This is a genomic window from Lacihabitans sp. CS3-21, from assembly GCF_024343675.1.
Lineage (GTDB): Bacteria > Bacteroidota > Bacteroidia > Cytophagales > Spirosomataceae > Leadbetterella.
In genome coordinates, this window is record NZ_RJUD01000010.1 from 57672 (window position 1) to 115342 (window position 57671).

Sequence of the window (57671 nt, forward strand, 5' to 3'; positions counted from 1 at the left end):
AGGAGTTAATTGCCGAAGGAATTTAAACGCGTGAGTTTTTATAATCCTTGATTTTGTCGAAAAGGCCAGTTTCTACAAAGGTGAATTTTTTGTGTGTGAAATAATTGAAGATGAAACTAAATCCCATTCCTGCAAAATGGCTAATAGTACCAACTGGACTGAATTCTTTTGATTTAAATGGAATTTGCATTTTAAAATCTCCAAAAAAAGCAGTCAACACGTTTAAAGAAAGTAAGGCTCCATATACCGTGATTAAGTAAGAAAAAATCAGCACAATGGAGAATTTTAACATTTCACGCTTTGTGTTGCCAGATTTTCGACTATTAAAGGCAAATATTTTGGAAAGGATAAAACCCACTGGAAATGAGACAATAAATCCAACGGAATAACCAGCAGTAGGTGTCATGCCTAAACGGCCAATACAGTAACTTGTACCTACCAGATACTGAACAATTACTCCACTACCAGCAGCAAAAAAATATGCTAAAAGTGATTTTCGTTTTTTTATTAAATTTATTGCTTTTTTCAAAAGGATTAGAATCGTTTTACAAATATCTTGATTTTCAAATGTTTTTACAAGTCGTTTTCTATTCTTATTAAAACTTTGTTGTTTCTGCTCTTTTAGAAACGAAAGTTTATTCATTTTTATTGGAGTTTCTGTCTCCAACTTGTTGCTTACCCATTGTTATGCTATTATCTTTGCTCATCAGTGCTAAAATTTAATTCTAGAAATACTATTAAAACAGCCATGCTTCTAAATATTCTTTTTACAGTTTTTTCGGTTTTTGGCCTGAAATCCGATCACGTAAATCCGTTTGCGTTTTCTGATGATTCTACCGTTTTTACTAGATATAAAAAACTATTGGTAAATGTGCGTGAGAAAAAAATAACCCCATTCGAGGCAGAGTTGGAGTTTAAAAGCATTATGATTGTGCTCAAAGAAGCATATCCAAACACTTTAGACTCAAGTCAAAGTTCTAACCTTGTTTTTCCATTGACAAAAAGCAATTATACCGCAGTTGGAGGTTCGGGTACAGGTTTTTATGTCAAAGAGTTCAATTTGTTTGATCACACGGTTAGTGGAAGTCACCCTGCTCACGATATTTTTATATTTGATCCAGACCAAGACTGCATTGATAATAGAAAACAAGAGTATGTAGACATAGTTTCAGTAGGAAATGGTGTCGTTTTAGCTGTAGAAAAAGACTGGACCGATACTTCAGAGTACCGTGGAGGTAACTACGTTTGGGTATTTGATTTTGAACGTGGTGGACTTTGGTATTACGCTCATCATAGGAAAGTAGTAGTAGAGCCTGGGCAAATTGTGAGGCCTGGAAATAAATTGGGCGAAGTAGGAAGAACAGGCTTTAATGCAAAAAATAAACGATCAGATACACACTTACATTTGATGTATTTGGAAGTAGACAGTTTATATTATCCACAACCCAAGAATTATTACAATTGGTTAAAAGAAGCAAATACGGTAAGTAAATCTACACTTGCAGAAACATTAAGAAATAAATGGGTAAATGTGACTTTTTTGAGTCCTAAACCACCCAAGAAACTTCCAGTAAAAGATTTTAAACTATCTATAAACAGCGTTAAACTTAGGAAATAGGTTTCTTGTTCTTCATGACTGCTATTGATAACAGAATGTAAATCAATATAATAAGTGGAATGGCTGCCAACTTGAAGGCAAGAATAAGGAGGATGCAAGCTATCAGAAATATGAATTTCATCTTGTTATCTTTCCAACTGAAATTTTTAAATTTCAAAGCAAATAGTGGGATTTCAGCATTGAGTAAAAAGCTAAATAACAACACATAAGCTATCAGGACCCAAGGGTTATTTACAATCTCACCAAGCCTTCCATAATCATTAATCAAAAACGGAAATGTAGCCACCACCATGCCGTTTGCTGGCGTGGGCAAGCCAATAAAGCTATCAGATTGTCTGGTGTCAATGTTGAATTTTGCTAATCTTAGTGCCGAGGCGGCGGCCATTATGAAAGCTGAGTATTTCAGGTATTCTGGTTGAATATTAGCGTTTTCTATTAGTTTGTAAATGATCAAAGAGGGCAAAACGCCAAATGTAACCACATCTGCCAAAGAGTCTAATTGTTTGCCAATCTCGGAGCTGATTTTAAGCAATCGAGCTACAAAGCCATCCAAGAAATCCAGTATCAAAGCCACCAACATTAAAATGGAAGCATTTGCATACTCAGAATTTAAGACCATAATGATACCTAAACATCCACAAATGAGGTTGCCTAAGGTGATGAAATTCGGTAAAGTAAATAGTTTCATTTAAGAAAGGGGTTATGTTTTTTCTCGTCACCTATGGTAGTGGGCTGCATGTGACCCGCGTAAACAGTATATTCATCTGGTAAAGTAAAGAATTTTGTTCGAATCGAATGAATCAATTGTTCTTGACTGCAAAAAGGAAAGTCTGTTCTTCCAACACTTCTATGAAATAGGCAATCTCCACCAATGATAAAGCTACCGCTTCTGCAAATAAATGCCACATGACCAGGAGCATGTCCAGGTACATGGATTACTTCAAGTTCTGTTTTTCCAAATCTGAATATTTCTCCTCCATTTAACGATTTGTCGGCTTCAACGGGTTCATATCCAGGTATACCCCACGTTTTACAACGATTTTCAACATCGGCCAAAATCGGCAGGTCTAAATCATGAAGGTAAATGTTGACATTGAAAGTTCTTTTGACAAAAGCTGCTCCAAAGACATGATCCAGATGTGCATGGGTCAATAAAAGTGCTTTGACTTGTAGTTTATTTTCAACAATAAAATCTTTGAGTTCTAGTTTTTCAGCTTGTGAAAGGCAACCGGGGTCAATTATTACGGCATCAAGCGTGTCATCATATAAAACGTAGGTGTTTTCAGAAAAGGGAGAAAATACAAAAGACTTTATCTTTGTCATCAATGCAATAAAATTTTAGCAAATATAACAATAAAGCATTGTTGCATATTTATCATCTTATATTTAAAGTCAGTTTGTAGGCAAGTCAATAAAGAATGTAGTGCCTTCGTCTTCCACAGTTTCAAACCAAATATTTCCACCTGCGTGTTCTATTCCTCTTTTTGCCATGGCCAACCCAAGACCTGAGCCACCGACTTTCGTACTAAAATTAGGAATAAATACTTTTTTTCGAATATTTTCTGCAATTCCGCTTCCGTTGTCTTTCACTTCTATCATTCCGAAATTCTCTTCTGCATTTTTATAAACCTTTACTTTTATTTCAGGCTGACGAATGGGGGGGACACTTTGTATACCGTTGAGTATGAGGTTGGTAATTACTCTGTTCAGTAACATTCTATCTCCAATAACATATATTTGCGGATCCTTAGATTCAAAGTCAATCTTGATGTTATTGTTTTGTGAGTATAAGTCCACTGTTTTTTGAACAGCGGGCACCAAGTCAAAACGTTCATTTCTAGGAACTGGCATTTTTGCAAATTCTGAAAATGAATTGGCAATTTCACTAATGTTATCAATTTGTTCAGTAAGTGAGTTTAAAGCCCTTTGTATTCTATCTCTGGATTTTGGGTCATCCATAGGTAAAGTTCTTTGAAGTTGCTGAATAGAGAGCTTCATGGGCGTCAATGGATTTTTTATTTCATGGGCTACTTGCTTGGCCATTTCACGCCATGCAGTTTGTTTTTCACTTTGTGATAGGGCCACCTTGCTTTCATCCAATTTCTTTATCATTTTGTTGTAAGACTTGGTCAAAAGGCCTATTTCATCATTTGATTTCCATTCTATTGTTTCGTCTAACCTATCAAGATTGGTCTTTTTTAGTCTTTGAGCAATCAGTTTGAGAGGAGAAGTAAGCTGTGAACTGGCGAAATATGAAGAAATCAAAAGTATCAAAAACATCAATAAGAAGATAATCAAGATGGTGGCTACTACCTCTTTAACTTGTATATCCAGCAATGTTTTTGCATCAAAAAAAGGAATTCCAACCACACCATAGTTCTTGTTTTCTTTGCCTTTAACGGCTATGTAAACGGTTTTATAGCTAAGTTCTCCAAGAGATTCATTGGTGAGTAGTTCGTTGGCTTTTTGCTCTAAAATCTTGTTATAGGCCTCAGGATTTAGGTAATTTGATAATAGATGATATTGATACACCAAAGGCCTGGTAGTGAAGTTTAGTCTTCCTTTGTTGTCAAATAGATTAATATCAAGTTTTGTGTTTCTCGCCAATTCGTTAATTTCACTCTCAAAATACGCTCTGCTGGTTTTATTAGTTTGAAAATTCTCAAGATGATATTGGAGCGTATTTGAAATATTTTTTGTGTTATCGACAAACGATTTCTCTTGAATAGAGATCAAAGTAGTTCTCACCACACTCAAAGTTAAAATAATAAGTACAATCAGCGGTAGCAGGAATGCTGCATTGAGATAAAACTGGATTTTGGTGGAGAAATTCATTGAAAAACTCTTGAATCCATTGAGTATACTGAACACTAAAAGCAATACAGAAATCCCCAATATGGAGATCAAGAATAAGAACGAAAAATTGGAAAGGAGATTCTTCCAATAAGCATTGGGTTGAGAAATTATGATTTTTTTACCTTTTTGCCCCTTTAACGCAAAGTGAGAATAGCCCTGAATGATTTTTTCTTTTTGGTAAATTTCAACACCATCAAGCTCAATCATAGGAAAGTACATCAAATAGTTGAAGCTTCCTGAGTTATAAACCACAGAGTTGTTTTTGTCAAAAATGGCATAGCTGTAATTTTTCGATTCTGGGTTTTGTACAAATTTCTTATCTAAAAGAAGTTCAGGATAAACACTTGCCACGTTTTCGTCCTTGAGTTTTAAGTCTAAAACTACCGTTCCTATTTTTTCTACACCATCATAAATATCATTAAACGAAACATATTGTTTGATAAAGCTATTTCCAGTTTCATTTATAAAAAATACATTCGGTAAATCTGTTTTATATTTAGCATTATTAAATCTCGTATTTAAATCCACCAAGTTTTCAGAAGCATCTGCATCGTCCAATGTCAAACCTGAGGCATCATAAACTTTAACTTCTACATCATATTTATCAAAATACATGTCTAATAAGTCGTCCTTTATTTGTTGTTTTATAGATTCAGAAACTAAGTCTTGTCTCTTAAATGATGCCACAATAGACTCGTTGCTTCTAATGATTTGTCTAAATCTGTCCAACAAACCTTCGCCAAGTAGGTCATTTTCAGCCAAATATCTTTGTCCAAAATTGTTTTTGTCTAGAATGCTTTTCTTGGCTTCTTGGTTTTCAACTGTTTTGACAGAAATCAGGGCAAAGCAAAATGCGGCAAGAATAAAATAAAGTAAAGTCTGAAACCTAAGGGTGTAAAAGTATCTTGAAAGCTTGAAATAATAAACAATCCAGAAATAAATGCCAGCAAGAATGAATGCCAATTCAAGACCTGAAATAAAATAAAAAACAATAATGCCAGCTAAAAAGCCATATAACCAATGAAAAAAACCAAATTTGATATTGACTTGCAGTTTTAAAAATAAATTTATGGCAATGTGCGAACCAATGAAAAAATTCCCCAAAACAAAAAAGTAATACACGAAACTGATAATCCTGAACTTGCTCATTCCCAAGTTCATCGAGTATCCAATATTATATAACGAATCCTCGTAAATGTCAACAATTTGTGTACCACAGAAATGAGCTATGACCATCACTATGATTACAAGTAATACTGAGATTACACTTTTGATGAACGGTTTAGTTTTGTTGAGTTGGAGAAAAAATCTAGTACGATAGTAATATAGAGCAAGAATGGCCAAAAAAATCAAAATGAAAAGGCCATTCAATACTGTATCACCAAGCGTAGGTGCTAAAAACGAACCATTAAAAAAGCTTGGGTTGAATACTTCTTGGTTTAGGAATTTCCAAGGTAGCCCAGTCATAAGCAGGGTTAACCTCAAAAATAATAACGAAAAAAGCAAAAGTAGAATCGCGTAACTAAATTTATGCTTATATAAAAGCTCTTTGATTTTGAATATGACATACAAAATCAAAAAAACTAATGCTGCTATAAATATGCAAAGCGTTACTTTTGGAATGCTAGAGTTTATTATCTTTTCGTTCTCAGGAACTTGATAATAAAAGAGTGCTTTTTTTGAAAAATCTATTATTGATTTACTTTTCTCAAATTCTTGACCTGATATTTTTAAAGGGGCAGGATGAAAAATATCCGTGTTATAGCTAGATTGGAGGTAATCATTTTGGTTTTGGTAAAATCTGTATAAATTTATTAAGGAAAAAACCTCAATGGTGTCTTTATTGACAAAGGTTGATTTTTTTTGGAAAATTACTTGGTTTTGAAAGTAATTATCATAAAATATATCACCACGATTAGCTATTTTTTCATAATTCGGTACGATTCTATAGTCTGACCAATAGGCTATTTTTTTGTTTTTGAATATGAAATAGGGGTATTTTGTGGCAACTTTAAGTTGTTCAAACGAAGCAAACTTTTTTTGATTTACTTGCTTAATTACTTGATTTATTTCAAAATCTGAAATGAGTAATTCTCTCGTAATATTTTTTTGTAGCGTGGTTTGGTATTGGCCAGCCAGATTGTTTCGAGAGTTTTTTTCTACTAAAAAAAAATAGCACACTCCTATCAATAGGGTTATTAGCCCTAAAACAAGGAATATATTTTTTCTTAAATTTGAAACTTTCATTTTTTTCCTGGAAACATTTTGCCGAGCTAAAAAACTTGATTTTGGATACTAAAATTACTAAAATCATGCCAAAAACTGTAAGAGGTTGCTTTTAGTATTTCATTGATAGGATGTATATTTAATAATTTTTTTTAAAAAACATAAAATGCTACCTATCTGATTTTTTTAGTCTCGAATATTACTGTAATTTTGAGCAAATATATTTTTAGAATGACCAATGAGTTTTTGGGTTTTGTTGGGGTTTCGGTTTTAATTGTTGGGGTATTTTTCTTGCTTTACAATTATTTTTTAAATAGGCATTTTAGCTTTGCAAAAATCAAAAGTCAGCAAGAAATAGCCTTTCCTTTGAGGCTTCAAGCCTATGAGCGTATGGCTCTTTTTTTAGAAAGAATCAAGCCCGAAAACATGTTTACAAGACTAAACTTTGTGGACCTAAGTATTTCGGATTTACAAAGTGCGGTCATTTCAGATATAAAAAACGAACTAAACCACAATATTGCCCAGCAAATTTACATAGAACCAGCTACTTGGGATAAAATTGTATTGGCTGCAAATTCAACTGCTTCAGATTTAAATCAAAGTATTATCAGTCATCAGGGGCTTGGAGGGTCTAAAGAAATTGTGTTACATATACTTAAGAATCAGGATTTAAACTGTACAAATAATATTAACTTAGCCTTGGAAACATTAAAATTTGAGATTCAAAAATATTTCTAAAATGTATTTTAATTTACATTTTCGATTCTCAATTTTAAACTTTAATTTTATTCTATTAATCAATAAAAATTACAACAATGAGCGTAACATCTAAACATCTAGCAACTTTTATTCTTGGTGCTGCTGCGGGTATCGCCTTGAATAAATATTTGAACACTGAAGAGGGAGAAAAAGTGATGGAGGACTTAAAAACTAAGGGTAACGAACTTAAAGATGAGGCCGAAGCAGCTATTGAAAAAGCTCCTGAATATTTTGAGGACTTAAAAAATGGTGCAAGTACAAAATTTAATGAGGTCGTGCAAAATCTTAAAAATCAATATCCAGAGGCAGAAAAAATGATTACGGATATGTTTGCCAATCTCATAAAACCAAAAACAGACATCAAGCCAGAAGCTTAATATTATTTTAATAAGGCTTTCCTCTTTTGGATGAAAGCCATTTTTTTTCAACAAACATTTATTTATGAAACCACTTTGGACTGGGGTGTACCCTGCTGTGACGACTAATTTTTTTGAGGATCAAAGCCTAGATTTTCAAACTTTCGAAAACAATATCAATGAGCAAATAAAAGCTGGCGTGCATGGCATAATTGTCTGTGGCTCATTGGGTGAAAACGGTACACTTTCTACTGATGAAAAACTTGCTTTGCTAGAATCTGCTAAGAAGGCAATAGCTGGCAGAGTGCCATTAATCATGACCGTAGCCGAATGCGTAACCGCTGAGGCTGTAAGTTTTGTGAAAACTGTAGAACAAGCTGGTGGAGATGGTTTTATGATGTTGCCACCAATGAGATATGCTTCAGATGATAGAGAAACCTTACATTACCTACACAAAGTTGCCGATGCCACAGATTTGCCAGTGATGGCCTATAACAATCCTGTGGCCTATAAGACATTTTTGTCGATTCCTATGTTTAGGGATTTGGCTCAAAATCAACACTTTGAGTCTATGAAAGAGTCAACGGGAGATATCAGATACATGACGGACATTATTAATGAGTTTGGAGGTAGATTTAAGATATTGAGTGGTGTGGACGACCTAGCCTTTGAGAGTCTTGTAATGGGTGCTGATGGCTGGGTTGCTGGTTTGGTTTGTGGATTTCCGAGAGAGACTGTGGTCATTTACGAACTTGTTAAGCAAGGCAGAATTCAAGAAGCTCGTGAAATTTACCGTTGGTTTTTCCCTCTTTTACATTTAGATATTGGTAATAAATTTGTTCAAAACATCAAACTGGCCGAAACGGCGGTTGGAATAGGAACTGAAATGGTTCGTGAGCCGAGGTTACCTTTAGTAGGTCAAGAACGTCAAGCAGTACTTGATGTCATTGAAAAAGCACTAAAAGTAAGACCAGTTTTACCTCAAATTTAAGCTTTGATGGAAAACGTATTTCATTGTTTCGATGCCCATACTTGTGGCAATCCCGTGCGGCTGGTCTCAAGTGGTGGACCAGATTTGGTAGGTGAAAATATGTCTGAAAAAAGGCAACATTTCCTAAAAGAATTTGACTGGATAAGAAAAGGACTCATGTTTGAGCCAAGAGGGCACGATATGATGTCTGGGAGTATTTTGTATGCACCGAGTGACCCTCATAATGATGTGGGCGTGTTGTTCATAGAGACCAGCGGTTGCTTACCCATGTGCGGTCATGGCACTATTGGCACTATTACGATTGGTATAGAAAAGGGTCTAATAAAGCCTAAAGTTGAGGGGAAAGTAAAGATGGAAGCTCCAGCAGGGTTGGTGGACATTTCATATAAATCAGAAAATGGTAAAGTGAAGTCTGTAAGGCTGACCAACGTAGCTTCTTTTTTATATAAAGAAAACTTAAGCGTTGAATGTCCTGATTTGGGAACGCTCAGAGTAGATGTTTCTTATGGTGGAAATTTTTACGCCATTGTGGATGTCCAACAGAACTTCCCCGGCCTAGAATATTTCAAAGCCGATCAGTTAATTTCTTGGTCGAGAGTGCTAAGAGAGAGACTCAATGAGCAGCACACATTTGTTCATCCTGAAAATGATTCAATAAATGGTCTAAGTCATATTCTTTGGACAGGTGCTGTCATAGATGAAAAATCTACTGCTCGCAATGCCGTATTTTATGGCGACAAAGCCATAGATAGATCACCATGTGGCACAGGTACTTCAGCCAGAATGGCTCAGTGGGCTGCCAAAGGCAAACTAATAGAAGGAGAGGAATTTGTACACGAAAGCATTATAGGAAGCAAATTTGTGGGTAGGATAGAAGGCAGAACCAAAGTTGGTGATTTTGATGCGATTTATCCAAGCATAGAAGGTTGGGCCAGAATTTATGGCGAAAATGTAATTACTATAGATGCCGAAGACGATCCCTATGCCTTTGGTTTTCAGGTGATTTGATTTCAATTTTACGCTTTTTTCTGGAAATGTTTTTCTTTTGAAAATGGAATGTTTATTTCATAAATAATACAAGTTTTTATGGTTCAGAAACCAATAGCGATAATAGGTGGAGGAATAATAGGTTTGTTTTCCGCTTATTACTTGCTCGAATCGGGTGAGAAAGTGGTTGTCATTGATAAATCTTCAGGGAACGAAGGCTGTTCATTTGGCAATGCAGGTATGGTGGTTCCGAGTCACTTTATTCCCTTGGCTTCTCCTGGGATGATTGAAAAAGGACTTAAATGGATGCTTGATAGTGAGAGTCCGTTTTATGTTAAACCCCGAATTTCACTCGAATTATTGAAATGGGGACTACAGTTTTACAAAAAATCAAATCAAAAGCATGTTGATAGCTCTGTACCACTTTTGAGGGATTTAGGCCTGATTTCAAAATTACTTTACCATGATTTAGCCCAAAAACTCAAGTATTCTTATGAGGAGAAAGGCTTAGTTATGTATTGTAAAAAGCAAAATACCTTAGATGAGGAAGCTCATGTGGCCGAGTTGGCAAACAAAATAGGAATTGAGGCTAAAGTGTTAGATATAAAATCAATACATAAATTAGAACCAGAAATACGCCCTGAAGTAGCGGGTGCGGTTTATTTTCCAGGAGATGCACATTTGAACCCAACTGAACTGATTGAAAGTTTAAAAAAATATTTGGTAGATAAGGGAGTTGTGATAAAGCATAATTCTGAAATGATCAATATTCAGACTGTTGGTGATGAAATTACTTCATTGGAGATAATGAATGATGAACAAAAAGAGATGCTGGAAGTAGGAAATGTCGTATTGGCTGCAGGTTCTTGGTCTGGTATATTAGGAAAAATGTTAAGGCTGAATTTGCCTATGCAAGCAGGAAAAGGCTATAGTGTAAGTAAATCACAAGTGCCTAATAAAGAGATATTTATTCCAAATATTTTGGTTGAAGCCAGAGTAGCTATAACGCCGATGTCTGGTAGGTTTGTACGATTTGGGGGCACTATGGAAATCGGCGGCTTAGACAGTACAATAAATATGAATAGAGTGAGAGGAATCATAAAATCGGTACCTGAGTTTTTTCCAGATTATGCACTCGATGTGCCAAAAAAAGAAGAAGTTTGGTATGGTTTTAGGCCTTGTTCGCCAGACGGATTGCCTTACATTGGATATTCGGGAGCCTATAAAAATCTTTTCATAAATACTGGTCATGCCATGATGGGAATTAGCTTAGCTCCGGCCTCAGGTAAGCTCATAGCACAGCAAATTTTGGGCAAAAAAACAGAAATGGATTTAAATGGATTTTCGGCTCAAAGGTTTGGTAATTAGAATCCCATGTTTACCTTTGGCATCTAAAAAAGTAAAAAACTAAAATTTGGGCTTAAAAGAAAAGTGGGTTGACTACGAAGATAGATTTTTTAGGGTCAAAGAGGCCATAGTAAGGAGGACAAATAGATTAATTTTCTTAACCTTAGCTTTTGGCTTTTCGTTGGTAATTTATCAAATCGGTTTTCCTAAAGAGCAGTACGCTGTGGATTGGGTAAATAGTGTTTTGAGACAAATTCCTAAACTACTTATGTTATTTTTCCTGTTCAAATGGACATTAAAGATTATTTTAAGTACCAAGAAAATAATTTTTGAAAGGAAACATATTTCTGATTTTGTTATTTTCTTCGTGTTTTTTGTTTTTAATATTTTCAAAAATCAAAATGCGATTTTCGCTAGTGAGTATTTTCTTTATTTATTAATTGCCTCTTTCTTTTTTCTTCGTTTTTTGTCGGTTTCTACCGAAGTCAAAAATTCATTGTTGAGCCCTTCCATTCTTTTTACTATATCCTTTAGTTTCTTAATTTTTTGGGGAACTGCTATGTTGTTGATACCGAAGGCGACCAACGGAAATCTGAGTTTGATAGATTCGCTTTTTACGGCTACCAGTGCAGTTTGTGTTACTGGATTAGCCACAGTTGACGTTCCCACAAAATTTACAGGTCTTGGGCAAGATATTCTTTTGGTTTTGATTCAAATCGGCGGTCTCGGTTTAATGACTTTTACCAATTTCTTTGCCATTTTATTTAGAGGTGGAATGTCTTTACGTAATCATCTGATATTGAGTAATATAATTGAGACAGATGAGCCAAGCTCTTTGTTTTCGATATTGAAAAAAATATTGTTTTTTACACTTTTAGTCGAGTTCCTGGGTGCTATTCTGATATTTATTTTTACAGCAGGTACTTATCCAGGTACAAACTACGATTATTGGTATTTCTCATTTTTTCATGCCATCTCGGCATTTTGCAACGCGGGTTTTTCCAATATGGCAGATGGATTGTATAATGTGAATTTGAGGAAAAATTATAATCTTCAAAATGTCATTTCATGGCTCATTATTTTAGGCGGAATCGGTTTTCCGGTGGTTATTGAAATTTATAATGCCATGAAATACTACACCAAAAGTACTTTGAAACTATTTTTTTTTGGGGAAAGGTTCAGTTTTCAGGCCAAAAGTCTTTCGGTTCATAGTCGCCTAGTCTTAAGTAGTACTTTCGTGCTATTGGCCGTAGGTACTATTGCATTTTATTTTCTTGAAAAAAACAATACCCTTGCAGAACATACTTCTTTGTATGGGAAACTTTCTGGTTCCTTTTTTGGCTCTGTTACACCTCGAACGGCTGGATTTAATACAGTAAATATGGGAAATCTGATGCAAAGTACCATTCTTTTGTATCTTCTGCTGATGTGGATAGGTGCAGCACCTAGTTCCACAGGTGGAGGTATTAAGGTAACTACTTTTACCTTGGCGGTTTCTAATGTTGTGGCTTTGGCCAAAGGAAAAACTAGAATTGAATTGTTTCGCAGAGAAATATCACAAAGTTCAGTCCAACGAGCATTTGTGGTCATATTTACATCCTTTATGATTTTAGGTGTCGCTATTTTTCTAATGTCCATATTTGATCCGCAAATTCCGCTACACATGGTGGCTTTTGAATGTTTTTCGGCTTATGGTACTGTGGGTTTGTCTTTAAATCTTACACCGTCAATATCGGATGGAAGCAAATTGGTATTAATAGTTTGTATGTTTTTGGGTAGAGTAGGTCTATTTACAATGCTTTTCGGAATATTTAAAAAGGTAGATTGTGATTCTTACAGATATCCAAAAGACAGTGTTCAGGTAATGTAAAATATTTTTTTATGAAATATATCGTAGTTGGTTTAGGTAATTTTGGTTCAACATTAGCCATCAGATTAACCACAATGGGGCACGAGGTTTTTGGTGTCGACAGCCGATTTGAGGTCGTTGATCAGCTCAAAAACAAAGTTACACATGTGATTAGTTTAGACACCTCTAAGACCAGTGCTTATGGTAGTTTGCCCATCAAAGAGGTTGATATTGTGGTAATTGCCATTGGGGAAGACGTTGGAGCTTCGATAATAACCACGGCTCTCATGAAACAATTCAATGCCAAACAAATCATAGGTAGAGCTATTAATCCTGTCCATCGAACGGTACTGGAGTCAATTGGTATCGAAACCATCTTTAATCCAGAAGAATTGGCCGCAGAGATGTTTGCTAAACAGCTCGAAATGAAAGGTATCGTAGAATCTTTCGACTTGTCGGACAATTGTAGTATCATAGAGCTTCAAGTACCCGAACGCTACATTGGGCGAGAACTTTCTACAGTTGATTTTGAGCAAAAGTATGATTTGCAATTAATTGCCATTAAGCATTTTGAAGAAAAGAAAAACTTTTTAGGAATGAAAACCCAAAAAGCCTCGGTAGAGACCAAACTAAAGGCTGATCATGTATTTACAAATGCTGATATATTGGTGATGATGGGTGAACTTAGAAATTTTGAAAGTATGATAGGAAAAGATATTAGAGATTGAGTTTTTAAATAATAATTTCTATTGAAAGTGTGTCATTTTTCCTTAAAAATGACACACTTTTGCGTTTTTATGATTAACACTTTTTAACAAACACCTATCAAACTAATATTTATTATTTTGCGTTTTCAAAATAAATCTCATTAAACTAAAATGAAACAAATTATCACTTTTTTACTTTTGTTTTTGAGCTTAGGGGTTGATGCACAAGTGACTTCCAACCCAAAAATCAAAAAGAAATCTACCAAAGATGTTTTCATTAACAAAATAGAAATCACCGATCAATGGACAGTTTTCTCCATGCAGTTTGTGGCAAAAACTTCCAAAGAAATTTTAGAGGAATATTTAAAGGATAATCCAAAGGAAAAGGAACAATTGCAAAACATGAATCCAATGATGCGAAATATGATTTTGCAACAGTTTATGCAGCAGCAAAATACCAGTACGATTAGTTTCCAGCCAAGTTCATACATTAAAACTTCTGATGGAAAGAAATACAAATTCATTAAAGCAGTCGACATTCCGACAGCTCCCAATCGTCAAGATGTGGAGTCAGGCAAGAAGTATTTTTTCAAGGTTTATTTTGATAAATTGCCAAAAGGATTTGAAACCATAGACCTCATTGAACACAACAGCGACAGAGCAGATAATTTTACTTATTGGAATTTCTTCGGAATCAGTATAAATAATCCAGATGAAAATGCCAAGCCGAAAGCATTGGCTGCTGCTCCAAAAGATGAAATTGCTGACCAGGAATTAGAAGAATTTAAGTTGTTTGGCAAAGTGATAGATGCTGCAAGTAATAAGCCGATTTCTGCCAAAATCCTTTGTTATGATTCCAAGACTCAGCAGATTATTGACTCTGTACAAACTTCAAAGTCAGGCTCTTACGAGTTTTTAATTGCTTCTAGTGAGGTTTTGTATAAAATAAGTTCTAATGGCTACAACAGCTTGGAAGAGTCTTTTGATGTAGGTGCTTTTTTGAAAAAAGGTAGTTTCCAAAAAGACTTGTTTTTGGAGCCGTTTGCTCAGCTTAAAGTTGAACAAGAAGTTAAGCCTACAGAAGAAATTAAGGAAGAAAAAATTGGTGTTCCAGTGAATCCTGAAAGATCAACTTTTAAATTGGATAAGGTATATTTTGATCTCGGGGAGTCCAATGTTTTGCCTGAATCTTTTGAGCAATTGGATAATTTGGCTACATATTTAAAAGAGAATCCAAGTCTAAAAATCCAGATTGAAGGCCATACAGATAATCAAGGCGACTCAAAAGCCAATAAAAAATTGTCTTTAGAAAGAGCGTATAATGTTCGTGAATATTTGGTGAGTAAGGGAATAGCAGGCAATCGAATAAAGTTTGTTGGTTTGGGGGATACACAACCCGTTGCGACAAATGATAATGAAGAAAATAGAAAACTCAACCGTCGTGTAGAGTATAAAATAATTGACTAATTATTAAGGGTTTATAGGGTTAAATAGACAAAAAGAGGAGTTGTGCTCCTCTTTTTTCTTTTTTAATAATTCCTTTTATAGAAGTCTCTATTAACTTTTAAATTGATGTTCGGTTTCTTTAAAAAGTATGTTGAAGGTAGTCATAGAGCCATAGCATCGTGAAATGTATTGTTGAATATCTACTTTAGCTTCATCATCAAGTTCAGAGGCGTTTATTTTTTGCTCCATAACACGCAGTCTGTCCCGCATCATCACTATTTTGTGAAAGAATGTATCAACAGGGATTTCTTTAGACGATAAACCCACCTTTCCGGGTTCTAGGATCATCTTTCCACCTTTCCATTTGTCGCCAAGTGGAACGATTTCTGATGCATCCAGCCAGTTTTGTAGAATCTTGGTCATTGATCTTTCAACCTCAAATAAACTTACCAAATCTGTAGAAAATGGATTTTTATGAATGATTTCAATTTCAGCGTCTAATTTGATTTTCCGCGTTCCATCTTCAATAAAAGTTATTTCGTAACCGTCAGATTTTACATTTATTACTACACCGGCTCCAAATGTTGCGTGTTTGATTCTTGATCCTATTCCTAATAATTCCATAAAAATTGTATTGTTTTGAATCGAAGATTTCAAAAGCTATGCCAAGGAATTAAATAGAAGTATTTTATTGAAAAAAAACTCAAGGATAACTAAATTTTACTGCTTAATTTTTTAAACAAACTATAAGAAAAACTAGATGCAATAACCACAATTAGTAGGAGTGCTGTTTGTGCTATTTCAGGATTTTCTGAAGTTTGTCTTTTCGAAAAAATACCATAGAAAGCCCAAATAATGACTAATGCATAGGCAAAATTGGCTCTTTGAAACAACATAAGTACAGCTAAGCCCGCCCCAATACTCAGCATTATAATGGTCCATGTACTTTCTGTTAGCGGGCTTCCAGTCCATCCAATTGTGACGAATAATGCCGTAATATTTGCGATTGTTGCCACAGAAATCCAGCCAAGATATACGTTTATTGGCGTCTCGATGGATATTTTCTCAACTAGCGTCTTATGTTGTATTTTTTCATTGTTTAGAAAAAGCACAATCAATGTCAAAAGAAAAGCAATCATAATCAGTACAGACAAAGTCACCATTTCATAGTGCCAAGCCAGAATCCAGCTTATATTCAGCAGATTGGTTAATCCGAACAAAATTTGACTTTGTACAGTAAGTTTTTGAACAGTTTTTTTGTTAAATGATACCCAAATCTGATAAACTACAAAAACTAAAAGAAGCAAATAAATCACACCCCAAATGGAAAAGGTAAAACCTGCGGGTACAAATAGATTGGGATATTGGTCAGATAGTTCTCCAGTACTTTTACCGTTTATGGGAAGCGTTACTGCCAGCATATTGACATAAACAACCGCCATAAATAGAATTAAATTAAGAATAGAAAGGATGGGTTTTTTGTTGAAAGATGACATCGTTTTTTTAGTTTAGAACTATAAATATGTTAAATATATACAAAAAAAAGCCTGATATTGTTTTAAAATCAGGCTTTTAGTAAAATATTGCCTTTACTTTCCTTTGATCGACTTTATTATTTGATTACCCACTTCCGTCCGAATATTTAAAGATGAGATTTTTGTATTGTCTCTTGTCGGATACACTCTATTAGAAAGAAATACATAAACAAGCTCCAATTCGGGATCTACCCAAGTATATGTGCCTGTATAGCCTGAATGTCCATAACTTTTCGAAGAGGCCAATTGCGGGCCATTGCTGATGTTTTTATTGAAATCCAGTTTTTCGAATGCAATTCCCCTTCTGTTGCCCTCGTAGGGGAACTGATAGTCGGTACAAAAATCTATAATTTCGGGTTTTATGTATTGTTTACCCCCAAAACTACCTTTTTGGAGATACATCTGCATGAGTTTCGTCAGGTCATTGGCCGATCCAAAAAGTCCAGCATGGCCTGAGATTCCGTTGAGCATGCCAGCACCTTCATCATGAACACGACCATGAATAAGCGTTTTTCTAAAAAGCGTGTCCTTTTCGGTTGGTACAATTCTATCCAGACCATAAAACCTTCTTGGATTATAAGTTAGTGTACTTGCTCCAAGGGATTTATAGGTTGTTTTTAGGTAATCTTCCCAGGTTTGGCCAGTTATACTTTGTACAAAAGCGGGGTAGGTATAATAATGCAAATCGCTGTAAACATAACCCTGCTGTGGTTTTACAGGTGAATCTTTAATTTGGTTCATGATAAAGGCCACTCTATCTTTATTCATAAATAGCGTATCTGCCACTTCGACGCTGTATTGTTCACTTTTGGTATTGCTAAATATTCCCGGCAACCAAGTGATGGTTTTGGTATTGAGGCTTTTAGCCCAAATAGTCTTGTCTTTTTTCAGTGTAGCGGCATAGTCAAGGGTATATTTTGGTTTGAGTTTTAATATTCTTGCCAAAACGCCTTGTTTTTTGTAATTTTTAATCACCAAGTTTTCTAAAGTAGGATTCATTTTCACAGCTTTTTCGATAGTGGCTAATGAGTCTATACAATCCATCCAAAAGGGTATCCAAGCCTTTAATCCCGACTTGTGTGTTAGCATGTTTTTGAAAGTCAAATTCTCTTTGTTTGAGTTTTTGAAGGGTTCATAATAATCTCCGAAGGTTTTGTTTAGGTCAAATTTATTTTCGGACATCAATTGCATTACTGCCAAGGCTGAAGTACTTATTTTGGTAACGCTGGCAAAATCATACAAGTCGTTTAATTCCACCATCCCAAGAATTTTTGGATCAATACCGTTTGTTGTAGCTAGATTTTTTAGGTTTTGTAATTCTTTAGGGTTGTCCATCACATCTGATTTGTTTCCTGTTTCAAAATTACTTTTCGCCCGCAATTTGTTTTTTAAATCGTCGGCTTGTTCGTAGGTATGAAAACCAAAAGCTTTCTGATAAATCACTCGGCCATTTTTAGCTACTTGCATTACTGCTCCGGGGTACGCTTTTTCTTTGAGTCCGAGGTTAATTACGGAGTCAATTCTTGCATTAAAAACTTTGCTGTCCAAGCCAACCATTTCGGGAGTTCCATACGAAAGTCTGCCATTTTTTTGAACCAACAAACCATTGTTTAATTTGAATTTATCGTTCACTGATACGGCCAATCTTCCATTGCTTTCTATCCCCCCAAAAACAGCCATTGCCGCGGCTTCCTCCATATATTTTGTGAGTTGATTGGCCAGAATAAGTCCATCAAAGTTCTCCACACCGTCAATTTTTCCTAAAGCATATGGATTTCCAAAAATCACTAGGACTGCGTTTTTTTTCTCTGACAAAGCCTTAATTATTTGGTTATTATAAGCGTTTACGCCATAGTTTGCTCCAGGTCTTATGTTGGCCAAATGTAATCCAATGATGAGATTTTCGGCTTGCAAAGCTTCTTCGATAATTGCCTTACTTTGTTCGAAAGTAGCATTTGGTGCAATAGAAATTGATTTGGTATCGGTATAATTGGCCGCCATTTTCTGAAAAGGAGTTAGCCCAATGGCATCTATTGATAATACAACAGTGTTTTTAGAAATATCCTTGATAGGTAAGATTTCTTGATGGTTTTTTAAAGTTACAACCGATTTTTCTGCAAATACTCTGTTCAAATGGTCAGACTTTAATGTGTTCAAGTCTTCTATTAAGTTGTTGATTTCTATTGGTTTATAGTTATCTAAGCCTACCCAAGATTTCGCTTTTAATATCTTCCTTACTCTTTCATCCAAAATTTCAATGCTCAATTGTTTTGTTTCAATGGCTGTTTTTATGGCTATTACGGCGGTTGGAACATCTTCAAAAGTCTCAAGAATGTCATTTCCTGCTAAAATTGCCTTCACCAATGCCTCTCCGTTGGGAAAATATTTTACGGCACCTTGCATGTCCATGGCATCTGTAAAGGTCAAACCTTCAAATTTTAAGTCCTTTCTTAATAAATCAGTCACTATTTTGCTTGAAAAAGTGGCGGCTAAGTTTTTGGTAGTATCCAGATTTAATACACTTAAATGGGAGGTCATTACTCCACTCAATCCATTTTCAATCAGGAATTTATATGGATAAAGTTCATTTTCTGATAAATGTGCTTTGTCATGCGAAATGATTGGCAAATCATAATGTGAGTCTACTCCTGTGTCTCCATGTCCTGGAAAATGTTTTGCTGTTGAAAGAATTCGTTGGTTTTGTAGGCCTGTCATGTATGCAAATGCCTTTGAAGTAACAGAAATTTTATCCTCGCCAAAAGAACGGAAATTGATTACTGGATTTTGAGGGTTATTGTTGATATCTACCACCGGAGCGTAATTGATGTGCACCCCCATTCTTTTGCATTGAAGACCCACTTCATTTCCCATTTCTTGAATCAGACTTTCTCCGCCTTGCATACTTCCAAGAGCCATTTGGTAAGGAAAACGAACTGTACTGTCGAGCCTCATAGCCATTCCCCATTCTAAATCCATTCCTATTAACATTGGCGTTTTGCTTATAGCTTGCAACTCATTTACAATTCTTGCCTGAACGGAAGGCTGACCTGCAAAAAAAACGATTCCACCGATTTTATAATCTCTTACCCATGCCTTCAATTTTTCTGGGTCATATCCTTTGCCAGAGGTATTACCTCTTGGCATGAGCAATTGCCCAATTTTTTCTTCAGTAGTCAGATTTTTTAATGTATTTTCTACCCAAGATTCATTGTATTTAGTCAAGAATTCGGGTTTCTTTTGGGCAAAAATTGAGCTATTAGAAATTAGAATTATGGTTAGCGTTATTTTTAAGAGTTTGTTCATTCTAGAAAAAGGTTATTTTATTCAAAAATAGTGAATGCGTGTTTTAAATCGAGGTCGATCTGCTTTTTATTTTGAATTATTGAATATGTCATCAAGCCTTTTTTAAGGATTCTTTTTTGATGAAATTTTAAAATTGCTTCAAATAGCTGATTTTAGCAATTGCATGATCTTCGCGAGCTCTGGTTTCAGGTCGTAAGGTTGAATCAAACTGACGATTATTAAATACCAAGTATAAAAATGAAAGCGGTTGGTACTCCCAAGCTAGCCTAATGTTATAGTTATTGGCATTTTGTGACAAATCCTTTTGGTAAAATCCGATCAGTTGAAATCTTGGATTTAAAGCTAAACGACCTTCAATGGCCAGCAAATCTACAGTTTTGTAGGTATTTTCAGTGCCGACACCTTTGAAATTATTTCTATTGGCAGAGGCATTTAGGGCTATATGCGGGATTGGTGAAAAATTAATTTTGAAGGTCGTTGTATTGAGTTTACCATCGAAATATTTTCCATATTCCCCGTTCCAGTTGAAACTCAGTTTTTTAGAACCATCGCTCGACCAATAGATGGTGTGTCTGGCGTAGTTATATTTACCAAGGCCAATTTTTACCCTTAATGGATTAAAAGGCTCGAGTAGATTTTGACTAAAAATGGTATAAACATGGCCTATAAAACCTCCAGACTGCAACATATACCAAAATGGGCTCAGGCCAACCGATGACTCGGTCAATATTTTGGTGCTGGCCTGGTGGTAAGTCTCGACTAATAAACTTGGTTCATAAGATCTGAAAATCTTTTTCAGGGGAACAAGCTTTTCACGGTTATAATAAAAAATGCCTGGTGTTGTTGTAATAACGTCCTTTCGTGAAACAAACCCTACCTCTGGATTATAATTCTTTGTAATGACTGATTGCGTCCACCACAGTTTCCATTGGTTATTTGCATAATAATATTGGGCTGAACCTGCAAAACCCGATTTCTTGATTTGGGTGTCATAAGTGCTACTTACCATCCAGTTGAGCGAATTTGCTGCATCAAACCTAAAAAAACCATCTAAAGTACCTGATAAATTGGTGTTGATAGTGTTTTGTTTAGTAGTAAAAAGACCGCCTATACGCTTTTGTCCACCAAAATTCCTTGAATATCTTCCAATACCAAAATTTGTACTTAAATCATTGACCTCATCACGCTGTCGAATATACATGGCTCCGTAATTCGACTTGGCTGAGCGATGAACGAAACGAGAACCAACATTCAATGAAATTGGGTTTCCAGCAGCATCTAGCCCAATCTGACGACTGAAAAACGGCTGAATACGCATGGAACCACCAGATAAATCAGCTCCAGGGCCAATGCTTGTTCCAAAAAGAGATGCATTTTCTAGAAAAAATTGCCGTCTTTCTGGGAAGAAAACACTGAATCGGGTGACATTATTAACTTGTCTGTCGGCATCGGCTTGTGCAAAGTCAGTGTTTACAGTTAGGTCTAATACTGAATTAGGCGTTATGGCCCATTTTATTTCTCCTCCAAGTTTTACTTTCGTTTGCTCTGGTTTTTTAACAGCGATGTTTTGATATTTATCAAATGATGTCAGTAAAAAAGGTTGCACACGAATATTTGGAGAAGGTGGAGGGGGCTTTAAACCAGTAATTTTACCTGCATAATCCATTCTTAAAACATTAAATGACCTTGGAAAAAGTGAAAGAGCGTAGTTTTCGTTGGTCATTCTGCGGCTTCGGTTGAGGTTATATCCCCATTCTGATGTTTCAGTTGTTGGCTTGTTATATCTGAGTGTTTTCCATGGGATGGCGAACTCGGAGTACCAGCCAGAATCTGTCCTAGAGGTTCTGACTTTCCAAAGTCCATCCCAGTCTAGGTCTATTAAAGTGGCATCAAAAGAGAGGAAATCTCTTTGAACGCCGTGTGGGTTTGTGGTAATCACCATGGCATTCCGTCCGTCGTTGAATCCGTCAATGGCCATGCCCAAATAGTCTGAAGTTCGGGTATTGAAATCTCTTTTGAAGTCTATTACGCGGATAGATTTTTTCCCCAAAGTATCTCGATTGAAGACGCCAATATATAAAAATTGCTTGTTAAAAAGTGCCCTTGCAATGGTTTGCTGTTTCGGAATGGCTCCTTGAAATGGATCTACTTCTAGGAACTGATCAAAAGCCTTGGCTTTTTTCCATTCTTCGTCTTTTAATTGCCCATCAATTTTCAGGTTGGTCTGAATTTCTGTAGCTTCAAATTTTACTTTATCAACATTTGGTTTGAAAATTTCGGCATCTTGAGCTTTAGCAATAGTTGCAAAGGTCAAAAACAGAAATAGTGATTTTTTAAGCATTAGGGTAGTTTATAGTGTAATAGTTACAACAAATATACTTCTAATGCTCGAAAATTAAAATCAGATTAGAAAGGTCTTTTAACTAAAGCTAATTCAGACGGTTATTTCTATTCGATTCATTTCTGGGTCTAGAATCACACTTTCATAATATCCATCACCAGTAGTTCGAGGGTTTCCAACCACTTCGAAACCGTCGTTGTGAAGATTTTTTGTTAAATTGTCAACATTTTCCTTACTTCCAACACTAATGGCAAGATGGGTAAAACCTAAATATTCGGCGGGTTTAATAGATTCGTTTATTGCCGTTTTTGACATTATTTCTAGTCGAGAACCATCTCCAAAACTTAGGAAATAAGATTCGAATCCTTTAGAGGAATTCTTGTATTTTTCTCCACATTTACAGCCAAAATATTGTTCATAAAATTCTTTAATAGTCTCTAAATTATGGCAATACATGGCCACATGCTCTATTTTCGGCATTGAAATGTTTTTTGTATGTATAAAACTAATAAATTGAATCAAATAAGGCATTTAATTTAGAATTTTATTGACCATATTTGTTATAACCTAATCAATTAAACATGAACAAACTATTTATTTTACTCATTGTTATTTCATTTCAGGCTATTGGTCAGTCTTTTAATACTTTCCCTGTTCAAACTCAAAAACCTCCTTTGCATGGTAAAAACTGGATGGCTATCACTGGCAAACCACTTGCAGCAACGGCTGGTGCAATGATTTTTACTAAGGGCGGAAATGCCATTGATGCCTCATGTGCCATGTTGGCGTCCACTTGTACTATGTGGGATGTGCTGAGCTGGGGAGGGGAGACTCAGGCGTTGATTTACAATCCCAAAACCAAAAAAGTTATAGCCATAAATGCCCTTGGCGTGGCTCCTACTGGTGCTACCGCGGATTTTTACAAAAGCAAGGGTTATAATTATCCGCCAGAATTTGGGCCATTGGCAGCCACAACACCTGGTACTCCAGGCGGTTTGTTGACGATGCTTGCCGAATACGGAACCATGAGCTTGAAGGAAGTTTTAGCACCTGCTATGCAGTTGGCCGAAGGTTATCCCATTGAGGCACAAACTGCTAATGCAATAGAAAAAGGAAAGGCTCAAATCAAACAATGGCCGTATTCTAAAAAAGTATTTTTGCCACATTTAGGCAAAGAAAGAGAAGCTCCGGAAGCGGGTGAAATTTTTGTTCAAAACGAACTTTTGCAGACTTTACAGAAGTTAGTTTACACTGAACAGGAGGCTTTGAAAAAAGGAAAATCTCGTAAAGAAGCCATTTATGCCGCTTATGACAGATTTTACAAAGGTGATATTGCCAAAGAAATTGCTCGTGGAACACAAGAGCAAGGCGGGTTGATAACTGAACAGGATTTGGCCAATTGGAAAGTGAAGATTGAAGAACCTACAATGACCAATTACAAAGGTTATGATGTATTTAAATTACAAGAATGGACGCAGGGGCCCGTGATGCTTCAAACGTTGAATATTCTTGAAAATTTCGACCTGAAGAGTATGGGCTACAATACCTCGAGATACATACATACACTTTACCAGAGCATGAATTTGGCCTTTGCAGACCGTGATTTTTATTACGGCGATCCAGCATTTGAACCGAAATCTCCAATGAAAGGTTTGCTTTCAAAAGATTATGCAAAGCAACGTTTGCAACTTATCAATTGGGAGAAAAACGATCCAAATGTAAAACCGGGCGATCCGTATCCGTTTGAAAACAGACTCAACCCTTATTTGGACATTATCAATAATGCAAATAAAGTGGGAAGAGTGAATCCAGGGCCTATGAACGATGCGTTTTTGCAAGAATTTACATCTGGAACCACTTCTGTAATTGCCTCAGATAAAGAAGGTTGGGTGGTTTCTATAACGCCAAGTGGTGGTTGGGTACCAGCATGTATTGCTGGGAATACGGGTGTAGGTTTGAGCCAAAGAATGCAATCTTTTGTGTTGGATCCTAAAGAAAATCCTTTTAATGTAGTGGAGCCAGGTAAAAGACCAAGAGTGACGCTTACTCCAAGTATGGCCCTGAAAGACGGTAAACCTGTTTTGGCATTCGCAAAACAAGCTGGCGATGAGCAAGATCAGTTATTGTTGCAGTTTTTCTTAAATGTAGTAGAATTCGGTATGACGGTACAAGAGGCTTGCGAAGCACCAAGCTTCAAAACCTACCAAATGTATTCTTCTTTCGGAAAACACGAGAAAAAGCCAGGGGCCTTGACTCTCAACGATGCTATGCCTGATTGGACAAGAGCCGAGCTGAAAAGCAAAGGATATACGCTTGATTTTCAGCCACGTACAAGTGGCCCAATAAACGCCATATATTTAGATTGGAAACACGGTACTTTTTGGGGAGGCAGCAGCAACCATGGGGAAGATTATGGGATTGGGTGGTAAATCAAAGTTTCCCCAAAAACTCTTCCGCATTTCTAAGATGTGCGGCTTGTTTTAGGTCGTCCATCTTGTCAAAAATATTCACCATCATGTTAAGCCGAGGATTTTTACTAAAAAATCCTCGGTGTTGATGGATGAATCGCCAATAGAGGCCGTCCCAAGTTTCTTGCCATGGGCCTTTTTGATAATCGCTCATTTTCAAGATATAATTGCTGCCACTGATGTAAGGCTTGGTGGACATCAAGCCACCATCAGCAAACTGACTCATGCCATAAACATTGGGCACCATTACCCAGTCGTAGGCATCTAGAAATAACTCCATAAACCACCTGTACACTTCGTCAGGATCAAACTCACAGAGCAACATGAAGTTTCCAAGTACCATCAATCGTTCAATATGATGGCAATACCCCGTTTGCAGGATTTTTTTGATGGTAGTGTCAATGGGTAAAATGCCTGTTGTTCCATCGTAAAATGAGGCTGGTATTTTACGTTTAAATTTCCAAAAATTTTTCGTTCTCTCTTCTACTCCTTTAAGTTCATAAACTGCCCTTATGTATTCTCTCCAACCGATAATTTGCCTTAAAAATCCTTCTAAAGAATTGATAGGAATTTCGTTCTTTTTAGCAAAATCTAAAGTTTTATCTAAAACATAATCTACTGTAAGTAAGCCTGCGTTTATCAGCGGAGATAACAGACTATGATTTAATATTACTTGATTTCTGACAATGGCATCCTCATAATCACCAAAAGCTTGAAGTCTGGTTTCAAGAAATTCATCTAACCATGTTTTGGCCGATTTGAAATCTATAGGAATATTAAATGAAGGGTTTATGTAGCCTGAATTATTTGTAAATGAGCTATTTATGTAATCTGATGCCTCTTTTTGAATATCTTCAAATACGGGAAATTGTACATAAGGCGGCGTTTTGGAGCTTGGATATTTTTTTCGGTTTTCCTCGTCAAAGCTCCACTTTTCTCCAATCGGTTTTTGATGTGTATCTACCAATATTCCGGATTTTTTTCTTTGATATATATAAAAATCAGCTTGGAACATTCGTTTCTTAGCATCGAAAAACTCCTTGTTTTCTTTTGTAGAATTAAGGAACAACGGCGACTCTAATTTTTTAAGTACAATTGTTTTTGAAGCTTTCTTGATTCGCTTTTCTAGCCAATCATCTGTAGGATCGATATATATTATCTGCTCATAACCTTCATCAATTAAGTCAAGGATAAGAAGTCTTATGTCGCTTTTTTCTGAGGTCGAATCAATATAATAAACGTTTTTGTTTAATGACCTCAAATAGTCACCATAAGATTTCATACTGGCCCTATGAAACCATAATTTTTGTTTATGAAAATTGAATTGTTTGAAAAACAAATACTCTTCAATGATGTAAAAATCAGCCTTTTCTGTTAGTATTTCAGAATTCTCAAATAGCTGATGTGGGAATATAAGTGCTGCAGTTTTCATTTGACAATTTCCACGATTTTTGATTTATTTTTTCTGCATTTTTCGCTACAATATTTCACTTCTTCCCACACTTTCTCCCATTTTTTCCTCCAGTCAAATGGTCTGCCACAGGTAAGACAAGTTTTCGAGGGCAAATGTTGTTTTTTCAAATCTCTTCTGGGAATTTATTGGGTTTAGCATAAGAAAGTCTCGCAATTCTAGAGGTAGAATGATAGCTATCTAAGCCACTCACGGTCAAGCTTCCAGCTTTTTCGATATCCACAAATCCGTCTTCCAAAATACAATTTTCGGGTACGGAAATTTGAACTATTTTGCCAATAATTAGGCTCGTTCCATTGAGTTCGATGTTTATCCTTTGTACGAACTCACATCCAAATTTTACCTTACTTTCGGCCACAAAAGGGGAGAAGAATCCACTGATGTATTCAGTTTTCAAACCAGTTGCCTCATACTCTGAGCTTTCTCTCGGATACCGTGCAGAAGTTTGATGGGCAGACTTATAGATATCAAAGTTGAGGTGGTTGATGGTGTAAAAACCAGTTTCAATGATATTTTCTAACGTGTGTCTAGGGGAAACATCAGGCCTCACGATAAATGCACAAAGTGCTGGATTGGCTCCGATGTGTATCAAAGAGTTAAAAATGGCAAGATTTTCTTGACCCGCTTTGTTTTTGGTACCAATAAGCACCACACTTTTAAATCCTCCCAGCGAATTCACAAATGAAGCACGATACCTCGTTTCCATTTGCTCCAAATCTTCAGTTCTAATTGTTTTGTGGTCTGACATGCAATTCTAGTATTTTAGGATTAAAAATTTTGGTTTCTTTACTTTTTTTATGACCCCAAATCAGCGGTCTGTTTTTCTTTATTTCGGCATCAAAGTCCACAATTGGAGCGGGGTAATCTTTGCCAATTTCACATTGGGCAAGCTGCATTTCCAGTGCCGTCATTTTCCATGGCACATGAATATATTTTGTTGGAACATTAATAAGTTCAGGCACCCATTTTTTTATAAATATTCCTTCAGGATCGTGCTCTTCTGATTGTTTTATCGGATTATAAATTCTGACGGTATTGATGCCAGTTGTACCTGCTTGCATCTGAAATTGCGGATAATGAATACCTGGTTCATAGTCCAGAAATAGTCTTGCCAAATGATAAGTGCCTAATCGCCAGTCGATAAACAAATGATGACAAAGTACCGATACCACCATGGCCCTCATCCTGAAGTTTATCCAGCCAGTTTCGTGCAAACATCTCATACAAGCATCTACAAGCGGAAGTCCAGTTTTGCCTTCCTCCCAAGCTTTTATGTAATCGGTGTTTTTTGACCAGCCTATTTTTTCATAATTTGGATTCAGACATTCGGTTTCATACTGACATTGAACCTCAAATTTTTGCGAAAAATGATCTCGCCAGCGAAGTCTGACCATGGCATTTTGTATGGCTCTTTTGTAAGGTTTTTGAGCCTGAGCAACATACAAATATTGATAAGCCATTTTTACAGACAAATTTCCCCAAGCCAAATAGGGAGAAATCCTGATACAAGAAGTACGGCTTTCTGTGGGTTTTGAAATATGCCTAGAATAATTTCTTCCACGTTCATTGGCAAACGAATCCAAGTAACGAAGTCCATTTCTCTCTCCAGCTGGTTGAAAACGTTTTGGGTATATTTTTAGACTTTCCTTTAGGTCTTCCGAAAGCGGAAAAGGATTATCAAATTCTATTTTTTCTTGCAAATGATAAGTATTCTTTATCATTTTGCTGTGCATCGCAGCATACCAATTTTTATCCCAATCAATTCTGTTTTTTGCACCTCTTATTATGCCATCTCTTTGAAATTCTGTCCAAGGAATTTCCTTTTCTTTCAAATACTCCTTGACTGCCAAATCTCTTTTGTAAGTGAGCATAATGCCACTTTCTTGATGGCTAAAAACGTTTTTAATATTAAATATATCTGTTAAAAATTCAAATACAGGAATGGCTTCAGATTGAAAAATCTCAACTTTGATGTTGGCTGGACTCAGAAACTCATTTATTCCTAAAATAGAATGATATTGAAACAAAAGATGTCTCCCAGAGCAATCAGGATAGGCCAATTGACTGGGTTCGAGTATGAATATCGGTAAAATAGGCAATTCGGATTTGTCTGCGGCTTCAAATGCAGCATGGTCTTGCACGCGAAGATCTCGTTTTAGCCAAACAATATTTATTTCCTTTTTCTCAATCACTTAAACTCTTAAGTTTGAAATTCCACCATCGATGTGCACAATTTGTCCAGTCATCCATGAAGATTCTTGCGAAAGGAGAAAGGCAACGGCACTGGCAATATCCTTGGCCTCTCCAACTTTTTTCAAGGGGTGTCTTTGAGCATTAGCTTCTTTTTTCTCTGGTGTATTGAGTAAATTACCAGCCAAAGGTGTGTCAGTAATAGACGGTGCAATGCAATTTACACGAATTGAAGGAGACAATTCTGCAGCCAAGGCCCTTGTCAAACCTTCAATGGCACCTTTTGAACTCGAAACTATGCTGTGAAACGAAAAACCAGTTTGAACTGCAACCGTAGAAAACAAAACAATAGAAGCAGAATTTGATTTTTTTAGTTTAGGAAGAACCAATTGTATGGCTTTTATGGCTCCAAGAACTTGGATTTTATAGTCTTCGAGAAAATCTTCTGCTTTCAATCTTGCAAAAGGCTTCAAGTTTATTTTTCCAGGGCAATATACCAAGCCATCTATTACTTCAGGTAAATAGGACAAATCCCATTCTTCTTGGTTTACATCGAGATGTAAGTAATTAGCACCTTTGATTTTGTTTTCTGATCGATTGTAGGTGGCATAAACTTGCTCGTTTTTATTTACCAACAACTCAGTGGTTGATAAACCTATTCCCGAAGAACCGCCTATTATTAATATGTTACTCATTTATTACTTTTTTTAAAAAAACTATATAGGAGGCCAATTGTTTTAAGGTCTCTTTTATAATTCATAAAAGGATTCACTTTTTTGTATAGTTCTATCGCAAAGTCGTTATTTTTCATTTTTGACTGATATTTATAATAAATATAACTTCTTCAATAATCCATTTGACCTAACTATTGGAATGCTGAAAAAGCCAATAAATGCTTGATTTTCCCTATCTCTTTATGTGACTTTTGTCACATAAGGGTGTGATTCTAATCTCCTCAGACGGGTGTTTTGGTCATAGGCTGTCATTTGGTTTTGGTGAATCTTTGTACCATCAAAAATCAAAGAAAATGAAAATTAAACTAATTCTGATGCTATTTGTTCCGGCTCTTTTGGTTGGGAATATGGCCTACAGTCAATCAAAAATGAGTGCCAAGTCTGTGAAAATTACGGTTTCTGGCAACTCCACCATGCACAAATGGTCTTCTAATGTTACTAAATCAACCTTTGCTGGTGATTTTTCAATTGTAGATGGTGATTTTAAAAAAATTAACAGTGCATTGGTAAAAATGGAAGTGACTTCTATGAAATCGCATCAAGACTCTGATTTGATGGACGAGCGAACCCACAAAACCCTTAAATCTGAAAAGTACCCACAAATTACTTATGAATATTTTAGTACTTTATCTGCAGACAGTAAAGGTGATTTGTCAACGATAAAAGTCAACGGTAACTTAAATATTGCAGGTGTAAGTAAACCTACTGAATTGATATTGAAAATTACAAATCTAAGTAACGGAGATGTTCAAATCAGAGGAAGTAGGAAAATTTTAATGTCAAACCACGGAATAAAACCGCCATCATTTATGGCAGGAGCTATAAAAGTTGATGATGAAATTGAAATAACTTTTGACATAATTCTTAAAAAAATAAACAACGTAAACATATGAGAACTTTAATTACACAAATGAGAAATGTCGCTGTAATAGGCTTACTATCAATGCCAATAGCTACAATAGCACAGCAAGCCCAAATAGATAACCTTCGTGCTTATGATAAAACTGGGGTCAACGTTTTTGAAACACCAAAGGTGCTCGATACTAAATTCGATGGTTTGAAAGTAAGAATTGGTGCTGGTTTTACTCAGCCATTTCAAAGTCTATCACATGAAAACTCTGGAGCTGTAAAATTGTATCCACGTTTGGCATCAGGTTTTGCGATTGCACAAGCCAATTTATACACCGATGTGCAGCTGGCCGATGGTATCAGACTGAATCTAACTACTTATCTTTCATCTCGCCACCACAATGAATCTTGGGTAAAAGGTGGTTATATTCAAATGGACAAAGTGCCATTTAAAGGCGAATTTTGGGATAAAATCATGAAGGTTGCAACTGTAAAAGTAGGTCACATGGAAATAAACTATGGTGATATGCACTTTAGAAGAAGTGATGGTGGTCATGCTCTTTACAATCCATTCATAGAAAATTACATCATGGACGCTTTTGCAACTGAGGTGGCTGCTGAAGTTTATTTACAAAAAAATGGATTATTGGGAATGGTGGCTTTGTCTAATGGACTAATCAATGGTGGTTTCCAAAAGCCACTTATGCCAGGAAGCACTACAGAAACATACAAAAGAAGTCCATCTGTTTATGGTAAATTGGCCTATGACAAAAAGGTGCAAGAAAAAATTAGAGTAAGAGCTTCAGGATCATTCTACTATAACCAAAGCGACGGACGAAGCACACTTTATGGTGGAGACAGGACAGGTAGTAATTACTTCTATGTGACTGAAGCCGAGGCTGCCACCACAACAGGAAATGCCTTTTCAGGTAGAGTAAACCCAGGATTTACAAACCAAGTAGCTTCAGTTCAGTTTAACTTATTTGCAAAAGTGCATGGTTTGGAGGTATTCGGTACTTTAGAAAACTCAAAAGGTGGATCTTACGCAGAGGAAGTAGCAAATTTTGATAAAAGAAAAGCCAACCAGTTAGCAGTAGAGGCTGTTTATAGACTTGGTAAAAACGAGAATCTTTTTGTAGGTGCAAAATACAATAAAGTGTCTGGTCAAATGATTTCTAAAGTTTTGGATGAACAAAGTATCGACCGCACCGCCCTAGCCGCTGGATGGTTTGTTACCAACAATATCCTAATGAAAGCAGAGTATGTAAATCAGAAATATAACGATTATCCAACTGCAAATATATTGGCAGGGGCTGGCTTCAAAGGAGTTGTTGTTCAGGCAATTGTAGGATTTTAATTTCAAAAACAGCAAAAGAGGTCTCAAATATTATTGAGGCCTCTTTTCTTTAATAATTAAGCAAATGTTACTTCGATTGTTGATTGTTTTCTTTTTATTTTCCTTCGCAAATCCTTCATTGATACACTATCAAATCAAAAAAGGTAGTATGATGGTATTGAAAGGAAAAACCTCAGTAAAAGATTTTAACTGTGCTTGTGATGATACCTTTGAAAATGCACAATTGATTGCCCATTTCAATAATTCTACAAGACAAATAGATTTCGACAAAGCCAATTTTAACGTAAAAATCAAAAGCTTAGATTGTAATAACAAATTCATAAACAACGATATAGCGACTTCCTTAAAAGCTGAAAGACATCCTTTTATTAATGTCGAAATGCTCTCTGCTATTCCAAATCACCTAGAACAAGAATTACAGGTAAACAAAGCTTACAAGTATTGTATTAAAACGCTCATTAGTATTTCAGGCAAAACCAAACCACAAACTTTGCATGTGACTTTGAAAAAAATAAACGCAAAAAACTTCACAATTCATGCCACAAAAGGCATTTCAATGAATGACTACGAAATTCAACCTAAAAGCCCTATTAAGTTTATAAAAATCAAAGACGAGGTAAATATCGAGTTTAATTTGAATGTTGAAATTCAGTGATTTATCAAGAAATTTCGATCGAAAAACTCCTTTCAAAAACGCCTTGTGATTCCAAAGGAATTATTCCTTCTTTAGTCTCCAAATTCTGAAAAGTATCTGCTGAATCCGCAATTCCGCACCAAGGTTCGATACACACAAAATCCGCATCTTTAGCCGCCCAAATTCCTAAATAAGGGAAATTTTTAAATTCAAACTTTAGCTGTTTTGAGCTATTTTGAGATTTCAATGTAACCCAATCTGATTTTAAATGCTTGAAAACCAGTGCGTCTTGGTGAAATAATTCTTTGGTAAGCAATAATATGTTGGTGTTTTTGGAAATTTCCAAAGGTTCATTTAAAACCAAGCCAGCAGAATTCAATGGCCAACGCTCTAAATCTTCAGTCTCATTAAATTCCAAGAAATAATCTTCGTAATTCAATGCATTTTCTATGGGACATTTGAAAGCTGGATGCCCACCAACGGAAAATAAAAGTGCCTTAGAATCCGGATTTGTTATCTGATATTTTAAGTCTAATTTGTTGTCAGTAAGTGTATAAGCCAATCGAAGTTCAAATTCAAAAGGATATACTTTTTCGGTTTCTGGGTTATTTTTAAGAAGAAAAACGACTGAATTTTGCGTCTGAGATTCCACTTCAAATTGCATTGTTCTAGCAAAACCATGTCTCGGTAGTTTATATTCCTTTCCTTTGTAGAAATACGTGTCATTTTTTAATCCTCCTACAATTGGAAACAATACTGGAGAGGTCTTTCCCCAAAATGCAGGGTTGGCATCCCACATGTATTCGGTGTTGTCGTTTAATTTTAAAAGGCTTACCAATTCGGCTCCTAAGGGATTTATGGTTGCTTTAATGTTTTCGTTTTCAATAACTAATTTGCTCATTTTCTAAAAACTATATTTCAATTGTACTTTCAAATCCGTCTTTTTGTTGCCTTCGATTTCACTCGTACCGCTTCCCATTGTGGTTCTATCGCTTACTTTTGTTTGAGCTATCCGAATCCAAACATCTAAATTACGACCAATTGGCATTTTTCCAATCAAATAATATCGCCAACCTTTACCATAATATGCAGGAAACGAAACCGCATAAAGTACGTCATTCTCATAAGCATAAATTCTGCTATCATAAGAATCGGTACTAAAATAAGCTATTCGTGCTTTTATTTGAGACTTTTTAAATTTCGTTTCTATGTCCTGAATTACTGCATAACCATCAGATTTAGAAGTGTTTTCTATCTGATAGCCATTGTATTGTAGTTTAGTTTGTAGTCTAAGCCATGTATGATGCATGTAGTCTGTTCCTAGCACCCAATTCTTTCTATTGGTTTGTAAAAGTTCATGAGTAACTGCCTTACTGTCAGACGCATTTCTCTCTTTCGTTTCTTGTTGAAAATCTAAGTATTGGCTGAAAATCTTATTGGGCTTGTAAATAATTCGCAACTGATAATCCTGACCAGAAGAAGGGGCATCCACCCGATATTTGAGCCAAGGGAAATTATAAGAATCATAAAATGCGGAAACTTCTAAACCTTTTTTTATAATATATTTCAACCCATTGTATATACCTTTTTCGTTAATTGTTCGGCTTCCTTCTGCAAACGAAAAACCATAAAAAGTATGAAAGTTGGGTTGATAATTTCTCAAATTCAATGCCCACTCAACTTTTGGACCAAGACTTCCCACTAAACCACTTATGTAGCCGAAACCGCCTGAAGTACTTCTTGCCGCCTCGCCAAAGAAATTAAAGTTTTGCCACGAAAGTGAAATATTTGGACCCATTACTGTATTTTGGCTCCCAGTAAATTCGAATCTATTATAAAGCAACGCTCTTTTTTGGAAAGTCTTATCGAAAGAGGTGTGCAGCACAGAAAAACCAAATTGTAGATGATCCAATTTATATAAGATATTTCCCCCTAAATTGGTCTCACTTATTGCGTTTTTATTTGCAATTTCGGTTTCAGTTCGATGAAAACCTGCAGACAGAATTGAGCTGAAAAAATCGTCCTGAGTTTCTTCTTTTAGATCTACCGAAGCATCCCTTTTATTGAAGGCAGCCATGGTCGTTATCTCAAAGTTTCTATTTTTTATCGTGTTGGCAATTCCCCTGAAACTTCCATTTTCTACTACAGAATTGTAGGGTCTTACACCCACATTACTTCTTCGGGTGGTATAAACAGGTTCGCTACCCTTTCCTGCGGCAAACCCAGCCGAAAATATCATTCCTTGGCCAAATTGCATTAAATAGTCACCTATGACCAAGTTTTTTACAATTCCCTTGTTCTGTACCTGCACATGAAAATTGTAATAGTCCATAAAATCCTTTTCACCAGCATCTTTCTCAGATACAAAACCAATGCTAAAATCCTTGTTGTGACTCATCCTATACCTTGTATAATATCTTTGTGCCGAGCCTACAAATTTGTCTTCTTTGAGCCCAGCAATGGGTTCGAGGGTTTGGTCGGCTCTAATAACCAAATAATGTTCAACTGCTTTCTTTGTGAAGTTGGAGAATCGAGTTGTTCCGATACCGTTTTTTACTTGAACAAAAGGCAAAATAGCTCTTATATTTTCCATTGATAAGCCCTCGACTGCCTGTAACTCATATATGCTCAGGAAATTACCGAATTTATTTTTGTGATGAATAATCGCATTTATTTGATTTTCGGTAAGGAAAAACAAAGCTCTCAAGTCTGCAATATCGGCTTTATTGAGGTCTAAAGGATTTTGGTAAATTGTAAAGAGATTCTCATAAACATCTTCATAATTAGCATCTTCTGTTTGTATAGGAGCTATTTTTAAGATAAAATCATCGATATTTATCTCCGGTCGATTGGCGGGTTGTCCCCATACTTTTAATGTGTTAATAATCAACAAAATAAGTAGGCAATTTATTCTATTTTTTCTCATTCCACAAAAAGGCTAAAGTTATGTGATTGGATAAACCCACATTGGGGTGCGTACTAACAGCATAGGCAAAACGGTAATTTTTTACATCAAATGATACCCCAAAATGTATAGCGTTAAGGTTTTGATTTACTCCTGTGGAAAGTTTTAAGTGGTCCTTTATTTGATAAGCCATTCCTAATTTTAAAAATGGTTTTTCACCAATTGGGTAATCTATTTGTCCACTTATATTGATTTTTTTAGAAGGGTTTAATCCTATCCCAAAATTGACAAAAGTAGGCAAACTTTGTGATACATAGAGTTTTGCTCTGGTAAAATTCATTACATGCAGACCGACACTAAAAAACTTTGAAGGTGTGGCTAAAATTCCAAATTCGCCCAATAATGTTTGTTTGCTGCTCATTTCCTTTATGGCATTATTAAGGAATGAGAACTTAATCCCCATTGAAACTTTGTCCATTTTTTTGGCGGCACCTAGACCAATTCGGGTTTCATGATAATATTCGTCTCCGAAATTGTCGGCTGAAAAACCAATATCTACTATCTTAGATTTAATATTTCCCCATGCACCGACCGTTAAAAGTCCTTCGACAGGAAGCGTTTTATGAATAGCTACAGCAGCAAAGTGGTAGTCTAAGTATCCAATACCAGCAGGATTTTGATAAATTGAAGATAAATCAGGCACTGCAACCAAGGAATTTGCTCTGCTATAAGCACCCGCTCCCAAAAAAGTATATTGTGCTTTTGCGGATATAAAAGAAACAAGAATCAGAATAAAAGTAAAAGTTGTTTTCAGAATTATAGGATTTAGTAATTAAAAATAATGACTAAAATTTTTCTTTCAAAATTCTTTCAAAACTTTTTTACCAAAACAAAAAAAGTCAAACCCCTAAGTTTGACTTTTACATCTATTTTACTCTAATTCTAAGATTTGAATAGGTTTACCTCATGTAAGTTGATTTAAGACTTTTGAAGTCTAACTTACCAGTTACCTAATAACCAATAACCAAATTTACACATTAAATCTAAAGTGCATTACATCGCCGTCTTGAACAATGTATTCTTTTCCTTCTATTCTAAGTCTTCCTGCTTCACGACAGGCTGCTTCTGTTCCGTATTTAATTCTATCGTCAAAGGCAATAACCTCGGCTTTGATAAATCCTTTTTCGAAATCTGTATGAATAACGCTTGCGGCTTGTGGTGCTTTCCATCCTTTACCGATGGTCCAAGCTCTCACTTCTTGAACACCTGCTGTGAAATATGTAGCTAAGTTGAGTAATTTATATGCCGATCTGATCAGTCTATTCAAACCTGGTTCTTCCATTTTGTATTCCTCAAAAAACAGAGCCTTATCATCTGGATCTTCCATTTCTGCTATTTGAGCTTCTATAGAGTTGTTCAAAACCACCAATTCAGCCCCTTCTTCGTCTGCTACCTTTTTGAGAGCATCAGAATATTTGTTTCCTGTGTGCATAGAGGCCTCGTCTACATTGGCAACATACATGGTAGGCTTAACGGTTAACAAAAACAAATCGTCAATGGCCACCATTTCTTCTTTGGTAAGGCCCATCATTCTTACGTTTTTTCCTTGTTCCAGCCAAGCTTTTACTCTTTCCAAAACATCTAACTCAATTTTAGCTTGCGTATCACCTCCAACTCGGGCTTGTTTTTGAGTTTTTTGTATTTTCTTATCTACACTGTCTAAGTCCTTGAATTGCAGTTCTATATCGATAATTTCTTTGTCGCTCACTGGGTTTATTTCTCCTTCTTCTCTCAGCACGTTTTCATCTTCAAAACAACGCACCACATGAATGATGGCATCTACTTCTCTGATATTGCCTAAGAATTTATTTCCAAGGCCTTCGCCTCGGCTAGCACCCTTCACAAGACCTGCTATATCCACAATTTCTATTTGGGTCGGAACCACTTTGTTGGGTTTAACTATCTCAGAAAGTTGGTCTAACCTTGTGTCAGGAACATCTACCAAACCTACATTGGGGTCAATCGTACAAAATCTGTAGTTACTCGCCTGTGCTTTAGCACTGCTCGAAACCGCGTTAAACAAGGTTGATTTTCCTACATTTGGTAATCCTACTATTCCTGCCCTAAGTGCCATATAATTTTAAATTTTCCGCAAAATTACGCCAAATCTGCCTATAAGCCAAACTTATATTTTTTATCGCTGAATGCTTTAGAATGTTTTTTATAATTTTAAGAAATCAATTTTATCGTTTTCATCAATGAAAAAAACAATTATCCTATTTTTTGTGCTGTTCGCATCGTTTTCGGTAAAATCTCAAAAGCTTAGGAATGACCCAAAACTTCAAAAAATTATAGAAGATGCCACTTATGGTTTCAATGGCGTGATTGGTGTTTATGTTGAAAACTTAAAAACTGGAAAGTTTGCCGAGGTAAATGCCGACACGATTTTTCCCACTGCGAGCATGATAAAAATTCCTATCATGATCGGAACATTTTCCCATATTTTGAATGGAAAACTAAGGTATGATCAGATTTTGACTTATAAAGATTCTCTGAAATATGACGATGGGCTCGTGGGCTCTTTTCGAGACAGCACCAAAATACCTGTTTCTGAGCTTATATACTTAATGGAGTCGGTATCTGACAATACCGCAAGTCTGTGGCTACAAGGTTTGGTGAAAGGCCAAAGGATTAATCAGTTAATGGATTCCCTCGGTATGCAAAACACACGTGTGAACTCTCGAACGCCAGGCAGAAGTGCTTTTCAAAAAACCTATGGCTGGGGACAAACTACCCCGAAAGAAATGGCAAGCCTTATGAAAATGTTAAGAAAAGGAGAGATTTTTACCCAAGATGCTTCTTACCGTATGTATAAAACTTTAGGGAATCAATATTGGGACGGAGAAGGACTTTCACAAATACCAGAAAATACAAAAACTGCCTATAAATCAGGAGCGGTGGACAGGTCTAAGTCTGAGGTGATGCTTGTACATGCTCCGCATGGCGATTATGTTTTTTGTATGATTACCAAAAATCAGACGGATACGCAATGGGACAAGAACAATGAAGGATACCGAGCAGCAAGACGGATTTCCTCTTCGCTATGGAAATATTTTGAGCCAAAATCAAAGTGGAAACTACCGGATGGGTATGATAAATGGCTTTAGGGGTAATTTTAAAACATAAAAAAAGCCTTCTATAGGAAGGCTTTTTCACAATGCATTACAGCAATTAATATCTTTCTCTTCTTTGTGGTCTTTCGCCTTTTGGTTCAGCTACTTTAACTACAATAGTACGTCCGTCTAATTCTGTTTCGTTCAAAGAGCTGATTGCGTTTTTAGCCTCGCTGTCGTTCGGCATTTCAACGAAACCAAATCCTTTAGAGCGTCCTGTAAATTTGTCAAAAATAATTTTTGCTGAATCTACAGTTCCAAATTCTTCAAATGCTGCTAATAAAGTGTCATCTGATGTGTCGTAATTCAATTTTGCTACGAAAATGTTCATTTAAATAAAAATTAAAAAATTAAGAAAAAAGAGCTAAAACAACGTAGCAAAACGATAAATCATAAAAGAAAACCATTCAGACAAACGAAGAAAAAACTCGAAATCGTGTCAAATGTATAATAAAATAATTTATTTCCAAATTATTTTTCGAATATTAAATTGAAATGACCCTTTATTTAATGTAAACTTTATTTTCTGGCCTTAGAAGGGGTATGAGTCTAAAAGAATTACCTATTTTATTCTTAGTATAATCGCGTAGAAATATTCTTATTCGAAGAAGAAATTTGATATTTACAATTTCTCTGATTAAAAGGGGAGTGGTTTTAGAAAAAAGTCAAAAAAAAAGCTTCCCGTTTGGAAAGCTTTTTTTATATCGAAAGTGAATATTAATATCTCTCTCTTCTTTGTGGTCTGTCGCCTTTAGGCTCAGCTACCTTAACAACGATTGTACGACCGTCTAATTCTGAATCGTTCAATGCATTGATAGCGTTTCTTGCTTCTGCGTCGTTAGACATTTCAACAAATCCAAAACCTTTAGAACGGCCTGTAAATTTGTCCATGATAACCTTTGCTGAATCAACTTCTCCGAATTCTTCGAAAGCGGCTTGTAAAGTTTCGTCAGTAGTGTCGTAATTCAATTTTGCTGCGAAAATGTTCATAATAAAAAAAATTAAATAATTAAAAAAAGAGCTAAAACAACGCAGCAAAATCAAAGTAACAAAACTGAACCCAAAATGTGCAAACGAAATAAAAACTCGAACTGTGAACAAAAGTACAACCTAAACTTTTGTGAACCTAATGAATTCTATAAATACTACATTGTTAACAATAAATTAACTTATTGAATATGAGCAAGAAATGTGTTTTTTAGTGGTCCAAGTGATACCTAGATAACATAATTTGCTCTTTTATTGAATTTTCAAATTCAAAAGTTTTTTTTATTTTTAAACAATTCTCTTATTATTTTCTTCATTTTGGGTAAAATCTACGTACTTACAACAATAAAAAGCCAAAGGCGTTTTATATTTGTTTTAAATCTGAAAATAACCTTAACAAATATGTTTTCGATGCATTTTTCACAATCAAAAACTTTTATTTTGAGATCTATTTTATTGTCAGTGCTAATATTATCCACTTTTTTGGTTCAAGCTCAATTAAAGAACTATAAAAAAGCTCTAACAAGTTTCGAAAGTGGCTATTATGATATGGCCATTAAAGAGTTTTCTAAAGTGAAGGAAATTGATGAAACCAAAAAGGCTGATTTGAATTTTAAAATAGCAGAATCTTATAGGCTATCCAACAGATGGATAGAAGCTATTCCTTTTTATGAAAAAGCTTTTGAAGCGGGGCTGGTTAATAATGATGCAAATTTCTATTATGCTTATGCACTCAAAGCCAACGAGGAATACGAAAAAGCAAAAATTTCCTTACAGAAATATATTGAAAGTAAGTCGACAAATAAAGTCCTAAACGAGAGGGCTTTACGTGAATTGAACACGCTTTTACTCATTACCGATATAAAATCTAAAAAATCTGAATTAGAATTTAAAAACCTTTCTGCCATCAACACAGAGAATATCGAGTTTTCTGGAATTGTAAAAGACGGTTATTTTATCTATTCCGCCTCAAAAAAAGACAAAGTGTATTCTAATGGACTTCCTTTTTTGGGAATTTATCAATCCAAAATTTCAGCAGATTTTAGCACTTTTGGTCCAGCAGAACCACTGAGCAAAAATATTTTAGACCCTGATAGAAATGAAGGTACGCCGACTTTTTCGCCAGATGGCAAAACAATGATTTTTGCCAGAGGAAATACGGGTAAACGAAAAGATAATTCACCTGATGTGGATTTGTATATGAGTAGGTATGTACCTAGCGAAGGCTGGACAGAGCCAAAATTGGTCTCTGCCTCTGATTCTTCAGCTTGGGACGGATCACCAGCTTTTTCGCGAGATGGTAAAACCATATATTTTAGTTCAAATAGAGCGGGTGGGAGTGGTGGCTTGGATATCTACAGGGTTAATATGGATGCTTCAGGGCGATTTGGAAATCCTGCAAACATGGGTAAAGCCATCAATACAGCTGGGGATGAAATGTTTCCATTCGTCTCGCCCGACGGTAAATTGTTTTTTGCTTCAGATGGCCATCCAGGACTCGGTAAATTGGATATTTTTATGGCCGTAAGAACAGGTGGGAAAACTACTGTTGAAAATTTGGGTTTACCCTACAACAGTTCGATGGATGACTTTGGTTATTCTTTGGATGATGTTGGAAATATATTTTTCACTTCTAATAGAGCAGGAGGCAAAGGAAACGATGATATTTATTATTATTTGGCACCACCAAAACCGGTGGATGAAGTAGCAAAAATCGATGATCCGAACGATCCAAACAATCCGAATAATGCAAATAACAATGACCCCAATCGTCCAAACTCTAAGTCTCAGAAAATAGCCAACTATTTTCTCGAAGGTGTAGTAAAAGGTGAAAAAGTGGCTTTGGATTCTGCTTTGGTAAGAATTTATAAATTGGATGGTGGTGTAGAATCAGATTTTGCGGAGGTTTTTACCCAAAATGGGAAGTTCGGTCCTATAAAAATGGAAGAAGAGGAGGATTATGTCATTTTGGTTGAAAAGCTTGCCTATTTAACGAAAAGAGAGGGTTTCTCGATGTTTGGAAGGAGCATTCCTTATCCATTACTAAAAAAAGCCGTTACAGATACTACTTTTCAGACAGAAATTAACTTAGAAAAACTCTTTGTTGGAAAAACATTTAGATTAGAAAATATCTATTATGACCTTGATAAATTTGATATCAGAGCTGATGCCGCACTTGAATTGGATAAATTAGTTCAGATACTTAAAGACAATCCTTTGATAAAAATCGAATTAGGCTCACATACAGACACACGAGGCTCTGATTTGTACAATAATCGTCTGTCGCAAAGACGTGCTGAATCGGTAATTAATTATTTAGCTATAAAAGGAATCTCGAAGGAAAGATTAACAGCAAAGGGCTATGGTGAAACAGAGTTGATCGTTCAAGAGGCCAAAAACGAAGAGGAACACCAAATAAACCGTAGAACTGAGTTCAAGGTATTGGAAATAGCCCAAGAATAAATTTCGAAATTTTAATATTCAACCCTATAATGAAGAAAACTCTATTTCTAATGATGTTGATCAGTCAATCTCTTTTGGCACAGTATCCTGTTGTTCAACTATATGAAGGTGCATCACCAGGTTTAAAACCTGAGGCAGTCTCAAAAAAGGAAAATGTAGTCAAGGAAAAGGATGGTATCACAAGAATAAATGATATTACTGTCCCTTCGATTACAGTAATAAAACCTAAAAAGAAAACTTCTGATGCTTCAGTAATTATTTGTCCTGGTGGAGGTTACGGCATCTTAGCCTGGGACCATGAAGGCACAAGTATTGGTGAATGGTTTGCTAGTAAAGGCGTTACAGCTTTTGTTTTGAAATATAGATTGCCTCAAGATGAGCTTTTTGACAATGCCGAAATCAGGCCCTTGCAGGATGCTCAGCAGGCCATCAGATATATTAGGCAAAACACTGAAAAATACGGAATCAGTGCCAATAAGGTCGGTATAATGGGTTTTTCGGCTGGAGGTCATTTGGCTGCCACCACTTCGACTCATTTTTATAGCCAAGTTGGTGAGATTACAAATGCTCAAATTAGTGTAAGACCTGATTTTTCAATATTACTTTATCCAGTTGTATCTTTTTCTGATAAAATAACCCATCAAGGTTCAAGAGATAATCTAGTTGGGAAGAATCCCAGCGTCGAAAAGATTGAATTATACTCTAACGAACTTCAAGTAAAAAAGGACACTCCACCCGCATTTTTGGTTCATGCATTTGACGATTGGGTGCATGTAGACAACAGTCTAAATTATTACAAATCGTTGCGAAAAAATGGGGTAGCTTCAGAAATGCACCTATATGATAGAGGTGGACATGGATTTTCTATGAAAAAGACAAATAAAGGTCCCGTGGCAAGTTGGCCAGCAAGACTTGAAGAGTGGTTGCGATTAAACGGCTTTATGTGAATGATAATTATTGATTCCTGCTTAAAATGCTGTTTCACCATTTAATAAAAAAACACTTCAAAGCTTTTATTTATCTACCATAGAAGTTAATTTTATATCAGGATTTAGAAATAAATAAAAATATACATGAAAAAAGTAATACTTTCTATCGGCCTTGGATTAGTGGTTGCCTCAGTTTCGGCTCAGGTTGTTAATTCTACTAAAATTCATATCAGCGAGGGTGCTTTGGTAAGTTTCGGAACTGATGTAACTAATTCAGGGGAAATTACGAATAATGGCAAAGTACATCTCAAAGGCGATTTGAAGAACAATTCAAAGATAGTTTCGAAAGGGGAAGTCGTAATTGATGGGAATACACCTCAAACGATTTCGGGCACTCGAGTAGTAGAAATGTCAAGAATATCTGTAGAAAATGATGTCAATCTCCATACACCGGTTTCTATCTCTGAGGAAGTTTCATTCAGAAAAGGAATAGTTTCTAGTAACAATGGTTCTGCATTAGAATTGGGCGAAAATGCTTCTCAAAACGGAGCAAGTGACTTATCTCACGTTTCTGGTTCTGTTAAAAAGACGGGAAATAGCTCTTTTGAATTCCCCGTTGGAGATGGTTCAAGCCTCAAAAGCTTTCAAGTAAACAAAATGTCAGGTAATACGCTTGAGGCACAATATATTGCCAAAAATCCATTAGATGTTTCTTCTGAATTAGATTATAATGTGGAAGAAATTAATCAAACAGAATATTGGGTGTTAAAATCAAACGACAACAATTCGGTCGATATAAAATTGAATGATAATTCGGAATTAGCTTACCTCAAAGGCGGTGTTTGGGTGAAAGATAACAGAAGAATGGAAGTATCTAATTCAAACAAAGAAGGATCAATTTTTACTACTGGCAAAGGCAGAGTTATTACGAAAGAAATTGGCGTTTGGCCTAACCCTACACAAGGGGAATTTAATTTGAAACTTACTGGAATGAGAGATACCGACAAAATTTCTGTTGATATCACGAATCAAGATGGTAGAGTGGTCATGAAAATGGATGGGACTGTTAAGCAGCTTAGAAAAGCTTACACTTTACCACAAGGCATGGTAACCACTAACCTTACCGTTAGAGTTATCAATGGTACAGAAGCTATGACTCAAAGTTTGATCTTGAATAGATAATAATTTAGGTATTAATTTTATGAAAAAGGGGCTTTTTGCCCCTTTTTTAATGCCTTTAGATTTTTAATGGTTTTTGTTAAAGCATTTTATTTTCCAAAACTGACTTGTAAGCTTTATGCATTAAGGCTTTTACGCCAAGGATAAGATTCGCAAATCTCGGATCTTGTGTTAGACCATTTTTGAATCTTGCATATATTTGCTGAATGATGATGGCATTTTTAAACAAACCAAAAACATAAAAATAAAGGATATTAGACAAATCAACGTCTGGATTTATAATTTCATATTGGGCTACATATTCTTCTCTGGTGTAATTACCTGGAAGCCAACTCAAGTTAAAGTTTTTCTCAAAATCTCCGTCAGAAGCTTCACACCAATAAGAAAGTGATGTGCCAATATCCATTCTAGGGTCACCAATGGTTGCCATTTCCCAGTCTAAAATCGCTAATATTTTTTGATTTTCTGAGTCAAATATTACGTTGTCGTACTTAAAGTCGTTGTGCAGGAGCGTTGGTTTTATTTCTGCTGGCATATTATCATTCAGCCAATTAAAAACCAATAATTCGGTTTTTATTTCATCTGTTTTTGCATTCAAATATCGTTCGTGCCAACCTTTGACCTGTCGAGCTATATATCCCACTGGTTTTCCAATATTCTCAAGTGGGGTATTTTCTATCCTAATTTTGTGTAATTCAGCCTGCGTTTCACATAATTGGAGCGATAGTTTGGCCATCAATTTAGGACTAAGAAACTCTTTCTGTTTATTAAATTCGGAATTTCGGAGGATTATACCTTCTAGTTGTTCCATCAGATAAAATTCACTTCCCAAAATAGATTCATCCTCTGAGTAAAATATAGGTTTGGGTACTTTATCAAAACCTGCCTTTGTTAAACTTTCTAATATTTCGAACTCTCGACGCATGTTGTGACCTCCTTTAATGGCTTTTGCACCTTTGGGTGGTTTTCGTAGAACGTATTTTTTATTTTCGGTTACAATCAGGTAAGTTAAGTTTGAGTATCCTCCCGGGAATTGCTTAATACCAGTTATTTTGCCAAAATTATGTACATTTTTGTTTAAATAAACTTCAAAAGAAAGCAAATTCAATTCCTCTCCATTTCTTATTTCTTTGGCTTCATCATTTATCATAAAGAAACTGGATTGAAGTTTTTTAAGATATTTTTAGCCAAGGCAGATTTATGTACTTCATCGGCTCCGTCGTATATCCGCGATGCTCGCTCGTGGGCATACCAATAGGATAGAACAACATCGTTGGTCATACCCAGGCCACCATGAACTTGAATGGCCCTATCAACCACTCTCAACATCATGTTTGCTGTATGAAATTTAATGGCAGAAATTTCATCTCGGCACGCAGAAGCTCCAAATTCGTCAATGTTTTTGGCTGTGTTTAGCACCAAAAGCCGTGTAGAATCAATTTCAGCCTTCGATTCAGCTATAAAACCGTGAACAAACTGTTGATGCCCAAGGGTCTTGTCATCCGTAATTTTTCTTTTAAGGGCATACAGACACATCAAATCAAAACTCCGTTGGGCAATACCAATAAATCGCATACAATGATGTATTCTGCCTGGACCAAGGCGTTCTTGAGCGAGTTTGAAGCCACTTCCTTCTTCGCCCACCAAATTGGATTGTGGAACTCTTACATTATTGTATTTTACCTCGGCATGGCTCGCCCAACCGTCTCCTGCGTGGCCCATTATGGGTATATTACGGATAAATTCATATCCCGGCGTTTCCAAAGGCACAATGATTTGGCTGGCTCTTTGGTGAGGTGCTGCGTCGGGGTTGGTTACAGCCATAACTACTGCAAAAGCCGCACCGTCGGCTGAAGAAGTAAACCATTTATGTCCATTAATAATGTAATCTGCTCCGTCTTTTGTGGCTGTAGTACCCATCATAACAGGGTTTGAGCCTGCAAATTCGGGTTCAGTCATACTAAAACAACTTCTGATTTTGCCTTCTTGAAGTGGTTTTAAGTATTTGTCTTTGAGTTCTTTAGAGGCGTATTTGTGTAAAAGTTCGGTGTTGCCAATATCAGGAGCTTGGGTATTGAACACAAAATGACCAAATGGTGAATAAGCCAAAACTTCGGATATTTGCCCAAATTCGCAAAGTGAAAGTCCCAATCCACCCTCTTCTTCTGAAAGATGTAAGCCGAAAAGGTCTTCTTTCTTTACTAATTCTCTTTTTTCTAATAGCAGGGGTTCTATTTTTGAGAAAAGCCCATTTAAGTTTTCGGGCGTTTCCAATTGATAGAGGTGCTCTTTTACAAACCGCTTAATTTTTGGTAATAGTTCTTTTATTTTGGGTGTTTCGTATATATTACTCATGGTTTTGTTTTGATGATGATTTTTAAAAAGAATGATTTCTAAAGTCGATAAAACCTCTCTGCGTTTCCTCCAAATATTTTATCCTGCTCTGTATGGCTTAGCTTTTCAAAATAACTTTTAACGATATTTAATTGTTCTACATATTCTGCTGCTACTAGACAAACGGGCCAATCAGAACCATAAATCAGTCTATCCATTCCAAAGCTATTTAGGGCAACATCTAGGTAAATATAGAAGTCTTCTTTCTTCCAATTTTTCCAATCGGCCTCTGTAACCATTCCTGAAATTTTGCAATAAACATTAGGCATTTCTCCCAACTTTTGCATGTAATTGCCCCACTGACTGATTTTTTGCTCTTTTATGTAGGGTTTAGCCAGATGATCAATGATAAACTTATTATCAGGGCAGCTTTTTATCAAAAACTTTGCATCTTTTAATTGAGTGGGATAAATTAGAATATCATAGGTGAAATTGTACTTTGCTAATTGGTGAATTCCAGAAATAAATTCAGGATTTTGCATAAATCCAATTGGTTCTCCTTGCACAATATGCCTAAAGCCCTTTATTTTTGGAAATTTTGAATATTTTTCAAGATTCTCATCCAAATCTTTTGAAAACAAATTGGTCCATCCAACTACTCCTTTGATAAAGTCATTCTGTTCTGCTAAGGAATTGAAATAAACTGTTTCTTCTTCGGTTTGGTTTACTTGAACCAGAACACAGCCGTCAATTTGATTCTTTTCTAAAATTGGTTTGAGGTCTTCAGGTAAAAAATCTTTTTGGATTTTAGACATACTGTCATTAATCCAGGCGTAATTTTCGGAATCATACTTCCAAAAGTGCTGGTGAGCGTCGATTTTCATATTTAAGGTGTTTAACCTTGTAAATATATCAAAAATCTGAGTATGGCAAAGAATAATAATTGAAAGATAAAAAGTGGAATTCCTAAGGCATTGTTTTTTTTGAATTTGAGTTTAAAAAAAACGAAAAGTAAAACAAATGCTACGATAAACCATGCAATATAGTTTTGCAAAGGCGGAGTGCCGTATGACCAGCTCCACATATTTTGATCTATGGCCACTGGTTCGGCTATGTAATCAAACACCGTTAATAGTAAAGCCCCACAAGTGGTTTTAAGTACGATATTATTATTTTGATTAAATAGTTTTTCTGTTAAAATACCTACACAAAAAACCATCAAAAACCAATTTATGCCTATCATAGGTGGCACATCTAAGACTTTAAAGCCCAAAGTGGTTTGATAATCATAAGCACCGAATATCATTTGAGTTTTAACTCCCAAAACCTCGATGAAATAACCAACAGCTATAGAAAAAAACACAAATTGCCAAAACGAAAGATTTCTTTTGTCTTGTCCAAGAATCAAGAAAAGAAATGAAGATAGAAGATGAAAAGGAGTTAGAAACTGAAAAATAGCTCGTGTTGAAGAAAAACTTAGCCCAATTATACCTGCCAAATACATGGAAGCCTGCAAATATACGAAAGCCCGGGTATTTTTAATTTGCATAAAATTGGTTTACTAAAGCCTTACAAAATTTATTCGTGTCAAATGTCTTGTCGAATTCGAGATACAAATTATCAAATTCTTGATTGGTGTTCAAAAAAGCGTCTAAATCTGGCATTTCATGATTAAGTACTTTTCTAAAACTCTCTGGATTTATATTTGTTAGAATTTTTTCAAACAAAATCTCTTCGTTTTTCAACTGTAGCAATTGTAGCGATTGAAAAAAAGGAACAACTAAATATTGATCATACCAAAAGAGTCGAAATATTCCTCGTTTTGCATAATGTTTTTGGAGTTTTTCTGCCAAAAAGCAAATAAAATATAACTGACTATTTTCTGGTTTTTCTCTTACTACATCCCTATAAAATCGCTTTACAGCTTCCTTTGGTTCAAATTCCTTACTAGGTTTTGAAAGTTGGACAGCTGGTAATTCCAAAAGATTGATGTATCCTTTTTTCGATTTCTTTATAGTTTTTTTGTTAGAAATAATCAAACGCCAAGCCAGTACCAACAACAGAATAAGTTTGAAAACCAACGGCGTTTTCATGGATTTACATCAGTTTTTCCTTTAGAAAATCCGCTGTGTAATTGCCTTCAATTTTCACCATTTCTTCTGGCGTACCTTCAAAGCACACATAACCACCTGCATCGCCTCCTTCTGGGCCAAGATCAATGATCCAGTCAGAGCTTTTTATTACCTCCATATTGTGTTCTATGATAATAACACTGTCACCTTGGTCAACGAGTGCATTCATGGCTTTCAGTAATTTTTTTATATCATGAAAATGCAATCCCGTGGTGGGCTCATCAAATATGAAGAGTGTTTTGCCTTTGTCAGCATTGCCTTTTCCTAGAAAAAAAGCCAGCTTAACTCTTTGGGCTTCTCCACCCGATAATGTGTTGGAAGCTTGACCGAGTTTAATATAGCCTAGGCCCACATCTTGCAATGGTTGTATTTTATCTGCAATTTTTGCTTGACTATTTCTGAAAAATTCCACTGCTTCGTCAACGGTCATGTCTAATATTTCAGCAATATCTTTTTCATGATATTTAACTTCCAATACTTCTTTTTTAAATCTTCGACCTTGACAACTTTCACAGGTGAGTTTCACATCGGCCATAAACTGCATTTCTATAGTTTGGTGCCCTTCGCCTTGGCAGGCTTCGCATCTACCACCTTCAACATTAAATGAAAAATGTGCCGGTTTATAATCACGGGTTTTGGAAAGTGGCTGTTCAGCCATCAAGGCTCTCAATGTATCATATGCTTTGATATAAGTTACTGGATTTGAGCGACTTGATTTCCCGATAGGGTTCTGATCTACCATTTCTATCTGCGTAATTCTGCTCAGACTTCCAGTAATTTCACTGTATTTGCCCACATCATCACCAAACTCTCCTTTGAGTTTGGCCAAAGCTGGATAGAGAATTTTTCTGATCAAAGTCGATTTTCCAGAGCCACTAACGCCTGTAACCACAGCCAAAACGCCTAAAGGAATTTTGACATCTACATGCTTTAAGTTGTTTTCAGATGCACCATTGAGTGATATGAAATCCAAGAATTTTCTTCTGTGTTTCGGAATTTCTATTTTATCTATTCCGCTTAGAAAATTTAAGGTGTGGCTGTTAGATTTTTCGACTTTTTGGCCATTCCAAGCACCTTGAAATACCAAATGACCTCCCAAATTTCCAGCATCAGGGCCTATATCGATGATTTCGTCAGAAGCTTTCATTACCTCTTCTTCATGCTCCACCACGATAACCGTGTTACCCAGAGCTTTCAAAGATTCCAAAACACTCACCAACCTTTGCGTATCTCTTGGGTGAAGTCCAATGCTGGGCTCATCCAAAATATACATAGAGCCCACCAACGAACTACCCAATGAAGTGGCAAGTCTAATCCGTTGTGTTTCGCCACCAGAGAGTGAGTTTGCCAATCTATTGAGTGTCAAATATCCCAGTCCAACCCTCTGCATAAAGTCAAGTCGATTGTTAATTTCAATCAGAATCCTTTTGGCAACTTTCTGCTCATAATCTGTAATTTCTAGGTTTTTGAAAAACTCAGAGACCGATGAGATAGGCAAAAGAACCAAATCAATGATAGATTTGCCACCAATTTTTACGTAAGAAGCATCTTTTCTTAGTCTGGATCCGCGGCAGTCTAGGCAAGTAGTGCGACCTCTATACCTCGAAAGCATCACACGATATTGAATTTTGTAGGTTTGTTCTTCGAGGAACTTAAAGAAGTCGTCCAAGCCTATAAAATGTTGGTTTCCAGTCCATAGTAAACGGTATTGTTCTTCAGTGAGATCTTTTATCGCTCTATGAATAGGGAAATCGAATTGAATACCTTTTCTCACCAAAGGCATCAAATATTCGTTCATTTTTTCACTTCTCCAAGGTGCTATGGCACCTTCAAATACAGAAAGATTTTTGTCGGGAAAAACCAAATCAGGGTCTAAGCCCAATACATTTCCGAAACCTTCGCATCGTTTACAAGCTCCATAAGGGTTGTTGAATGTAAAAAGGTTTACAGATGGTTCTTCAAACTGCATTCCGTCTAGTTCAAATCTATCAGTAAATGATTTGAAAACCTTTCCATCTTCTGCAATAACCTGAACCTCACAGTCACCTTCTCCTTCAAAAAATGCGGTTTGAATGGAATCAGAAATCCTATATTGTGTGTCTTCTTCAGGATTATTATTTTCGTCAAAATGAATTACTGCTCTATCAATCAGTATTTTAACGTCAGTTGATTTTACTTTCTTTTTATCGGCTAATTCCAAGAAATCTTCAATGAGCACCACCTCGTCTTTTACCATTATTCTTGTAAAGCCTTTTTTTAGATGAAGTGAAAGTTCCTCTAAAACATCACGATTCTCTTTGGTTTTAAGCGGGCTGAGAATAATTACTTTTGTATTTTCAGGGTAAGAAAACAAAAAATTTACCACATCTGAAACACTGTCTTTTTTTACTGGAAGACCACTTTTGGGCGAATAAGTAACACCGATTCTGGCAAATAAAAGTTTGAAATAATCATAAATCTCTGTGGTGGTTCCAACCGTAGAGCGAGGGTTTTTTGAACCTACTTTCTGCTCAATGGCGATTGCTGGTGAAATTCCTTTGATGTAATCCACCTCAGGTTTTTCCATTCTGCCCAAAAATTGTCTGGCATATGAGCTCAAACTTTCTACATACATTCTTTGTCCTTCAGCATAAAGGGTGTCAAATGCCAACGATGATTTTCCGCTGCCCGAAAGTCCTGTAATAACAGTCAGAGTGTTCCTTTTTATGGCTACGCTTACATTTTTGAGGTTGTTTACCCGAGCACCTTTTATGATGATGTACTGTTTTGGGTCGAGAGAATCAATATCTTTAATATCTACTGCAGAATCGCTTTTTTTCATTTAGCAAAAATAATGGGTTTTCGAGGAAAAAACTTGATTGGGTTTGATAATATTCTTAGCAAAAACACATTTTTGATCTTCTGCTGTTTAATGGAAATCAAACCGATAGTTAGATGATTAAGATTTTAACTGAGCACAGTGGCAAAAGTTTAAATATATATTTCATCCAAATTGCAATCCACTTTAGCTCGCGAACATTTGGTAATAATTCATATAATTGTAGGAAACTAATATTTGTTTGCCCTTTTCAGCTGCAAAAGTTAATATTTTGTCGAACAAAAATCTGGTTTTGAAGTATTTCCATTAATTTTGAATTATGAACCAAACCGCTGTAATATTCGATATGGATGGTGTGATTTGCCATACCAATCCCTACCATAGTTTAGCTTTCAAAACTTTTTTTGGCAAAAGAAATCTATTTCCGACTGAAGAGGAATTTGTCCAGCACATGTACGGCAAAAGCAATAGCTATATCTTGAAGCATTTTCTTGGAAGAGAGATTGTTGGGCAGGAATTTTTGGATTTGGAATTTGAAAAAGAATCACTTTTTCGTGAGATTTATGCAAATCACATACAAACTATACCTAATTTTTTAGCTTTTTTGACTTCCTTAAAACTGGCTGGCTTTAAAACGGGTGTGGCTACCTCTGCTCCAAGGGCTAATCTAGACTTGATTATGGGACATTTGGGATTTGAAAAAGATATGGAATCCATTATGGCTTCAGAAAATGTAAAGCAACACAAACCAAATCCAGAAGTTTATTTAACCTCGGCTCAAAATCTTGGAATCTCACCTGAAAACTGTTTGGTCTTTGAAGACTCTTTTTCTGGTGTTTCGGCGGGTTTAAATGCCGGTATGCGTGTAGTAGGAGTTCTCAGTTCGCATGCAAAAGAAGAACTTCCCCCATGTAGTGCTTACATAAATGATTATTCAGAAATTGACATCGAAACTGTTTTCAATATTCTCAAATGAATAGATTTTTATTTTTCTTGCTTTTAATAAGCTTTTCTTCTTTCGGTCAGGGAGGTTATGAGGTCAAATACATTAACCAAACCATCAATGTGGACGGAAAGTTGGATGAAGATGCTTGGAAAAAGGCGGAAGTTTTAAAAAACTTTAGACAGTATTTTCCGAGTGATTCAGGTCTTGCACGGAATGATACTGAAATTAGGATGTATTATGATGACAAGAATTTGTACATTTCTGCCAAAATGTATTCCAAATCCCAAAACTACATTATTCCTTCTTTAAGAAGGGATTTTAGAGCGGGGGGAAATGACAACATAACTTTTTGCTTTGATACTTTTGCAGACCATACCAATGGATTTATGTTCGGTACTAATCCATATGGGGTCATGCGAGAAGGCTTAATGTTTAACGCGGCCACTGACAATAGCTTTATGAATATTTTTTGGGATAATAAATGGAAATCAACTTCGTATATCGCTGATGATGCCTGGATTTCTGAGTCCATTATTCCTTTTTCTACTTTGCGTTTTAAGGAAGGTTCACAATTGTGGTTTTTTAAGGCATACAGGTTTGATACGCAAACCAATGAGCAATCTTCGTTGGTGCAAATGCCGCAAAATCAGATTATCATGAGTTTAGGTTATACAATTCCGATAAAATTTGAAAGGCCACTCAGTAAAAATGGTGCAAATGTTGCTTTAATTCCATACGTTTCGAGTAGAGTTTCCAAAGATTTTGAGGCTCAAAATCCAGCTTCAGTTTATAAATCTGGAATTGGATTAGATGCTAAGATAGGAGTGACTTCTGGTTTGAATTTAGATTTAACGATAAATCCTGACTTTTCGAATGTAGAAGCAGATAGGCAAGTGGTTAACCTTACAAGATTTGACGTGAATTTGCCGGAACAGCGGCAGTTTTTTATCGAAAACTCTGATTTATTCACGGGTTTTGGGAGTTTAATTACCAATCCTTTTTTACCCCCAACTGGGACTTTAATTGTTGGAAACCAGCTGTATAGTCCGTTTTTTTCTAGAAAAATAGGCATTGGTTTAGATACTTCCACCGGTGTAAATGTTCAGAGTCGAATTAATTATGGTGCTCGACTGAGTGGCAAAATTGGCGATACATGGAGAATAGGTATTTTAAACAGCCAAACTGCTGAAGACCAAGAAAAAGGAATTGAAGCTGAAAATTTTACGGTTTTTGCAGTTCAGAAAAGAGTTTTTCAAAGATCTAATATTGCAGCTATTTTTGTGAATAAATTTGACCCAAATAGCGAGTCTTTGGGTGGATTTAATAGGGTAGGAGGTTTAGAATATAACCTTCAATCAACCAATAATAAATGGATTGGAAAGCTATTTTATCACCATTCTTTTGATAGAATCCAACAAGAAAATCCTTTTGCTACGGGACTTTTGCTTAATTATAATACCAGAAAATTCATTGCCAAATGGTCGCATGATTACCTAGGAAAGGGATTTAATGCTGAGGCTGGTTTTGTGCCGAGGGGTAATTTCTTTCATTTTAATCCAACTTTTGGTTTCAATTTTTTTCCAAAATCCAAAGTCTTGAATCGGTATAGTTTTGGTTTGAATTACGACCAATACGATAGCAAAGGCATTGGAGTGACTGATCGAAAAGCTGGGCCATTTGTACTTTTGGCTTTCCAGAATACCACAAGATTGCTCACTACGTTTAGCCAAAATTTCACCTATCTTTTTAATGATTTTGACGCTCTAAGAAGTAATAACTCCTTGCCCAAATTGAAGGCGGGCAATTCTTACACTTATTACACTATAGATGCTAATTTTGTTACTGACCAGCGTAAAACGGTAACACTGAATTTTAATCCATTATTTGGTCAATATTACGACGGAACAATATTTTCTATGTCAGGAAATCTTAATTATAGATTCCAGCCTTACGGTTTGATAGCCATGAATTACAGTTACAACGACATCAAACTTTCTACCGGCAAAAACAAAGTCTATGTAATAGGGCCCAATATTGACTTTACGATGAGCAAAAAGCTTTTTTGGACCAACTATATACAATATAACTCACAGTTTAAAAATCTCAATGTCAATTCAAGACTTCAGTGGCGATTTGCTCCAGTTTCTGACTTTTTCTTGGTCTATTCTGACAATTATAATTCTGAAATCTGGCTACCAAAGAACAGAGCACTTTTTGCAAAACTCACTTACTGGTTAAGCTTATGAAACGACCTGATATCTTCCTTTTACCAATGCTTTTGGCTGAAAACACCCATCAGATTGTGCTGACACCTTATGCATTAGAGTCTTTAAAAACCCTGAAAGTTTTTTTTGTAGAAAATATCAAAACCACCCGAAGGTTTATTTCTTCTTTAAAAGCTGGAATTGTAATAGATGATTTGCAATTTATTGAAATCAATCAAAATTCTGATTTTGAGGAGCTTTTTGTAATATTAAATGAACTCGATCAAGACGCGGGTATTATTTCAGAAGCAGGTTGTGCAGGAGTGGCTGATCCCGGTGCATTGGTGGTAGAGGTGGCTCATCAGTTAGGTCTCCAAGTCAAGCCTTTGGTTGGGCCAAATTCTATTTTATTGGCTTTAATGGCTTCGGGTTTTAATGGCCAATCTTTTGCTTTTAATGGATATTTGCCTATCAAAGACGACGAACGAGCTAAGAAGTTGCGTGCACTTGAACGAGAAGCACTTCAGAAAAAGCAAACGCAAATATTTATGGAAACGCCTTACCGTAATAATCAAATGTTGACCGCCATTGTAAATAATCTGAATCCAAATACGAGACTGTGTATAGCAGCTGATATCACATCTGAAACGGAATTTATCAAAACTCAAAGTATAGAATCTTGGAAAAGAAAAGGCCTCCCGGATTTAAACAAGAGGCCTGCAATATTTTTGATTTATTGAAATTTTATTATTGTTTGATAGAATCTGGCTTTATTCTCCTACTATTAATTCTTTCTAGATTAATATTTGAATCAGCATTAAATCTGTTTCTGAATCTTTCCACCGAGTCGATACTGGCACTATTAGAAAGACTATCTACAGCTGTCGTATCTTGTTTTGCAATAGAATAGCAACTCAGGTAATCTTTCTCTATTTTTATACTTGGTTTAGGAAATGGACCGGGACTGTAACCAAGTGACTTGTCGGCATATACTTTGTTCATAAATATACCGAAAATAGGCAAGGCAGATTTGCTACCTTCACCCAGTCCTCCTCTAAAGTGTATACTTCGGTCGTCTCCGCCTACCCAAACACCACCTACAAGGTCTTTGGTAAAGCCTACATACCAAGCATCGGAGTTGTTAGAGGTCGTTCCTGTTTTTCCAGCTACTTGACCACCATTTTTAAATAATTCACTATAGTTGAACATTCTGGCTCCAGTACCTCCTGGTTCTTCAATATTTCCTCTTAGCATATACTGCATCAAAAACGCAGACTCTGGTCTGATGGCTTCATGGGTTTTTGGCTCAAATTCAAACAAAACCTTTCCTGAGGCGTCTTCGATTTTAAAAACAAATATGGGTTCTCTGTACATGCCTTCATTTAAAAAGATACCATAAGCGGCAATCATTTCATAAAGGGAAACATCAGAACTACCCAATCCCAGAGAGACCACTGGATCAAGCTTGGACGTAATACCCATTTTCTTTGCGTATTCAACTACTTTGCTAGGTTTTATTTCATTGGTAAGCTGCACTGCAACAGAATTTATAGATCGAGAGATAGCAGTTCTGAGCGTCATGTTACTGTTTGAAAACGTACCATTTGCATTTTTAGGTTTGTAGATTTTCTCCTCACCGTTTTCCATCCATTTTAGCTCAATTTCCTTATCTTCTCTTCTGTCGCATGGCGAAAGATTTAGAGGACCGTCTATGGCTGCCGTATAAACTATAGGTTTAAATGCTGAACCAGGCTGTCTTCTTCCTTGTTTCACATGGTCATATTTGAAATGGTCAAAGTCTATGCCGCCCACCCAAGCTTTTATAAAGCCAGAATAAGGGTCAAATGCCATCATGCCAGCTTGAAGATACTTTTTGTAGTAACGAATTGAGTCCATTTGACTCATCATCATTTCTTTGTTTCCATCCCAACTGAACACATTCATCGGAACGGGTTTGTTCATATAATAATCTATAGAATCTTGATTGTTATTATATTTTATTGCCAACTGTTTGTAAACTTTTTCGCGTTTGGCTACTGATTCTATAAAATTCGGTATTTCTTCTCCATTTTCATATGTCCAAGGGTTTTTATCCTTCCAATGGACATTAAATTCTCTTTGAAGCATTTTCATGTGCTGTTTTACGGCATTTTCAGCGTAGGTCTGCATTTTGGAATCTACGGTGGTATAAATCTTCAAACCATCTCTATACAAATCAATTCCCAAATCGTTCTTTTCTGCCCAGTTTTCTATGAATTTTGCCAAGGTTCCTTTGAAATAATTCCCTTGACCATCATAGGCATCTTCGATGTTTATATCCAGTTTTATATCTTTTTCAGATAGTTTTTCTGCTTTTGCGGCTTCTAAATCTCCATTTTGAACCAATCTCTGAAATACAGTATTGCGTCTTTTCTTTGAGTTTTTCGGGTTACGAATCGGATTATAATAGGTGGTAGCTTTTTGTAAGCCCACCAAAACGGCCGATTCTGAAACATCTAATTGGTCAGGGGTTTTGTTGAAATAGGTCCTAGCGGCAGTTTTTATTCCGAAAGCGTTATTTCCATAATCTACTGTATTTAGATACATTGTGGCTATTTCTCCTTTCGTAAATCGCTTTTCTAACTGGATTGCTGTGAGCCATTCTTTAGTTTTATAAACAATGGTTTTTACTACAGGAATATAATATAACAAACCACGCATCTCTTTTTTACGTGTGTTATAAAGGTTTTTTGCCAATTGCTGTGAAATGGTACTTCCTCCGCCTGAATCAGAATTTCCGGTTACGATTCCTTTTGCCACACCTGCCATCCTTTTGAGGTCAATACCAGAATGCTCAAAAAAGCGTTTGTCTTCGGTGGCAATGAGAGCTTTAAAAACCCAGGGTGAAATGGCGGCACTATCTACTGGAGAACGGTTTTCTGTAAAGAATTTACCCATTATTTCACCGTCTGCATAATAAATCGTAGATGCTTGGGATAGTTTTGGGTTTTGTAGCTGCTCCACACTGGGCATACCTCCTGTAAGCCACAAGAAATTGGTTTTTATCAGAAAAATATAGAAAATGACCGCAAATGTCGTGTTGTAAAACCATTTGTAAATAACCTTCAAGGCGGAATAATATCGGCCTTCAGGGTTAAGATGGGCGTACATAAAGACCCGAGCTGAATTTCTTTTCGAAATCAAAAATTGCTTTGAATTTATGACTCTTTCCTTTCCGAATATTTTTTGCAAAAACAGTTCGAAAAGCTCAAACGCAGCATATAGCTTTTCATTTATAAACGACCAGCCAAGTGATATTTTTTCTTTTATAGTTTTGATAAACTCCATTTTTAGATTTTATACGGAACGCAAATTTAGAATACTAATTATTCATTTTAATCAAAAATAGAGGTTTTATGTTAAAACAAAAATAAAAAATCTCAATCGCAGTGAATTTTGTCCATTCGTTAACGAAAAATGCCTTTCAAACAAAATACTAAACTTTTGTTTTTTTTGCGGTAATTTTGAAGAAAAAAACATACGCTATGTCAGAAAATATTCTGGAAATTCATAATGTAGTAAAAAACTATGCCAATCA

General features: G+C 35.9%; 49 protein-coding genes (2 of these 49 cut by a window edge). 22 read left to right on the plus strand and 27 right to left on the minus strand.

Annotated elements, in window-relative coordinates; all coding sequences use genetic code 11:
* Nucleotides 1-26, plus strand: partial view of a purine-nucleoside phosphorylase gene (locus tag EGI24_RS08295; RefSeq protein WP_255047901.1) — the 3' portion only. It extends 790 nt beyond the left edge of the window; only the last 26 of its 816 coding nucleotides appear in the window; its start codon lies off the left edge, out of view; its stop codon occupies nt 24-26.
* Here the strand turns inward: EGI24_RS08295 and EGI24_RS08300 are convergent.
* Nucleotides 23-643 carry a GtrA family protein gene (locus EGI24_RS08300; protein WP_255047902.1) on the minus strand — a complete coding sequence of 207 codons (621 nt, stop codon included), beginning with the start codon at nt 641-643 and terminating at the stop codon, nt 23-25. The genes EGI24_RS08295 and EGI24_RS08300 overlap by 4 nt on opposite strands.
* A 105-nt stretch (nt 644-748) precedes the next feature.
* Here EGI24_RS08300 and EGI24_RS08305 point away from each other — a divergent pair, with 105 nt between their 5' ends.
* Nucleotides 749-1618, plus strand: coding sequence for a M23 family metallopeptidase (locus EGI24_RS08305; RefSeq protein ID WP_255047903.1), 870 nt, complete (start codon nt 749-751; stop codon nt 1616-1618).
* Here EGI24_RS08305 and pssA read toward each other — a convergent pair.
* From pssA to EGI24_RS08320, 3 genes are all read right to left on the minus strand, one after another.
* On the minus strand, nt 1608-2306 hold the full coding sequence (gene pssA, locus EGI24_RS08310; RefSeq protein WP_255047904.1) for a CDP-diacylglycerol--serine O-phosphatidyltransferase: 699 nt from the start codon (nt 2304-2306) through the stop codon (nt 1608-1610). The genes EGI24_RS08305 and pssA overlap by 11 nt on opposite strands.
* Nucleotides 2303-2941 carry an MBL fold metallo-hydrolase gene (locus EGI24_RS08315; protein ID WP_255047905.1) on the minus strand — a complete coding sequence of 213 codons (639 nt, stop codon included), beginning with the start codon at nt 2939-2941 and terminating at the stop codon, nt 2303-2305. Before EGI24_RS08315 ends, pssA begins: the two co-directional genes overlap by 4 nt.
* Before the next feature lie 69 nt (nt 2942-3010).
* Nucleotides 3011-6721: a PAS domain-containing sensor histidine kinase gene (locus EGI24_RS08320; protein WP_255047906.1), complete on the minus strand. Its 3711-nt coding sequence runs from the start codon at nt 6719-6721 to the stop codon at nt 3011-3013.
* A gap of 189 nt (nt 6722-6910) precedes the next feature.
* On the opposite strand from EGI24_RS08320, the gene EGI24_RS08325 reads away from it, so the two are divergent.
* The 8 genes from EGI24_RS08325 (at nt 6911) to EGI24_RS08360 (ending at nt 15163) form a co-directional block, all read left to right on the plus strand.
* A complete protein-coding gene (locus tag EGI24_RS08325; RefSeq protein WP_255047907.1) occupies nt 6911-7438 on the plus strand; it encodes a hypothetical protein in 528 nt (175 codons plus the stop codon).
* Nucleotides 7439-7515: 77 nt separating this feature from the next.
* Complete coding sequence (locus tag EGI24_RS08330) at nt 7516-7836, plus strand: YtxH domain-containing protein (protein ID WP_255047908.1); 321 nt, start codon at nt 7516-7518, stop codon at nt 7834-7836.
* 64 nt (nt 7837-7900) lie between these two features.
* Entirely contained in the window at nt 7901-8806 is a 906-nt protein-coding gene (locus EGI24_RS08335) for a dihydrodipicolinate synthase family protein (protein ID WP_255047909.1), read from the plus strand.
* A gap of 6 nt (nt 8807-8812) precedes the next feature.
* Nucleotides 8813-9814, plus strand: coding sequence for a 4-hydroxyproline epimerase (locus EGI24_RS08340; protein ID WP_255047910.1), 1002 nt, complete (start codon nt 8813-8815; stop codon nt 9812-9814).
* A 78-nt stretch (nt 9815-9892) separates the two neighbouring features.
* Nucleotides 9893-11161 carry an FAD-binding oxidoreductase gene (locus EGI24_RS08345; RefSeq protein WP_255047911.1) on the plus strand — a complete coding sequence of 423 codons (1269 nt, stop codon included), beginning with the start codon at nt 9893-9895 and terminating at the stop codon, nt 11159-11161.
* A 46-nt stretch (nt 11162-11207) separates the two neighbouring features.
* A complete protein-coding gene (locus tag EGI24_RS08350) occupies nt 11208-13010 on the plus strand; it encodes a TrkH family potassium uptake protein (protein WP_255047912.1) in 1803 nt (600 codons plus the stop codon).
* A gap of 11 nt (nt 13011-13021) precedes the next feature.
* Nucleotides 13022-13717, plus strand: coding sequence for a TrkA family potassium uptake protein (locus EGI24_RS08355; RefSeq protein WP_255047913.1), 696 nt, complete (start codon nt 13022-13024; stop codon nt 13715-13717).
* A 150-nt stretch (nt 13718-13867) separates the two neighbouring features.
* Nucleotides 13868-15163 (plus strand): OmpA family protein, encoded by a 1296-nt coding sequence (locus tag EGI24_RS08360; RefSeq protein WP_255047914.1) that lies wholly within the window; start codon nt 13868-13870, stop codon nt 15161-15163.
* Between the two features lie 90 nt (nt 15164-15253).
* Here the strand turns inward: EGI24_RS08360 and EGI24_RS08365 are convergent, their stop codons facing one another.
* From EGI24_RS08365 to EGI24_RS08385, 5 genes are all read right to left on the minus strand, one after another.
* Nucleotides 15254-15766, minus strand: coding sequence for a hypothetical protein (locus EGI24_RS08365; protein ID WP_255047915.1), 513 nt, complete (start codon nt 15764-15766; stop codon nt 15254-15256).
* A gap of 89 nt (nt 15767-15855) precedes the next feature.
* Complete coding sequence (locus EGI24_RS08370; protein WP_255047916.1) at nt 15856-16638, minus strand: hypothetical protein; 783 nt, start codon at nt 16636-16638, stop codon at nt 15856-15858.
* A gap of 93 nt (nt 16639-16731) precedes the next feature.
* Nucleotides 16732-19980 carry a glycoside hydrolase family 3 N-terminal domain-containing protein gene (locus EGI24_RS08375; RefSeq protein ID WP_255047917.1) on the minus strand — a complete coding sequence of 1083 codons (3249 nt, stop codon included), beginning with the start codon at nt 19978-19980 and terminating at the stop codon, nt 16732-16734.
* A 127-nt stretch (nt 19981-20107) separates the two neighbouring features.
* Nucleotides 20108-22321 carry a DUF5916 domain-containing protein gene (locus EGI24_RS08380; protein ID WP_255047918.1) on the minus strand — a complete coding sequence of 738 codons (2214 nt, stop codon included), beginning with the start codon at nt 22319-22321 and terminating at the stop codon, nt 20108-20110.
* 93 nt (nt 22322-22414) lie between these two features.
* Nucleotides 22415-22801: a VOC family protein gene (locus EGI24_RS08385; RefSeq protein WP_255047919.1), complete on the minus strand. Its 387-nt coding sequence runs from the start codon at nt 22799-22801 to the stop codon at nt 22415-22417.
* Between the two features lie 101 nt (nt 22802-22902).
* Here EGI24_RS08385 and EGI24_RS08390 point away from each other — a divergent pair, with 101 nt between their 5' ends.
* The gene (locus EGI24_RS08390) at nt 22903-24750 is read left to right on the plus strand and encodes a gamma-glutamyltransferase family protein (protein WP_255047920.1); all 1848 of its coding nucleotides are present in this window, start codon (nt 22903-22905) and stop codon (nt 24748-24750) included.
* A gap of 1 nt (nt 24751) precedes the next feature.
* Here the strand turns inward: EGI24_RS08390 and EGI24_RS08395 are convergent, their stop codons facing one another.
* From EGI24_RS08395 to EGI24_RS08415, 5 genes are read right to left on the minus strand one after another with little or no spacing between them, the layout of a single operon-like run.
* Entirely contained in the window at nt 24752-26221 is a 1470-nt protein-coding gene (locus EGI24_RS08395; RefSeq protein WP_255047921.1) for a cryptochrome/photolyase family protein, read from the minus strand.
* Nucleotides 26218-26370: a DUF2256 domain-containing protein gene (locus EGI24_RS08400; protein WP_255047922.1), complete on the minus strand. Its 153-nt coding sequence runs from the start codon at nt 26368-26370 to the stop codon at nt 26218-26220. Before EGI24_RS08400 ends, EGI24_RS08395 begins: the two co-directional genes overlap by 4 nt.
* Nucleotides 26367-27008, minus strand: a complete 642-nt coding sequence (locus EGI24_RS08405; RefSeq protein WP_255047923.1) for a flavin reductase family protein — start codon at nt 27006-27008, stop codon at nt 26367-26369. Before EGI24_RS08405 ends, EGI24_RS08400 begins: the two co-directional genes overlap by 4 nt.
* Nucleotides 26986-28452 carry a cryptochrome/deoxyribodipyrimidine photo-lyase family protein gene (locus EGI24_RS21880; protein WP_255047924.1) on the minus strand — a complete coding sequence of 489 codons (1467 nt, stop codon included), beginning with the start codon at nt 28450-28452 and terminating at the stop codon, nt 26986-26988. The genes EGI24_RS08405 and EGI24_RS21880 overlap by 23 nt, the downstream gene beginning before the upstream one ends.
* Complete coding sequence (locus EGI24_RS08415) at nt 28453-29145, minus strand: SDR family NAD(P)-dependent oxidoreductase (protein ID WP_255047925.1); 693 nt, start codon at nt 29143-29145, stop codon at nt 28453-28455.
* A 332-nt stretch (nt 29146-29477) separates the two neighbouring features.
* On the opposite strand from EGI24_RS08415, the gene EGI24_RS08420 reads away from it, so the two are divergent.
* The 3 genes from EGI24_RS08420 to EGI24_RS08430 all read left to right on the plus strand — a co-directional run bounded on the left by EGI24_RS08420 (nt 29478) and on the right by EGI24_RS08430 (nt 32045).
* Complete coding sequence (locus EGI24_RS08420) at nt 29478-30077, plus strand: YceI family protein (RefSeq protein ID WP_255047926.1); 600 nt, start codon at nt 29478-29480, stop codon at nt 30075-30077.
* Nucleotides 30074-31390: a hypothetical protein gene (locus EGI24_RS08425; protein ID WP_255047927.1), complete on the plus strand. Its 1317-nt coding sequence runs from the start codon at nt 30074-30076 to the stop codon at nt 31388-31390. The genes EGI24_RS08420 and EGI24_RS08425 overlap by 4 nt, the downstream gene beginning before the upstream one ends.
* A gap of 148 nt (nt 31391-31538) precedes the next feature.
* Nucleotides 31539-32045 (plus strand): YceI family protein, encoded by a 507-nt coding sequence (locus EGI24_RS08430; protein ID WP_255047928.1) that lies wholly within the window; start codon nt 31539-31541, stop codon nt 32043-32045.
* Nucleotides 32046-32049: 4 nt separating this feature from the next.
* Here the strand turns inward: EGI24_RS08430 and EGI24_RS08435 are convergent, their stop codons facing one another.
* The 4 genes from EGI24_RS08435 to ychF form a co-directional block, all read right to left on the minus strand.
* A complete protein-coding gene (locus EGI24_RS08435) occupies nt 32050-32925 on the minus strand; it encodes an aldose 1-epimerase family protein (RefSeq protein ID WP_255047929.1) in 876 nt (291 codons plus the stop codon).
* Nucleotides 32926-32928: 3 nt separating this feature from the next.
* Nucleotides 32929-34950 carry a helix-hairpin-helix domain-containing protein gene (locus EGI24_RS08440; RefSeq protein ID WP_255047930.1) on the minus strand — a complete coding sequence of 674 codons (2022 nt, stop codon included), beginning with the start codon at nt 34948-34950 and terminating at the stop codon, nt 32929-32931.
* Nucleotides 34937-35674: a hypothetical protein gene (locus EGI24_RS08445; protein WP_255047931.1), complete on the minus strand. Its 738-nt coding sequence runs from the start codon at nt 35672-35674 to the stop codon at nt 34937-34939. Before EGI24_RS08445 ends, EGI24_RS08440 begins: the two co-directional genes overlap by 14 nt.
* Nucleotides 35675-35959: 285 nt before the next feature.
* Nucleotides 35960-37063, minus strand: coding sequence for a redox-regulated ATPase YchF (gene ychF, locus EGI24_RS08450; protein ID WP_255047932.1), 1104 nt, complete (start codon nt 37061-37063; stop codon nt 35960-35962).
* A gap of 124 nt (nt 37064-37187) precedes the next feature.
* On the opposite strand from ychF, the gene EGI24_RS08455 reads away from it, so the two are divergent.
* A complete protein-coding gene (locus tag EGI24_RS08455) occupies nt 37188-38096 on the plus strand; it encodes a serine hydrolase (RefSeq protein ID WP_255047933.1) in 909 nt (302 codons plus the stop codon).
* 64 nt (nt 38097-38160) lie between these two features.
* Here the strand turns inward: EGI24_RS08455 and EGI24_RS08460 are convergent, their stop codons facing one another.
* Complete coding sequence (locus EGI24_RS08460) at nt 38161-38433, minus strand: RNA-binding protein (RefSeq protein WP_255038051.1); 273 nt, start codon at nt 38431-38433, stop codon at nt 38161-38163.
* A gap of 386 nt (nt 38434-38819) precedes the next feature.
* On the minus strand, nt 38820-39092 hold the full coding sequence (locus tag EGI24_RS08465) for an RNA-binding protein (RefSeq protein WP_255038050.1): 273 nt from the start codon (nt 39090-39092) through the stop codon (nt 38820-38822).
* A gap of 438 nt (nt 39093-39530) precedes the next feature.
* On the opposite strand from EGI24_RS08465, the gene EGI24_RS08470 reads away from it, so the two are divergent.
* The 3 genes from EGI24_RS08470 to EGI24_RS08480 all read left to right on the plus strand — a co-directional run bounded on the left by EGI24_RS08470 (nt 39531) and on the right by EGI24_RS08480 (nt 43663).
* The gene (locus tag EGI24_RS08470) at nt 39531-41552 is read left to right on the plus strand and encodes an OmpA family protein (protein WP_310586077.1); all 2022 of its coding nucleotides are present in this window, start codon (nt 39531-39533) and stop codon (nt 41550-41552) included.
* 29 nt (nt 41553-41581) lie between these two features.
* Nucleotides 41582-42499, plus strand: a complete 918-nt coding sequence (locus EGI24_RS08475) for an alpha/beta hydrolase (RefSeq protein ID WP_255047934.1) — start codon at nt 41582-41584, stop codon at nt 42497-42499.
* Between the two features lie 126 nt (nt 42500-42625).
* Nucleotides 42626-43663 (plus strand): hypothetical protein, encoded by a 1038-nt coding sequence (locus tag EGI24_RS08480; RefSeq protein ID WP_255047935.1) that lies wholly within the window; start codon nt 42626-42628, stop codon nt 43661-43663.
* Nucleotides 43664-43739: 76 nt separating this feature from the next.
* On the opposite strand, the gene EGI24_RS08485 is transcribed toward EGI24_RS08480, so the two are convergent.
* From EGI24_RS08485 to uvrA, 6 genes are read right to left on the minus strand one after another with little or no spacing between them, the layout of a single operon-like run.
* Nucleotides 43740-44810 carry a phosphotransferase family protein gene (locus tag EGI24_RS08485; protein ID WP_255047936.1) on the minus strand — a complete coding sequence of 357 codons (1071 nt, stop codon included), beginning with the start codon at nt 44808-44810 and terminating at the stop codon, nt 43740-43742.
* A complete protein-coding gene (locus EGI24_RS08490) occupies nt 44807-46015 on the minus strand; it encodes an acyl-CoA dehydrogenase family protein (RefSeq protein WP_255047937.1) in 1209 nt (402 codons plus the stop codon). Before EGI24_RS08490 ends, EGI24_RS08485 begins: the two co-directional genes overlap by 4 nt.
* Nucleotides 46016-46053: 38 nt before the next feature.
* Nucleotides 46054-46878, minus strand: coding sequence for an amidohydrolase (locus EGI24_RS08495; protein ID WP_255047938.1), 825 nt, complete (start codon nt 46876-46878; stop codon nt 46054-46056).
* A gap of 11 nt (nt 46879-46889) precedes the next feature.
* Nucleotides 46890-47543 (minus strand): carotenoid biosynthesis protein, encoded by a 654-nt coding sequence (locus EGI24_RS08500; protein WP_255047939.1) that lies wholly within the window; start codon nt 47541-47543, stop codon nt 46890-46892.
* Nucleotides 47533-48087 carry a hypothetical protein gene (locus EGI24_RS08505; protein WP_255047940.1) on the minus strand — a complete coding sequence of 185 codons (555 nt, stop codon included), beginning with the start codon at nt 48085-48087 and terminating at the stop codon, nt 47533-47535. The genes EGI24_RS08500 and EGI24_RS08505 overlap by 11 nt, the downstream gene beginning before the upstream one ends.
* A 4-nt stretch (nt 48088-48091) precedes the next feature.
* On the minus strand, nt 48092-50947 hold the full coding sequence (uvrA, locus tag EGI24_RS08510) for an excinuclease ABC subunit UvrA (RefSeq protein WP_255047941.1): 2856 nt from the start codon (nt 50945-50947) through the stop codon (nt 48092-48094).
* 316 nt (nt 50948-51263) lie between these two features.
* On the opposite strand from uvrA, the gene EGI24_RS08515 reads away from it, so the two are divergent.
* Genes EGI24_RS08515 through EGI24_RS08525 form a run of 3 tightly spaced genes read left to right on the plus strand, consistent with a single transcriptional unit; the run spans nt 51264 to nt 54834 of the window.
* The gene (locus EGI24_RS08515; RefSeq protein ID WP_255047942.1) at nt 51264-51920 is read left to right on the plus strand and encodes an HAD family phosphatase; all 657 of its coding nucleotides are present in this window, start codon (nt 51264-51266) and stop codon (nt 51918-51920) included.
* Nucleotides 51917-54136: a DUF5916 domain-containing protein gene (locus EGI24_RS08520; protein ID WP_255047943.1), complete on the plus strand. Its 2220-nt coding sequence runs from the start codon at nt 51917-51919 to the stop codon at nt 54134-54136. Before EGI24_RS08515 ends, EGI24_RS08520 begins: the two co-directional genes overlap by 4 nt.
* Entirely contained in the window at nt 54133-54834 is a 702-nt protein-coding gene (locus EGI24_RS08525) for an SAM-dependent methyltransferase (protein ID WP_255047944.1), read from the plus strand. Before EGI24_RS08520 ends, EGI24_RS08525 begins: the two co-directional genes overlap by 4 nt.
* Nucleotides 54835-54841: 7 nt before the next feature.
* On the opposite strand, the gene EGI24_RS08530 is transcribed toward EGI24_RS08525, so the two are convergent.
* Nucleotides 54842-57421, minus strand: coding sequence for a penicillin-binding protein 1A (locus EGI24_RS08530; RefSeq protein WP_255047945.1), 2580 nt, complete (start codon nt 57419-57421; stop codon nt 54842-54844).
* Between the two features lie 197 nt (nt 57422-57618).
* Here EGI24_RS08530 and EGI24_RS08535 point away from each other — a divergent pair, with 197 nt between their 5' ends.
* Nucleotides 57619-57671, plus strand: the 5' end (the start) of a protein-coding gene (locus tag EGI24_RS08535; protein WP_255047946.1) for an ABC transporter ATP-binding protein. 862 nt of this gene lie beyond the right edge of the window; the window shows 53 of its 915 coding nt (coding positions 1-53); its start codon is at nt 57619-57621; the stop codon falls past the right edge of the window.

Coding starts and splice junctions, on each gene's coding strand:
- EGI24_RS08315 (WP_255047905.1), bottom strand. CDS start 2,941: ATGACAAAGATAAAGTCTTTTGTATTTTCTCCCTTTTCTGAAAACACC.
- EGI24_RS08485 (WP_255047936.1), bottom strand. CDS start 44,810: ATGATAAATGATGAAGCCAAAGAAATAAGAAATGGAGAGGAATTGAAT.
- EGI24_RS08395 (WP_255047921.1), bottom strand. CDS start 26,221: ATGAAAACTGCAGCACTTATATTCCCACATCAGCTATTTGAGAATTCT.
- EGI24_RS08370 (WP_255047916.1), bottom strand. CDS start 16,638: ATGTCATCTTTCAACAAAAAACCCATCCTTTCTATTCTTAATTTAATT.
- EGI24_RS08495 (WP_255047938.1), bottom strand. CDS start 46,878: ATGAAAATCGACGCTCACCAGCACTTTTGGAAGTATGATTCCGAAAAT.
- EGI24_RS08385 (WP_255047919.1), bottom strand. CDS start 22,801: ATGCCGAAAATAGAGCATGTGGCCATGTATTGCCATAATTTAGAGACT.
- ychF (WP_255047932.1), bottom strand. CDS start 37,063: ATGGCACTTAGGGCAGGAATAGTAGGATTACCAAATGTAGGAAAATCA.
- EGI24_RS08490 (WP_255047937.1), bottom strand. CDS start 46,015: ATGAGTAATATATACGAAACACCCAAAATAAAAGAACTATTACCAAAA.
- EGI24_RS08455 (WP_255047933.1), top strand. CDS start 37,188: ATGAAAAAAACAATTATCCTATTTTTTGTGCTGTTCGCATCGTTTTCG.
- EGI24_RS08330 (WP_255047908.1), top strand. CDS start 7,516: ATGAGCGTAACATCTAAACATCTAGCAACTTTTATTCTTGGTGCTGCT.
- EGI24_RS08465 (WP_255038050.1), bottom strand. CDS start 39,092: ATGAACATTTTCGCAGCAAAATTGAATTACGACACTACTGACGAAACT.
- EGI24_RS08375 (WP_255047917.1), bottom strand. CDS start 19,980: ATGAACAAACTCTTAAAAATAACGCTAACCATAATTCTAATTTCTAAT.
- EGI24_RS08340 (WP_255047910.1), top strand. CDS start 8,813: ATGGAAAACGTATTTCATTGTTTCGATGCCCATACTTGTGGCAATCCC.
- EGI24_RS08390 (WP_255047920.1), top strand. CDS start 22,903: ATGAACAAACTATTTATTTTACTCATTGTTATTTCATTTCAGGCTATT.
- EGI24_RS08405 (WP_255047923.1), bottom strand. CDS start 27,008: ATGTCAGACCACAAAACAATTAGAACTGAAGATTTGGAGCAAATGGAA.
- EGI24_RS08345 (WP_255047911.1), top strand. CDS start 9,893: ATGGTTCAGAAACCAATAGCGATAATAGGTGGAGGAATAATAGGTTTG.
- pssA (WP_255047904.1), bottom strand. CDS start 2,306: ATGAAACTATTTACTTTACCGAATTTCATCACCTTAGGCAACCTCATT.
- EGI24_RS08305 (WP_255047903.1), top strand. CDS start 749: ATGCTTCTAAATATTCTTTTTACAGTTTTTTCGGTTTTTGGCCTGAAA.
- EGI24_RS08320 (WP_255047906.1), bottom strand. CDS start 6,721: ATGAAAGTTTCAAATTTAAGAAAAAATATATTCCTTGTTTTAGGGCTA.
- EGI24_RS08505 (WP_255047940.1), bottom strand. CDS start 48,087: ATGAAAACGCCGTTGGTTTTCAAACTTATTCTGTTGTTGGTACTGGCT.
- EGI24_RS08500 (WP_255047939.1), bottom strand. CDS start 47,543: ATGCAAATTAAAAATACCCGGGCTTTCGTATATTTGCAGGCTTCCATG.
- EGI24_RS08520 (WP_255047943.1), top strand. CDS start 51,917: ATGAATAGATTTTTATTTTTCTTGCTTTTAATAAGCTTTTCTTCTTTC.
- EGI24_RS08425 (WP_255047927.1), top strand. CDS start 30,074: ATGAGAACTTTAATTACACAAATGAGAAATGTCGCTGTAATAGGCTTA.
- EGI24_RS08530 (WP_255047945.1), bottom strand. CDS start 57,421: ATGGAGTTTATCAAAACTATAAAAGAAAAAATATCACTTGGCTGGTCG.
- EGI24_RS08300 (WP_255047902.1), bottom strand. CDS start 643: ATGAATAAACTTTCGTTTCTAAAAGAGCAGAAACAACAAAGTTTTAAT.
- EGI24_RS08460 (WP_255038051.1), bottom strand. CDS start 38,433: ATGAACATTTTCGTAGCAAAATTGAATTACGACACATCAGATGACACT.
- EGI24_RS08435 (WP_255047929.1), bottom strand. CDS start 32,925: ATGAGCAAATTAGTTATTGAAAACGAAAACATTAAAGCAACCATAAAT.
- EGI24_RS08515 (WP_255047942.1), top strand. CDS start 51,264: ATGAACCAAACCGCTGTAATATTCGATATGGATGGTGTGATTTGCCAT.
- EGI24_RS08335 (WP_255047909.1), top strand. CDS start 7,901: ATGAAACCACTTTGGACTGGGGTGTACCCTGCTGTGACGACTAATTTT.
- EGI24_RS08355 (WP_255047913.1), top strand. CDS start 13,022: ATGAAATATATCGTAGTTGGTTTAGGTAATTTTGGTTCAACATTAGCC.
- EGI24_RS08430 (WP_255047928.1), top strand. CDS start 31,539: ATGATGGTATTGAAAGGAAAAACCTCAGTAAAAGATTTTAACTGTGCT.
- EGI24_RS08380 (WP_255047918.1), bottom strand. CDS start 22,321: ATGCTTAAAAAATCACTATTTCTGTTTTTGACCTTTGCAACTATTGCT.
- EGI24_RS08480 (WP_255047935.1), top strand. CDS start 42,626: ATGAAAAAAGTAATACTTTCTATCGGCCTTGGATTAGTGGTTGCCTCA.
- EGI24_RS08365 (WP_255047915.1), bottom strand. CDS start 15,766: ATGGAATTATTAGGAATAGGATCAAGAATCAAACACGCAACATTTGGA.
- EGI24_RS08360 (WP_255047914.1), top strand. CDS start 13,868: ATGAAACAAATTATCACTTTTTTACTTTTGTTTTTGAGCTTAGGGGTT.
- EGI24_RS08525 (WP_255047944.1), top strand. CDS start 54,133: ATGAAACGACCTGATATCTTCCTTTTACCAATGCTTTTGGCTGAAAAC.
- EGI24_RS08475 (WP_255047934.1), top strand. CDS start 41,582: ATGAAGAAAACTCTATTTCTAATGATGTTGATCAGTCAATCTCTTTTG.
- EGI24_RS08420 (WP_255047926.1), top strand. CDS start 29,478: ATGAAAATTAAACTAATTCTGATGCTATTTGTTCCGGCTCTTTTGGTT.
- EGI24_RS08415 (WP_255047925.1), bottom strand. CDS start 29,145: ATGAGTAACATATTAATAATAGGCGGTTCTTCGGGAATAGGTTTATCA.
- uvrA (WP_255047941.1), bottom strand. CDS start 50,947: ATGAAAAAAAGCGATTCTGCAGTAGATATTAAAGATATTGATTCTCTC.
- EGI24_RS08440 (WP_255047930.1), bottom strand. CDS start 34,950: ATGAGAAAAAATAGAATAAATTGCCTACTTATTTTGTTGATTATTAAC.